The organism is Mesorhizobium sp. LNHC232B00, assembly GCF_000502435.1.
Classification (GTDB): Bacteria; Pseudomonadota; Alphaproteobacteria; order Rhizobiales; family Rhizobiaceae; genus Mesorhizobium; species Mesorhizobium opportunistum.
Window position 1 is genome coordinate 55,722 of the sequence record NZ_AYWP01000006.1, and the last position, 57,671, is coordinate 113,392.

The window sequence follows — 57,671 nt, forward strand, 5'->3', positions numbered from 1 at the left end:
AAAGAACAGGCCGGTGTCGCGCAGATGCCGGTTGAGATCCTCTCGCGTCACCCCGGGCTCGACCGTGCAGTCGAGATCCTGCGGATTGACCGAAAGAATCCGGTTCATGCGCGACGTATCGACCGAGATACCACCGCCCGGCGCGTTGGTGTGGCCCTCCAGCGACGAACCGACGCCGAAGGCGATCACCGGCACGCGGTGGGCGGCACAGGCCCGTACGATCTCCTGCACTTCGGCCGCCGTCTCCGGAAAAGCGACGCCATCGGGCGCCTGCGTCGGGATGTAAGTGGTGGTGTGCGCGTGCTGCGAGCGGATGGCCTCACCGGTCTGGAAGCGCTCGCCGAGCCGCTGCTTGAGGATGCCGAGCACCGCCGCGATGCCTTCCTCGTTGCGTTCGACGGGATTGAGGTCGCTCAGAGCCATGAATTCCTCCGCGAATGGACCAGTGTCCACGCTTGTTATGCGATTATGGATGCGTAGTCTCCGTAGCCACGCTCTGTCCAGCGCCAGAACAAGGAAGTTTCCATGTCCATCCCAGCCCCCTTCGTCTCGAGGCCCATGGACATCGAAAAAGACTGGATCGACTACAACGGCCATCTCAACATGGCCTACTACAACGTGCTGTTCGACCGCTGCTCGGACGAGGCCTTCGAGGCGATGGGCATGGGGCTGAACTATGTGAAAGACCGGCGGCTCACCATCTACACCGCCGAAGTCCATGTCTGCTACGTGCAGGAGCTGCATCTGGAGCACAAGGTCCAGGTGTCCTTCCAGCTGATCGATCATGACGAGAAGCGGCTCAGGGCCTATCAGGAAATCCGCCATGTCGACGGCTGGCTCGCCGCCACCTCCGAAACCTTGTCGCTGCATGTCGACATGTCGGGGCCGAAGGTCGCGCCCTTCCCCGCCGATGTGCTGGCCAAGGTCGAAGCCATGCGCGCCGCGCATTCGGTGCTGCCGATGCCGGAGCGTGCCGGCCGCTCGATCGGGATCAAGCGCAAATAGGGCGAGCTGACACTGTCACCGCGTCCAGTGAATTGGGCATCAAAGCCACACCGGCAGCTCAAAATGGAAGAACCTGCAAATCGGCTGGCGCCGGTTCTTGAAGCAGCCTCGCCACGGCGTTAACCTTACCGAGGTTTTAACGGGAACAAGCCAATTGGGCCGTTGAACGACTCAGCGGAGCGGCAGAAAAGGTCCGCACGGGTTGTTATACGGGCGGCGGGCGGAGCCGGTTCGAGGAACGTGCATGAAAACCGACATCAAGGTCGAGGTGGACAGGCTGGCCGCCGATCCGCGCATCACCGACTATGATTTCTGGCGTTCGCTCAAGAACGTCGACAACGAGATCTTCCATATCGCCAACAACAACGAGCCGATCCCGTTCGACATGATCCGCTGGCGCAGCATTCTGAAGCGCGCCCGCCTGAAGCGCGGGCATGCCTGACGCAGGCAAACCGGCGTGGTGCCGGTACCGCGCTTTCCTAGTCACCTGACGAGAACGGCTGAACTCATCGCGCCGTCTCACGACGATCGCTTCACCGCCGCCAGCGGCGAGCGCGCCACCACTGGTGAAGACTGGATGATGGCCGTGTTGGTCATCGCATAGGGAATGATCCGGTCGATCACCCGTTCCAGCTCCGCCACCGAGCCGACATGCGCGAGCGCAATGAAACAATCCTCGCCGGTCACCCGGTCGCATTGCGCGATCTCCGGCAGCTCGCGGATGATGTCGGCGACGACGGACAATTGCCCCGGCACCGGCCGGATCCGCAGCCAAGCCGACAGCTTCAGGCCAAGGGCGGCGGGATTGATTCTGACGCAATAGGCTTCGATCACGCCGTTCTCCTGCAGCCTCTTGATCCGCTCGGCGACGCTCGGCGCCGACAGGCCGACCGAACGCGCCAGCTCCGCCGTGCTGGCTCGCGCATCCTTTTCCAGCAGGCGCAGGATCTTCATGTCCGCGGCATCGAGATCGATATTTTCGGTTCGAAGGCGCTTCACGGAAAAATCCTTGCTTCCGATAAGGAACGTGCCAGCCAGGCCGGTCATCTTCCATATGAATAGGGAAAACTGCCTGCGATACTGATCCGATGAACGATCGGACGCAAGCGCCTGCTACCAGCCCTGCCCCCGGCCCCATGCTCCTGGCGGCAAAACTGCCGCCGCATGTCTGGTTCGGCGTCAGCGCCGTCTTCCACTATCTCGGCCCGGCTTTCGCGGTGCTGCTTTTCCCGCATGTCGGCGTGCTCGGCATGGCGTGGCTGCGCATCGCCACCGCCGCGCTGATCTTCGCACCGTTGACGCGCCCGTGGCGGACCTTCGCCCGCGCCGATCCCTCGACGCGGCTGCTGTTATTGGCCTTTGGCGCTTGCCTGGCGGTGATGAACTGCGCGTTCTACCTGGCGCTCGACCGGTTGCCGATCTCGCTGGTGGCGGCGATCGAATTCGTCGGCACCATCGGCGTCGCGCTGGTCGGCCTCAGGAGCACCCGCAACCTCACCGCCCTTGCCGTTGCCGTCACCGGCACCGTGCTGCTGATCGACGTCAAATGGTCCAGCGATCCGCTCGGGCTGTTCTGGGCCTTCCTCAACGGCGCGCTCTTTGTCGGCTACATCGTGCTTGGCCACCGCGTCGCCCGAGCCGGCGCAGGTGACGGTATCGCAGACTTGGGAGCGGCCATGGCAGTCGCCTTCGTCGTCGTGCTTCCGATCGGCTTAGCCGACGCGCTGCCTGCCTTCTTCTCGCCGCCGCTGCTCATCGCCGCCATCGGCGTCGGCATCTGTTCCTCGGTCATTCCCTACATCTGCGATCAGCTCGCCATGTCGCGGCTGCCGCGTTCGAGCTTTGCGCTGATGCTGTCGCTGCTGCCGGTCACGGCAACGCTGATCGGCGTCATCGTGCTGCGCCAGATACCCGACTTCAGCGATTGTGTTGGCATCGCGCTGGTGGTCGCCGGCGTCGCCTTCCACAGGCCGGCGAGGACGGATTAGACGCCCTATGCCAGTTTTTGCTTCAGGCCAGTTTCTCCTTCAGAAAAGCGATCGTCCGGCCCCAGGCGAGATCGGCCGCCTTCTTGTCGTAGCGCGCCGCCGAAGTGTCGTTGTTGAAGGCATGGTTGGCGCCTTCATAGACATAAACGGTGTATTCGACATGGGCGGCATCCAGTTCCTTCTTGAAGGCGTCGATGCCGGCATTGGTGCGATCGTCGAGCCCGGCATAGTGCAACAGCAATGCCGCCTTGATCTTCGACACATCCGCGGCCTTCGGCTGCATGCCGTAATAGGCGACGCTGGCGGCGAGGTCGGGCGCATTGACGGCCAGCATGTTGGCGGTGCCGCCGCCCCAGCAGAAGCCGATGGCGCCGACCTTGCCGTTGCCGTCCTTGTCGGCCTTGAGGAAGGCGACGGTGGCGACGCCGTTGGCGACGGTCTGTGCCGGGTCGAGCGTGGTGAACATGTCGCGCGCCTTGTCCTCGTCGGCGGGCGTGCCGCCGAGCGGCGACAGGAAATCGGGCGCCAGCGCCACGAACCCTTCCAGCGCCACGCGTCGGGCGACGTCGCGTATATGCGGGTTGAGCCCTCTGTTCTCGTGGATGACGATGACGGTGCCGAGCTTGCCGGCCGGCTTTGCCGGCTTGACCAGATAGCCCTTCAGCTCGCCGCCGCTGCCGGGATAGGTGATGTCCTCGCCTTTCACGCGGGCGTCGTTTTCGGCAACGATCGCCGCCTGGGCGGAGTTCGCGGCCAAAAGCGGCGCGATCGCGGCCGCCGCCGCACCCGACCCGGCAAGCCTGCTCAACTGTTCCATGAAGCGGCGGCGGTCGAGCGTCAGATGCGTGTATTCGTCATAGGCGTCGATCATCGCCTGGGTGATCACGGGTTTGACGTCGGTCATGGCGCACTCCTCGGGCCTGGACTGCCCCTGCCGTCCGCAAGATAGGGGCGAGCCTCTCATCGTCCAGTCACGGGACAGTGACATCGTTCCGCCCAGCGATCGGCGCCCGGGCGACGGATCTCATCTCCCATCACGTTTTTGTCATCGGCGACAATCTTGATGGCGCTGCGACAATAGTAGGGGAAACTGGCTGATCGGCCGCCCGATGGCGCGGCCTGGAGGAAACGATGACCATGCCGATCCTGGCAACCGCCTTCATGATTGCCGCAGCCGCCATGCTGGCGATGCGCACGGTTGTTGTTGCCGCGAGCCGCGAGTCCATGGTCAAGAAGTCCATGGTCAAGGTTCGCAGCCAGCGCTATCCGGCAAACATGAGAATCCAAGGTTGAGGTGAAGTCATGGACGTACAGGACATCGTGAACACCGTTTCGCAGAAGGCGGGTCTCGACCAGGCAACGACGGAAAAGGTCGTCGGCACCATTTTCTCGGTGCTCGAGCACGAGGCGGAAGGCACCAGCGCCTCGTCATTCTTCGCCAAGATCCCGGGCGCCGATGCGCTGGCGCAGAAATATGACGTCATGGCCGCCCCTGCCGGCGGTGGCGGCTTCCTGTCGTCGCTGCAGGGCGCGCTTGGCGGCGTCCTCGGCGAAAAGGCCGGCGCGCTGGTCAACGGCCTCGCCGCGCTCAAGGCATCCGGCCTCGACATGGCGCAAATCCAGAAGGCCGGTGAAACACTGGTCCAGCAGGCCGAAGCCGCCGCTGGCCCCGATTTGACCAACCAGGTGCTCGGCTCGGTGCCCAGCCTGAAGGGCCATCTGGGGCTCGGCTAGCACCGACGGTTTGGTGTCACTCCCCTACTTCGGCAGCGCGTAGGCCATCACGTAATCCCCGGGCTTGGTGCCGACCGAGCCGTGGCCGCCGGCGACGATGACCACGAACTGGCGCCCGTCCGCCACCGTATAGGTCATCGGCGTCGATTGGCCGCCCGCTGGCAGCCGCGCCTGCCAGAGCTGCTTGCCCGATGTCAAATCATAGGCGCGCAGATAATCGTCGACCGCAGCACCCAGGAAGGCGACGCCGCCGGCGGTGATCATCGGCCCGCCAATGCCAGGCACCCCGACCTTCAGCGGCAGCGGCAGTGGCGTCATGTCGTAGACGGTGCCGTTGCGGTGCTTGTAGGCGATCGCGCCGGTCCTGAGATCGACGCCGGCGACATAGCCCCAGGGCGGCGCCTGGCAGGGAATGCCGAGCGGCGACAGGAACGGTCCCATCACCACCGCATAGGGAGCGCCGTCATTGCGGTTCAGCCCCTGCTCGCTGCCCTTGGTGTCGTCGCCCGGCGCCGGCACGTCCGCGCGTGGAACAAGTCTCGACGTGAAGGCGAGATAGGTCGGCATGCCGAACATCACCTGCCGCACCGGATCGACCGCCACGCCACCCCAGTTGAAGGTGCCGAAATTGCCGGGATAGACCAGCGATCCCTGCAGCGAGGGCGGCGTGTAGCGGCCTTCATAGCGCAATTTGTGGAAGGCGATCCGGCAGGCCAGCTGGTCGAACATGGTGATGCCCCACATGTCGGCATCGGTCAGCGGCTTCGGGTTGAAGGTAAGGTCCGACACCGGCTGCGTCGGCGATGTGTGGTCGCCTTCGATGGCGCCGCCTGGCGCCGGCACTTCCTTTACCGCGATCACCGGGTCGCCGCTGCGCCGGTCGAGCACATAGAGATCGCCCTGCTTGGTCGGCCCGACCAGCGCCGGCACGATCGAACCGTCAGCCTTGGTGATGTCGATCAGGGTCGGCTGCGCTGGCACGTCCATGTCCCACAGGTCGTGATGTACGGTCTGCCGCACCCATTTCAACTGTCCGGTGTTGAGGTCGAGCGCGGTGATCGAGGAGGAGAACTTCTCGACATTGTCGCTGCGGCCTATGCCGAGTTGGTCCGGCGTCTGGTTGCCGAGCGGCACATAGAGCAGGCCGAGCTTCTCGTCGGCGCTCGGCGTCGACCACATGTTGGGCGAGTTGGCGGTGTAGGTCTGGCCGGGCGCCAATGGCGTCGTCTGGTCCGGATTGCCGGAATCCCAGTTCCACAGCAATTTGCCGGTGGCGGCATCATAGGCGCGGATGACGCCGGACGGCTCCTGCGTCGAATAATTGTCGTTGACCGCGCCGCCGACGATGATCTTGCCGCCCGTGATCAGCGGCGCCGAAGTCGAGTAATAATAGCCCGACTTGGGATACGGCATGTTGGTCAAGAGATTGAGCGTGCCGCCCTCGGCGAAGGCGGGGCAGACCTGCCCGTTGGCGGCGTCGAGCGCGATCAGCCGCGCGTCGGAGGTCGGCAGATAGACACGCGTCGCACACGGCTGGCCGGCGGCGCCGCCTGCATCGGCATAGTAGGATACCCCGCGGCAGGTCTGGTGCTGGCGATCCTTGTCGAGCTTGATCTTGGGATCGTAGCGCCACTTCTCCTTGCCGGTCGCCGCATCGACAGCGATGGCGAAATTGTGCGGCGTGCAGATGTAGAGCGTGTCGCCGACTTTCAGCGGCGTCACCTGGTAGGTGGTCTCGCCGACGTCGTCGGGCCCCTTCACGTCGCCGGTCCGGTAGGTCCAGGCCGGCTTCAGGTTGGCGACGTTGTCCGGCGTGATCTGGTCGAGCGGCGAATAGCGCTGGCCGAATTGCGTGCGGCCGTAATAGTGCCATTCGCCGGCCGGCACATCGCCGCCGAGATTGGCGTTGGGGGTCACCTTGTCGGTGTCGAGCGCACCGGCGATGTCCTTGGGATCCGTCGTCATCGAATAGCCGGCCACCGCCAGCGACGCCAGCACCGCCAGGATCAGCGGCGCGCGTCCGTCGGGACCGGCAAGCCCTCGCCTCGCCCACGGCGTCAGCAACCACAGCGCCACAAGCACGATGATGCCGCCGCGCGGGCCGAGTTCCCACCAGTCGAACCCGGTTTCCCAGACCGCCCAGGCCAGCGTGCCGATCACGATCGCCGCATAGAGCCACAGTGCCGTGGAGCGGCGCCGGTAGAGCAGCCAGGCGGCGATCAAGAAGGCGAGACCGGCGATGATGTAATACCAACTGCCGCCCAGCGAAGCCAACCAGATGCCGCCGGCGCCAAGCGCCAGGCCAAGCAGAAAAAGGACGAGGGAGGTGATGGTGACAGCCAAGATGATACTCCTTCGACTGTTGCGCGCCGCGCGCGGCCACGGGTAACCCCGCGTTGCGTTGCTGCCCGGAACACAACTTTCCCCTGACGGTCCCGCCTGTCAAGCACGCGCCATAAGCGCAGGCGGTAATGTTTGTTCCATCGCAATTGGCTGATAAGGCCGACGGTAGTGCGGGCGTGGGGCGGCCAAATCAGCCACTTTACCGGGAACAAAACGTAGACACTTCTGGTCTTTCCCTCCCGAATCACTACATTCGGGGGAAGATGTCCGGCTTTTCCGAAGACATGCCCTTTTTCGACGAACCCAATGCGCGGCCCACGGCCCCGTCGGGCATTGCCGCGCGCGCGATGGCAGCCCGCAGCGGCCACAACAACGCGCCCGACTATCTCAAGGGTTTGAATCCCGAACAGCGGCTGGCGGTGGAAACCACCGAAGGCCCGGTTCTGGTGCTGGCAGGTGCCGGCACCGGCAAGACGCGGGTGCTGACCACCCGCATCGCCCACATCCTCGCCACCGGCAAGGCCTTCCCGTCACAGATCCTAGCGGTGACCTTCACCAACAAAGCCGCGCGCGAGATGAAGCAGCGCATCGGCATCCTGATCGGTGAAGGCAATGTCGAGGGCATGCCGTGGCTCGGCACCTTCCACTCGATCGGCGTGAAGCTGCTGCGCCGTCACGCCGAGCTTGCCGGCCTGAGATCCGACTTCACCATTCTCGACACGGACGACGTCGTGCGGCTGATCAAGCAGCTGATCCAGGCTGAGGGCCTGGATGACAAGCGCTGGCCGGCCAAGCAGTTCGCCCAGATGATCGACGGCTGGAAGAACAAGGGCCAAGGCCCGGCCGACATTGCCGAGGGCGACGCACGCAGCTTCGCCAACGGCAAGGGCCGTGAGCTCTACAAGGCCTATCAGGAACGCCTGCAGACGCTGAACGCCTGCGACTTCGGCGACCTTCTGTGCCATCCGATCCGCATCTTCCGCGCCAATCCGGATGTGCTGAAGGACTATCACAGGCGCTTCAAATACATACTCGTCGACGAGTACCAGGACACCAACACCGCCCAGTACATGTGGCTGCGGCTATTGGCGCAGCGGCCCGAAGGCAGGCCGATCTCCCCCCTTGAGGGGGAGATGTCCGGCAGGACAGAGGGGGGCGCCTCGCGCCGACAGGCCGGTGGGGCACCGCCCCCCTCTGTCGGCTCCGCCGACATCTCCCCCTCAAGGGGGGAGATTGGGCGCTCTTCGGCGGAGGGCCGTGCCACCGTCAACATCTGCTGCGTCGGCGACGACGACCAGTCCATCTACGGCTGGCGCGGCGCCGAGGTCGACAACATCCTGCGCTTCGACAAGGATTTTCCCGGCGCGACCATTATCAGGCTGGAGCGCAACTATCGCTCCACCGCGCACATCCTGGGTGCGGCCTCCCATCTCATCGCCTACAATGAGGGCCGCTTCGGCAAGACGCTGTTCACCGATCGCAACGATCCCGAGGACGGCAAGGTCAATGTCCACGCCGCCTGGGATTCCGAGGAGGAAGCCCGCGCCATCGGCGAGACCATCGAGGCCTACCAGCGCCAGAAGCACAACCTCAACGACATGGCGATCCTTGTCCGCGCGTCTTTCCAGATGCGCGCCTTCGAGGACCGCTTCATCACGCTCGGCCTCAACTACCGCGTCATCGGCGGTCCGCGTTTCTACGAGCGCATGGAAATCCGCGACGCGCTTGCTTTCTTCCGCGTCGTCGCTAATGGCGGCGACGACCTCGCCTTCGAGCGCATCGTCAACGTGCCCAAGCGTGGGCTCGGCGAAGCCACCATCCGCCAGATCCACGACACGGCGCGCGCGCTGCGCATCCCGATGCTGGAGGCTGCCGCCAACCTCGCCGAAAGCGACGAATTGAAGCCGAAACCCCGCGCCGCGCTGCGCGAGGTCGCCGCCAATTTCGAACGCTGGCAGAAGGCGCTGGAAACCACGCCGCACACCGAACTCGCCGAGACCATTCTCGAAGAGAGCGGCTATACCGACATGTGGAAGAACGACCGCTCGGCCGAAGCCCCCGGCCGGCTGGAGAACCTCAAGGAACTGGTCCGCTCGATGGAGGAGTACGAGTCGCTGCGCTCCTTCCTCGAGCATGTCGCGCTGGTCATGGATGCCGAGCAGAATGCCGGGCTCGACGCCGTCTCGATCATGACGCTGCATTCGGCCAAGGGCCTCGAATTCGAGACCGTCTTCCTGCCCGGCTGGGAGGAAGGCCTGTTCCCGCACCAGCGCGCGCTGGACGAAGGCGGCCGTTCAGGGCTGGAGGAAGAGCGGCGGCTCGCCTATGTCGGGCTGACGCGCGCCAAGAAGAACCTGCATATCTGGTTCGTCTCCAACCGCCTCATCCACGGCCTCTGGCAATCGACCATCCCATCGCGCTTCCTCGAGGAGCTGCCGAACTCCCACGTCGAGGTCGCCGAAGCCGGCAATTCCTATGGCGGCTACGGCAATCCCTATGGCGGCGGTTCGTTCGCATCGGGCCGTGGCCAGGGAGCGGGAAGGCAGAATCCCTACGGCGCCTCGCGCTTCGACAATGTCGGTGCCAACACCGAAAAATCCGGCGCCTTCTCCAACACCTATTCGACGCCGGGCTGGCAGCGCGCACAGGCCAACCGCACCGAGGCGACCGACCGCAACTGGGGCACGCGCTCCGGCCATCAGGTCGAGCGCATCGGCTATGGTGAGACCGACTCGGGCTACGGCGCCGGCCGCACCTCGGTCAAGGGCCGCACCATCGACGGCGAACTGGTCGCCAAATCCGTCTCCGACACGCCATCCGCCTTCAGCGTCGGCGACCGCGTCTTCCACCAGAAATTCGGCAACGGCAACATTGCGGCCATCGAGGGCAACAAGCTGACCATCGACTTCGACAAGGCCGGCCAGAAACGCGTGCTGGACGGGTTTGTAGCGGCGGTGTGAGCCGCGCCCGACCGGCAGCGCCCCTCACCGGTACCTCGCCTGGTTCCACTTGTGCCCCAGCAGCGACAGGATGATGATCAGGCCGTTGAAGAACTGCACATAGAAGCCGCTGAGGCCCGCCGCCACGACGCCGGTCTGGATGAACGACACGGTCACCGCGCCGATGGCGCCGCCGGCTACTGTGCCGATGCCGCCCCAGGTCGGGGTGCCGCCGACGAACACCGAAGCCAGCACCGGCAGCAGGTAGCCGTCGCCGGCGGTCGGCCACCAGGTGAAGTTGATCATCACCGAAAACGTGCCGGCGATCGCGGCACCGATGCCGACGAAGACGAACACCTTCACCCGCACGCGCTTGACGTCGATGCCCATCTGCTTGGCGCTGTCGGGATTGTCGCCGACCACCTTGACCTGCGCGCCGAAGCGGTGGCGATTGTAGAGCATCGCCGACAGCACGACGAAGGCGATGGCCCAGAATATCTGCACCGGGATGCCGTAAACCTGGCTGGAGAAGATCTTGTAGGCCGAGCTGTCGGCAAGGCCGGTCAGCGCCATCGACCTGCCCTCGTTGATGATCTGGATCAGGCCGCGCAGCAGAAAGTTCATGCCGAGCGTGGCGATCAGCGACGATAGCCCGCCATAGACCACCAGCGACCCGACGAGGAAGCCGAGCAGCACGCCGGTGACCAGCGCCGCCGCAATACCGAGGAACGGATCGTAGCCGGCCTGCACCACCAGTGCGAACACCCAGGAGGCAAAGCCCATCGTCGCCGGAAACGACAGGTCGATCTCGCCGCAGGTGACGACGAAGACCAGCGGCACCACCACGAACAGCGCGACGGGAAGCGTCGTCAGCACGGAGCTGTAGAGATACCAGGTGGTGAACACGGTCGGGTTGGCGATCATGAACACCGCCATCATGACGATGAACACGGCGAGCGTGCCGAGCGAGGCGCGGTTGTCGATGACGAAGCCGCGCAGCCAGTGATCGGACGGATGCCGCCATTCCTTGCCGGCGGTGTCGCCGCCTGAACCGCTGAAAGGGCTTTGCAGATCGGGTTCCATGGCCTTGCTCATCGCGCTCTCTGCCCCGTTTCGCCGCCATCATGCAGTCCGGGCAGCCCGCCCGGATGCGCCACGTCTTCCATGAAATTGATGAGCTCCTCGGCCGACTTGACCTGGCTGCGGTCAGTGGTCAGCGCCACCTTGCCGCGGTCCAGCACCACGAAGCGGTCGGCGATGTCGAAGACATGATGGATGTTGTGGCCGATGAACAGGATCGAGCGGCCGCTCGCCCGCACCTGGCGCACGAAATGGAAAACCTTGGCGGTCTCGGTCAGCGACAGCGCCGTCGTCGGCTCATCGAGGATGATCAGTTCCGCCTGCTTGTAGATGGCACGCGCGATCGCCACGCCCTGGCGTTCGCCGCCCGACAGCTGGCCGACGATCGAATGCGGCGTGAACACCTTCGAGGTGAAGCCGATCTCGCGCATCAGCCGGCTCGCCTCCTCGATCTCCTTGTTGACCTTCAAGAAACCCATGAAGCCGGTGAGTTCGCGGCCCATGAAGATGTTGCGCACGATGGTCTGCTGCACCGCCAGCGCCCGATCCTGGAACACCGTCTCGATGCCGGCGTCGCGCGAGCGCGCCGCACTCCATCCGGTCACCGGCTGGCCGCGCACCAGTATGTCGCCGCTGGTCGGCCTGACGACGCCGGACAGGATCTTGATCAGCGTCGATTTGCCGGCGCCATTGTCGCCGATCAGGCCGACCACCTCGCCGCGGTCGACGCTGAGATCGACCCCGCCCAGCGCATAGACCTGGCCATAGGACTTCTTGATGTCGCGCAGTTCGATGATGCGTTCGGCCATCGGATCCTCGCTTTTCATTATCGCTTGCCGGCCTCGTCGCCGGCGGTCCTGCCGGCCGGGCTAAACCCGGCCGGCAGCCTTGGGAGGTCAGCGCAACGCCTGCTTGGCGAGCTCTGAGACGATCTCGTAGTTCTGCGGCGTGACGAAGCCGGCGCCGGTATCGACATTCATCGGCGCCAGGCCCAGCACCACTTGCTGGCAAAGGCTAAGGATCGGCAGATAGCCCTGCATGAACGGCTGCTGGTCGGCCGTCAGCTGCACCCAGCCGCCCTTGAAGGCCTCGACGATCTGCGGGCTGGTGTCGAAGCCGAAATTGAAGATGTCGCCGGGCTTCCTGCCCGCCGACTGCATATAGGTCGGCACATTGCCGAGCATCTGGCCGCCCGGATAGCCGACCGCCTTCACATCGGGATTGTTGAGCAGCGCCGCCGTGATCACCGGTATCGCCAGATTGGGGTCGGATGCCCATTCGCCGCTCGGCGGAGACGACAGCTGGATGACCTCGACGCCGGCTTCCTTGAGTGCCGCCACCGTGCCACGCTCGCGTGCGCCACGGGCTTCGTTCTCGAACGGGCCGATCATGATCGCCTTGTCGCCGGCCTTGAGCTTACCAAGCTTGAACGCCTCGGCGCCGAGCGCACGGCCCTGCTGCTCCTGCTGGGCGCCGATATAGCCGCCGCCGAACGCTTCCACCACCTTCGGCACCGGGACGTTCTGGTACATCATCTTGATGCCGTCCTTGTGCGCCTGTTCGGCCAGCGGCATGATCGCGGCGTCGCCGGGATGACCCATCATGGCGATACCGTTTGGCTTTACGGCCACGGCTTCGCGCAATTGCTGCACCATCTTCTCGACGTCCCACTGAGAGAAAATGTAGTCGACCTTCGGGCCGAGATCGGCCGCCGCCTGCTTGGCGCCATTGTAGACGATGGTGCCGAAAGCGTCGCCCTCGGCGCCGCCGACGAAGAAGCGGATGTGGACGTCCTTGCACCATTGCGCGTCGAGCGCGTGGGCCGGCAGTGTCGAGATGGCGGCGGCGAGCGCCGTGGCGGCTGCCGCGACGGTCAGGCGAAGTGTCGTTCTCTTGGCGATGCTCATGCACGTTCCTCCCTTTTTTGTCCTCGCAAGCGCGAGGGTTTCGACATTTGCTTCGGCAATGCGCCGCGCTTGGCTGGCCGGCTCCTCCCGCCGGCTTTCCTCACATCGGGTTCGGCAGGTAGCTCGCACCTCCCCGGCATTGCTTGAGATATTCCAGCGCTCGCACCTGCCCGGTGATCTCCAGGTCGCCCCGATAGACCGGATCGTGCCAGCCCTCGATGTCGATGGCGCCCTTGTAACCGGCAAGCCGCAATTCGCTGATCACCCGCGCCCAGTCGCTGTCGCCGAAGCCTGGCGTGCGCATCTGCACGAAGGGCAGCCGGCCGAACACGCCGTGCTCGCGGATGACATCCCAGCGCACCGTCGCGTCCTTGCCGTGGACATGGAAGATGCGCGGCGCCCATTTGCGGATCTGCGGCATCGGATCGATCAAATAGACGAGTTGGTGGCAAGGCTCCCATTCCAGCCCGAGATTGTCGTCGGGCAATTCGTTGAACATCAGCTCCCAGGCGTCGGGATTGTGGGCGATGTTCCAGTCGCCGGCGGCCCAGTTGCCGTCCATGGCGCAATTCTCGAAGGCGATGCGCACGCCCTTGTCGGCGGCGCGTTTTGCAAGCGGCCCCCACACCTCGCGGAAGCGCGGCAGGCTGTCGGTCAGCTTCTTGCCGCGCAGGCGCCCGGTGAAGCCGCTGACCGTCGAAGCGCCGAATAGATGCGCGTTGTCGATCACCGTTTCCCAGGCCTCGAGCACACCGCGATCGACCTCGCCGCTCTCCAGCGGATTGCCGAACACGCCGATCGTGGACACGCTGACGTCGGCATCGCCGATCGCCTCGCGGATCTGCCCGGCCAGCCGCGGCAGGTCCTTGCCGCCAAGCGTCTGCCAGAAGAAGGGCTGGATGCTCTCGAAGCCGAGCGGCAGGATCTGCCTGATATAGGCAGCCGGGTCGTCGAGATTGGCCCGCACCATGGTGCCGATCCGGATGTCGAGAAGCGGGTTGGGCATCACTATGCTTCCTCTGCGATGGCGATGCGCCGTCCGGTCTCGGCGCTTTCGATGGCGCCGAAGACCATGGCCAGGCTCTTGATGTTGTCGGCGCCATGCGTCTCCGGCTCGGTGCCGGTCTCGACGGCGTGCATGAAATCCTTGATGATGCCGAGATGGCCGCCGATGCGGTCGGCGGGATCGAGCGGCGGCACCTCGACCGGCTCGGTCTTGTCGAGCAAGCCATCGCGGCCGGGCACCACCATTTCAGCCTTCAGCACATCGTGGCCAACCCAGATGATGCTGCCGCGTTCGGCGACGATGCGCCAGCTGCCTTCCCAGCTGGTGCGGAAACCGGCGGCGCACCAGGAGCCGGCATAGGTGAAGACCTTGCCGCCGCCGAGGTCGAAGACGGCGCTGGCCGACGAGCCCTGCCGGTACCAGGAATTGGCCGGCTCCCATTCCTGGCAATGGACGCTGGCCGGCTCGCCGGCAACCATATAGCGGGCGGCGTCGAATGTGTGGATCGCCATGTCGAGCAGCAGCACATGCGCCATCTCCTCGCGAAAGCCGCCGAAATGCGGCCCGATGAAGAAGTCGGCATGGATGCTGGTCGGATTGCCGATGGCGCCCGACTGAAGAAACCGCCTTATGCGCCTGACATTGGCGACGTAACGGCGGTTCTGCACCACGGCATGCACGCGTCCTGCCTGTTTGGCTGCCTCGATGATGGCGCGGGCGTTCTGCGGACTGTCGGCCAGAGGTTTCTCGGTCAAGAGATGGCAATTATGCGCAAAGGCGGCAAAAGCGACATCGCGCCGGGCGGCGGGGACAACGACATCGAACACCGCATCAGGCTTTGTCTGCTCGAGCACCGCGTCGAGGCTGGTGCCGATGACGGCGCTGGTGAGATTGTATTCGCCCGCCCTCGCCTTCGCCCGTTCGGCGTCGAGGTCGACAAGGCCGACGATGGCAAGCCCGTCGACCTGCCTCGCGGCATCGAGCCACTGTCTGCTCATCGCACCACAGCCGACGAGGACGGCTTTCATCATCCGGCATTCCTCCCGTCCGGCCCCTCCAGGCCGAATGTCACGGCATCCACGGCATCACCGTAAACGTTTTTCCGTAAACGTTTACGAGAACACACCCTATAGCGTAGAATGTCAATCGGCTGCTTCTCGAAAATCATCCGGAAGCCTTGGCCTGAACGGCAGCCGGTGCTAGAGCAGTTCAGCCTTTCAACAAACGGTGAATTGCTCTAACTCTTTGTTTTGGCGCAATTCCGGGCGAAAACCGCTTCGCACTTTTCCTGGAATTGCGTCGGCCAAGGCGGGGGAATTGTCCTTTGGCGTCCAGCATTCATGACCTTGCCCGTCACCTGAACATTTCGATCGGCACCGTGTCGCGGGCGCTGAACGGCCGCGCCGATGTCAATGCCGACACGCGCCAGCGCGTGCTCGAAGCCGCCAAGAAGCTGAACTATTCCCCGAACCAGTCGGGCCGGAGCCTGCGGCAAGGCGCCACCCATTCGATCGCCTTCATGCTGCAGCCGCATCCGGGCGACCAGCAATATGGCGAACCCTTCTTCATCCCGTTCCTGATCGGACTGCAGGCGAAGCTCGCCGAGCATGGCCTCGATCTGATGGTCGTCATGGGTGAGCCCGGCCAATATCAGCAGGAGCGGTTGCGCCGCGTGGTTGAGACGCGCTTGGTCGATGCGGTCGTGTTGGCCAATACACGAAGGGAAGACGATCGGATTGATTATCTCAGCAAGGCAGGCTTTCCCTTCGTCACGCTTGGCCGAAGTCAGTCCGGTGGCGACACCTATCCTTCTCTCGATATCGATTTCGAGAGGGCGGGTGATGAAGCCGTCGACCGCCTGGTGGCGCGTGGACACCGGCGCATTGCCGCCATCCGCCCTTCACTTGATCTCAACTTCGGCTACCTGTTTCTCGACGGCTACCGCAAGGCCCTGAAGCGGCACGGCATCGAGGTCGACCCCGACCTGATCGCCGACGGCTTCATCAACGAGGCCGGCGGCTACCAGGTGACGCCGCAAGTCATGCGCTCCAAGGACCCACCGACGGCCATCATCTTCAACAATGACGCGATGGCGCTTGGCGGCTGCAAGGCGCTGGCCGAGATGGGAATCAAGCCGGGCCATGACATGGCCGTGATCGTCATCGTCGACACGCCGCTCTGCCGCTACTTCTCGCCGACGCTGACCGCCTTCCGTCCGGCACTGGAGGCAATGGGCCGGCGGCTGGCGGAAATGCTGCTGGCCTCGCTCCCCGCCTTCGCCGGCCCCGAAGGGCCGCGCATCATCCGCGAGGTCTGGCCGCTGGAGCTGATCGCGCGCGACAGCGATTGATGGAGGCGAAGAAGGTGCTCAGTCCACCTTCTTCTCGCCCTTCTCGCCGGCCTTGACGATATCGCCCGTGGTGAACAGGATTTCCTTCAGTTCCGCCCGCCAATCCGTCTTCTGGCGCAGCAGGAATTCCAGGTCCATGCCGAAATGCTTGAACTCCTCGCCTTGCGCGTTCTTCATGATGGCGCGAGCCTGCGGATCTTTCTCCACCGACATGCGCTGTTCGTACCAGGAGATCGCTTCCGCCTCCTCGATCAGCGAGGTGATCATGCGCGCAAAGGTCCGCACCTTCTGCGACAGTTCCTCAGGCGGTTCGTGATACTGGTCGAAACCCATGGCGTCAGTCCTCCCCTCAAAATGGCTCGCCGGTGCCGATTGGGCACCGGCTGCAAACCATGAATGCGCGGAAGGCACTGCAAGTTCCGGATCGCACCACAACCAGGACGATCAGTGGGAGATCGGCTTTATGACACGGGCGGCGCCCCGCCTTCTTCGGTGCGCCGGGCGATGAACTCGTCGAGCATGCCGGCCGTGGCGGCGGCCGAAGCCGGCGGCTCGAAATCGGCAAGGATGCGCCTCCAGACGCCGGTGGCACGCTCGCTCGCCGTCTTCGATCCGCTTTGTGTCCAGTTGCCGAAATTCGACCAGTCCGCCACCAGCGGTTCGTAGAAAGCCGTACGATAGCGCGCCATCGTGTGGCCGGCCGAGAAGAAATGGCCGCCCGGCTGCACTTCGGCGATCGCCTCGAAGCCGATGGAATCGTCGTCGCCGGGCGTCGCGGCGCAGAGTTCAGCGACCGTCTGCAACGCCTCGACATCGGTGACCAGTTTCTCCAGGGAAACGCTCAAGCCGCCTTCCAGCCAGCCGGCGGCATGAATGCAGACCGTAGCGCCGGCCAGAACCGAGCCCCACAATGCGAATTGCGTCTCATGCGCGGCCTGCGCATCCGAGATGTTGGCCGCGCTGCCGCCGCCGGACCGCCACGGCAGGCCGATGAAGCGCGCCAGTTGGCCGGCGCCCAGCGTTGCCTTGACATGTTCGGGCGTGCCGAAGGCCGGCGCTCCGGATTTCATGTCGACATTGGAGGAGAAGGAGCCATAGACGACCGGCGCGCCGGGCCGCACGATCTGCGCCAGCGTCAGGCCCGCCAGCGCTTCGGCATGCTGCAGCGTCAGCGCGCCGGCAACGGTTATCGGCGCCATGGCGCCCGCCAGGCAGAACGGCGTGATGATAGAGACCTGCCCCGCTTTGGCGAAATCGATGATGCCTTGCGCCATCGGTATATCGAGCTGACGCGGCGAGTTGGTGTTGATGACGGTGTAGCACCAGGCGTTCGAGCGGAACGCCTCCTCCGAAAGGCCGCGCGCCAGCCGCAGCATCTCGAAACCGTCCTCGACCTGCGGCGTGCCGCGCGCGAACACGAAGGGAAACTTGTCGGACAGCGTCAGCTGCGCACGATTGACGGCATAGTGGCGAAACCGGTTGTCGACATCCTGCGGCTCGACGCAGGGACCTAGCATATGCAGGACATTGAAATGCTGCACCAGCTTGATGAACTCCTCGAAGGCGGCGAGCGTGCCTGGCCGCCGGCCGCGCTCGAGATCGGTGACATTGGGCGCCCCGCTTCCGGCAAGAAACGTCATCGACCCGAGTTCGAGCGTCAGATCGCGGGAAGGATCGCCGCCACGGGCATGGATCGACCTCGGCGCCGAGGCCAGCGCCGCCGCCACCATGTCGCGGCCGATGCGCACCATGTCGGTATCCGGGTCGACCAGCGCACCGGCGCGGGCGAAAACCTCGCGTGCCTGCGGCAGCAGTACCTTGATGCCGAGCTCTTCCAGCACGCGCAGCGCCGTGTCGTGGATCGAGGCGACCTGGTCGTCCGAAAAGATCGGCTGCGGCAGAAACGGGTTCTTCAGCGAGCGGTAGTTGGGCCGGCGGCTGCTTTCGCTGCCGGCCTCACCCGTGCGTCCGCGCCGACGCTCGCGCCTGGCCTCACGTGCCGCTTCATCGATCATCGGAAATCCTCCTCATTGCCGCATCGCCTTGCCCAAGGGATCGTAGGGCGAGGCCGCGATGACCCGCGCCGGCCGCTCGACGCCGACAATGTGCACCGAAAGCGCAGTCTCCTCCTCGGCAGAATCGTCGTCCACCAACGCCAGCGCGACGCTCTTGCCGATCGTGTAGCCAAATCCGCCCGACGTGACGAAGCCGACGCGCCTTCCGTCGCGCCAGATAGGCTCGAAGCCGCTGGCGTCGGCGTCGAGTGCATCGATCTCCAGCGTCACGGTCCGTTGCGAGACGCCTCCCTTGCGCTCCCTCAGCGCCGCCTCGCGGCCGACGAAATCGCCCTTGTCGAAGGCTATGAAGCGGTCGAGCCCGGTCTGGCCAGGCCTGTAGCCCTGCGTGAATTCGCGCGACCAGATGCCGAAGCTTTTCTCCAGCCTGAGCGCATTGAGCGCGTAGTAGCCGATCTCGGCCAGGCCGAGATCCTCACCGGCGGCAAGCAGCGTCTCGCGCAGCGTCGCATGCATGGCCACCGAGCAGCTGATTTCGAAGCCCAGTTCGCCGGCGATGGATAGCCGGGCAACCCGCGCCCGCACCATGCCCACATCGAATGCCCCGCACGCCATGAACGGCAACGCCTTGCCGGACACGTCCTGGTGCGTGGTGCGTTCCAGGATCTTGCGCGCGTTCGGTCCGGTCAGCAGGAAGCCGCTCATCGCATCGGAAAGATCGGTGATTGCAACGCCGTCAGCCGCGTGGCTCTCGAACCAGCGCATGTGGAATTCCCTGAGATAATAGGAGCCCATCAGCCAATAATCGCCGCCGCCCCAGTTGATCACCGTGAGGTCGCCTTTCAGCCGCCCGTCTGGCCCTAGCATCGGCGCGAGCCGCGCCTGTCCCGCTTTCGGCAGCTTGCAGGCGAGCAGCCGGTCGAGCCATGCCTGGGCGCTTGGGCCCGACACGGCGTAGCGCGAATAGGCCGAGATATCGACGAGACCAGCAGCCCGCCGCACCTGCAAAGCTTCGTCACCGACGATGTCGAAGGCGTTGGAGCGCTTGAGTGTGGTGTTCTCGCGAAAACCCATCGGCGCGAAATAGGTCGGGATTTCCAGCCCCCAGGATGCCGTCCATTCGCAGCCCGCGGCACTCATGCCGTCATAGGCGCCGGGGCGTTTCAAAGGCCGGCCCGCAGGCAGCCGCTCGTTGGGAAAGGTCATGACGAAACGGCGCGAATAGAACTGCCGCGTCGTCTGCCTGAGATATTCCCGGTTGGCGGCGAAGGCGCCATAGCGGGCGATGTCCATGCCGAAGATATCGGCCTGCGGCTCGCTGAAAATCATCCACTCGGCCAGCGACTTGCCGACGCCGCCGCCCTGGCTGAAGCCGGCCATGACGCCGCAGGCGACCCAATAATTCTTGAGACCGCGCACCGGCCCGACGATCGGATTGCCATCCGGCGTGAAAGTGAAGGCGCCATTGACCCATTTGCGGATGCCGGCCGTCGCCAGGCACGGAAAGCGCTCATGCGCCTTGGCGAGTTCCGGGCTGATGCGGTCGATATCTTCCGGGATGAGCTCGATGCCGTAGTCCCATGGCGCCCCATCCATGTTCCAGTGCTTCGGGTTCTGCTCGTAGACACCGAGCAGCACGCCCTTGCGCTCCTGGCGCAGATAGGAAAAGCCATCGAGATCGACGGCGATGCCGATTTCCCGATCCAGCGCCGCGATCTCCGGAATATCCTCGGTGATGAAATAGTGATGCTCCATCGGTGTCACTGGCAGGTCGACGCCGGCCATCCGGCCGAGCTGCTTTGCCCACAACCCGCCGGCATTGACAACATGCTCGGCAACGATGGTGCCCTGCTCGGTAACGACGTCCCAGTGGCCGTCGGCGCGCGACATTAGCTCGATGACCCGGTTGCGCAGGATGATTTCGGCACCACGCTTCTTCGCAGCGCCAGCATAGGCATGGGTGGTGCCGTAGGGATCGAGATGGCCTTCGTTGGAATCATGCAGGCCGCCGAGCACGCCGGAGACATCGACGATCGGGCAGAGTTCTCTGATCTCTTGCGGGCTCACCAGCCGGGCGGTCTCGATGCCGACTGACTGGAACACCGCCCAGGCCGATTTCAGCCACTCCCAGCGCTGGGGATCGCTGACGATGTTGACGCCGCCGGTCATGTGCAGGCCGATGTCCTGGCCGGATTCGGCCTCGATCTCGCGGTAGAGGTTGATGGTGTAGTCCTGCAACGCCGCGACATTGGGATCGGCGTTGAGCGCGTGGAAGCCGGCCGCCGCATGCCAGGTCGAACCGGCGGTCAATTCGGCACGCTCGATCACCGCCACATCCGACCAGCCGAACCGCGTCAGATGGTAGAGCACCGAGGCGCCGACCACGCCACCTCCGATGACGACTGCGCGGTAGTGCGACTTCAAGGCTTCCCTCCCCTGTTCGAGGCCGGCACCATAGATGCACTAGACATATGTGTCCAGTCCGCGCCACCGACTTGCCGCACTGGGCGAAACTCCGCGTGGCAAAGCGCCATCGATTGGGTCACGCGAATGCGCTTCTTTGCTGGTGCACAAACAAGCCGGCGGACACACACCGCCTGTCACGCAAGCATCATGTTCACGCCGTAGATCGCTTTCGGGGAGACGCTCGCGGCATCATCGAGATGACGCCTCCTCCAGATTCAGCCGTTCCGGCACGCTTCGTCACAAAGAGGATTGTCCATGAAACACCTGTACCGAACCGCGTCGCTTGGCGTCGCGCTGGCCTTGTTCACCGCCTTGACGCCGGCGCTCGCCGACGGCACCGCGACCGTCGGCGGCCTCGTCAACAAGGGCTTGGTCGGCGTCGGCCGCATCCCGGCCGCCCAGCGCGACAAGTTCGGCGAAACCTTCGGCTCGGGCTCCGGCATGTCGATCGACACATCGGGCTGGACGCATGACGCTGCCGGCTACAAGGGCTCGCTCTTGCTGCTGCCGGACCGCGGCTACAATGTCGCCGGCACCACCGACTATCGCCCGCGCCTCAACACGATCGGCATCGAGTTTAACCCCGTCGCGCCGGGCGCCGCTCCAGCTACCGGCCAGGAACAGACCGGCGTCAAGGCGACGCTTGCCGACAGCATGCTGCTCACCGACGACAAGGGCGCCGACGCCACCGGCCTCGATCCGCAGTCGGACGTGCGCGCCGCCGCCGGCGACTTGCCGATGCTGCCCGCCGCCACCAACGGCAAGCTCGCCCTCGACAACGAGGCGATCGTGCGACTGCCCGACGGCTCGATGTTCATCTCCGACGAATATGGCCCCAATATCTACCGTTTCTCCGGCGAAGGCCGCCTGATGTCGGCGACCCAGCCGCCGGCTGCCCTGGTGCCGATGCGCAAGGGGACACCGAACTTCTCCTCCGACAATCCCGGCCCCGGTGCCGCCGAGCCCGATCCCAAGGATCCGGAAAGCGGCCGCCAGAACAACCAGGGCCTCGAAGGCATGGCGATGACGCCGGACGGCAAGTTCCTGATCGCCGTGCTGCAATCGGCGACCCGGCAGGATGGCGGCGATTCTCCTGCGACGCGGCAGAACACCAGGGCCTTGGTCTATGACGCGTCCGATCTCGCCCACCTGAAACTGGCACATGAGTATGTCGTGCCGCTGCCGGTATTCAAGGATGCCAAGGGCAAGACCAAGGTCGCCGCGCAAAGCGAGATCGTGGCGTTGTCGGACACATCCTTCCTGATGCTGGCGCGCGACAGCGGCAACGGTCAGGGCGTGAAGGGCGACACCTCGCTCTATCGCGAAATCAGCATCGTCGACGTCTCCACGGCCACCGACATCGCCGGCACGGATTTCGACAAGGACAAGCCGGTCGCCCCCAAGGGTGTGCTCGATCCGTCGGTGACGCCGGCCAAGCTGACGCCGTTCATCGACATCAACGACAATGCCCAGCTCGGCCGCTTCGGCCTGCACAATGGCGCGCCGAACGACCACGACAACCTCTCGGAAAAATGGGAAGCGATGTCGCTGGCAAGCGTGCTCGATCCGAAACTGCCCGACGACTATTTCCTGTTCGTCGCCAACGACAACGACTTCCTGACCCAGGACGGTTTGCAGGTCGGCGCGCCCTACAAGGCCGACGACGGCGCCAATGTCGACACCATGTTCCTGGTCTATCAAGTGACGCTGCCCGGCCTCGCCAAGAAGTAGCGATCACAGCTCAGGCGGGCGCGCCTGGCGCGCCCGCCTGAGCTGCCGCGATCGAATAATCGAGCCTTGCTAGGGATCCCGCGAAGGCGCTTACTTCAAGAACTCCGCGTCTTTCGGCACGCCCGCATCGATCGGCTCGGCTGTCCTGCTCGACACGGCCATGATCTTGCCGGCGGCCGACAGATTGGGACGCACGAAGACCTGGGCCGGACCGTTGACGCGGCTGTAGAGGTCGATGATGTCCTGGTTCATGAAGCGCACACAGCCGGACGACGCGTTCTTGCCGATGGAATCCCACTCCGGCGTGCCGTGCAGCCGGTACATCGTGTCCTTGCCGTCGCGGAACAGATAGAGCGCGCGGGCGCCGAGCGGGCTCTGCGGACCGGGCGGCATGCCGTCCTTGTATTTCGCCAGTTCCGGCCGGCGCTGGATCATTTCCGGCGGCGGCGTCCACACCGGCCACTTCTTCCTCGCCTGGACTACGGCGCTGCCGGTCCAGCCGAAACCGGCCTTGCCGAGGCTGACGCCGTAGCGGACGGCCTTGCCGCCATCTTGCACCAGATAGAGGAAGTGCTCTGACGTATCGACGACGATCGTGCCGGGCTTTTCGCCGGTCGGGTCGGCCACGACCTGGCGCACGAACTTCGGGTCGAGCTTGGTGACCGGGATTGCCGGCAGTTGATAGCCCTCGTCGGTGCGCGCCGCGTACATGCTCGCAGCGTCACCGAAAGCTGCATCGGGGGGCGCGGCGGCCACCGGCGGCGGCGGCGGCGCAACATCCGTCGTGGAGCACGCCGAAAGGGCCATCGCGGCCGCGCTCAAAGCGGACGCACTCAGAAACGCACGCCGGTTCAGGCGCTCGGAAAACAGCGGAATATCGGACATGAATCCCCCAGCTCAACCGCAAGATCCAACAGGAACGCGGCCCCCATCAGGATCAATATCCCATTCCGGAAGCTTTGAGAACATGATTAGATCGAGGCGCGCCAGAAGACCCGATGCCAATCTTTTCCGGCACCGCATCGACCTGTCCCGCTGAATCGGCGATCATCGCGGATCGGTCTCAAGATCAAGCCTTCGCCGGATTGCCAGACATGGACGAAAAAATGCCCACGCGCCGGCGCACCGGCGACCTGACCAGCGGACCGATCCCACGCACGCTTTTGCTGTTCGCCCTGCCGGTGCTCGGCTCCAACGTTCTGCAGTCGCTCAACGGTTCGATCAATGCCGCCTGGGTCGGCCGCTTCCTCGGTGAATCGGCGCTGACCGCCACCTCCAACGCCAATCTGGTGCTGTTCCTGATCCTGGGCACCGTGTTCGGCATCGGCATGGCGGCGACCATCCTGGTGGCGCAGTCGGTCGGCGCCCGCGACCTGCCCGAGGCGCGCCGCATCGTCGGCACCAGCGCCACCTTCTTTTTCCTCGTCTCGATCATCTTCGCCGTCTGCGGCTGGATCTGGGTCGACGCCATCCTCAACACGCTCGGCACCCCGGCCGACGCCTTGCCGCTGGCGCGTTCCTACCTGCGCATCATCTTCGTGGCCGTGCCGATGATGAACCTTTTGTCCTTCGTTATGACCGTGCTGCGCGGCGCCGGTGACTCGCGTACGCCCTTCATCTTCATGGCGCTCGCGGTCGTCCTCGACATCGTCCTCAATCCGCTGCTCATCCGCGGCATCGGGCCGTTTCCCGAACTCGGCATCGCCGGATCGGCCACGTCCACGCTGATCGGCCAGACGGTGAGCGTCATCGCCATCCTCGTCGTGCTCTATGTACGCAAGCACCCGTTGCGACTGGCCGGCGCCAACCTCGCCCTGCTGCGGCCAGACGCTGCCTTGCTGCGCATCGTCGTCTTCAAGGGCGTGCCGATGGGCCTGCAAATGGTCGTCATCTCAGCGGCGGCGCTGACGGTGATGGGCATCGTCAATTCCTACGGTTCGCAGGTCGCCGCCGCCTACGGCATCGCCGCGCAATTGTGGACCTATATCCAGATGCCGGCGCTCGCCATCGGTGCCGCGGTCTCCTCCATGGCGGCGCAGAATGTCGGTGCCGGCCGCTGGGACCGGATCGGCCGGGTCGCTGCCTCCGGCGTCGGCTTCAACCTCGTCCTGACTGGCGCCCTCGTCGCGCTGCTATGGCTTTTCGACCGCTCGATCCTCAGCCTGTTCCTGAGCAGCGACAGCGCTGCGATCGACATCGCCGCCCACATCAACAGTGTCGCATCCTGGTCGTTCGTCCTGTTCGGCATCACCATCGTGCTGTTCGCTACGGTCCGAGCCACGGGCGCGGTGATGCCGCCGCTGATCATCCTGGTGATCTCGGTGCTGGTCGTGCGCACCGGCTTTGCCTATTTCATGCGCGGTATGCTCGGCGAGGAAGCACTGTGGTGGAGCTTTCCAGCCGGCTCGATCACCTCACTCGTGCTGGCCGCGGCTTACTACCGCTTCGGCGGCTGGCGCACCTTGCACATGATCGAGAACCGACCGGCTGCCGGCGAGCCGCCGGACACCGGGCTTGGGGTGCCGCGCCAGCGCGCCAACATGGCGCCTGAAATGCCAAACGGCTGAGATTCGGCCGGGCCCTGGTCATCTCAGCGCCGATGTTTCAGCCCGAAAGCCAGCGCTACCACCGCGAATACGATAATCATGGCGGCGAATGCCAGGCTTGCGGCGATCGGACTGGCATAGGTCGAGACGATCCCGATTCCGATGACCGGCAAGGCGTTGCCGACGAAGCAGCAGACGAAGAAGCTGGACACAATTTCGGCGCGGCGATCATCCGGCGCGATCTCGTTCACCACCTGCAGGCCACCGCGATAGCCAAGCGCCGCCACGACGCCGCAGCAGGCGGTGGCCGCGATCATCAGAACCATCGATGCCAGCACCTGTGCCGCCACCACCAGCAGGACGCTGGGGACCATCAGGGCAAGCGCGGCCAACATGACCTTGCTGCTCTGCACCTGCTTCAGCACCACGATGCTGACCGCGGCGACGATCGCCAGTTCGAAGAACAGCGCGCCGGCGACGGCGTGGTTGGTTTCGTGCAGCTGCTGCGCCAGAATGCTGGGAGCCAGGGCGGCATAGAAACCGACCAGCGCCATCGCGCCGAAGCCGGTCACCGCCGGCGCAACGAAGCGCGCGCGTATTTCCTGCGGGACGGAAAGCTGCGGCCGCATGGAAATCTGATTGACGCCACCCGGCTTCGCGATCGTTTCAGGGGTGCGCCAGACCAGGATCGTCACCACCACGAGTGCCACCAGAAAGACGATGAAGACCAGCCGCAACGGCCAGGGCTCATATTGTGCCAGCAGTCCCGAAACGAGCGCGCCGAATCCGAGGCCGAGGAAATTGGTGCTGGTGGCAATGACGCTGGCGCGCGACTTGTCGGCATTGGGGAGAAGCTCGGCGATCCACGCGGTCCCTGTCCCTGCGCCAATGCCTATGCCAAGCCCGCTCAGGATGCGTGCTATGTCGAGCGACAGAACATTTTCGGCGAACAGGAAGACAAGCCCGCTGACGATGGCGACGCCCATCGCCGCCAGGGCCGCTGGCCGGCGCCCCACAACGTCCGATGCGCCGCCAAACACCAGCAAGGCGGCGAGATTGCCAACGACATAGACCGCATAGATCAGCGTCAGCGTGATCTGCGAAAAACCGAATTGCTGCTTGTAGATGATATAGAGCGGTGTCAGTGCCGTGCTGCCGGCAAACAGCACGGCAATCATCGCGGCGACAGTCGGAATCGCAAGAGCGTCGCCACGAGCCGCTTCTTGCGTATGCGCCAAATCGCGAAATGTCATGGCCAACTTCCCTTCCAGCCTCGGGATCGCGATCTTAACGCGTCCTCATTCCCGACGTTCCGGCCGGCTGGCAGGCTCCTGACACCACGGTGGGCTGAGAGCAATTCCAGGAAAGTGTGAAGCGGTTTTCCGGGGAAAGCGCATTTGCGCTTTCCCTTGGGAATTGCGTCAAAACAAAAAACCAGAGCCTCAACGGGAGAGCCGCCGACTGAAGAAGGTTCGGATCGAGGCCGGCGGCCTCTTGCCGGGCGCGATCTTGCATTTGCCGGGGCGCGGCCTGTGCGGCGGCCGATGCGGCGGGCGCACGATGATGACTGGCGGACGAACGACATGGGCCCGCGAGAGATAGCCGGAACTGACCCAGCCGCTGTGCCACGGTTTCCACCGACATAGTTGAGGAATTTCCCAAGCGCCGTTTATCGGCTCGGCAACATAGGCTAACAATTTACTTTCTTTCGACAATTCCTTGCGGGCAAGGGGCGGGATCATGGGCAAAGGCAGGGTCGAGGCATTCACCGACGGCGTGGTGGCCATCATCATCACCATCATGGTGCTGGAACTGAAAGTGCCGCATGGCGAGGATTTTTCCGCCCTGGCACCGTTGTGGCCGATCTTCTTCTGCTACGTGCTGTCGTTCATCAACGTCGGCATCTACTGGAACAATCTGCACAACATGTTCCATACCGTGCAACGCGTCGATGGCCGCGTGCTGTGGGCCAATCTCAACCTGCTGTTCTGGCTGTCGCTGATGCCGGCAACGACCGCCTTCATGGGCGAGAACCACTTTGCGCCGGTGCCGGTCGCCGTCTATGGCGCCGATCTCGCACTCTGCGCCATTGCCTATACGATCCTGGCCGCCGCGCTGCACCGCCTGCACGGCAACGACACCGCCTTTGCCAAGGCGCTGGGCCACGATCGCAAGGGAAAGATCTCGCTCGCCGTCTATATCGCGGCCGTCGTGCTGACTTTCGTCAATCAGTGGATCGGCGTAGCGCTCTATGTGCTGGTCGCCTTGGTCTGGCTGGTGCCGGATACGCGTTTCGCGCGGATGATCGAAAAGTAGACCTTCCCGGAATTGCTCTTTGTTTGACGCAATTCCGGACGGAAAACCGCCACACACTTTTCCTGGAATTGCTTTTTGTTTGACGCAATTCCGGACGGAAAACCGCTTCACACTTTTCCTGGAATTGCTCTTTGTTTGACGCAGTTCCGGACGGAAAACCGCTTCACACTTTTCCTGGAATTGCTCTTTGTTTGACGCAATCCCGGACGGAAAACCGCTTCACACTTTTCCTGGATTGCTCTATCTGCGCATTGCTTTCAGCTTTTCCGCCACCGAAGCGGCCAGGTCTGCATAGCGCTCCTCCAGCCGCTCCGCCGCCTTGATGATCAAAAAATCATGGCCGAACTTTTCCAGCGCCATGCGCAGTTTCTCGACGAACTCGGCCTGTTTCTCCAGCGCGGAAAACAGCGTCTTCACCTGCGCTTCGCTGATATCGGGATTGGCCAGCATCTGCGGCACCTCGCGTCCCATCTGGTCGCCGGTGGCGGTCTGTTCCTTCAGAATTGCAATCCAATCCGTCAATCGAAAAATCTCCGTTGATCCCGGCAAAAGTCTCCTTTTGCCCTGGCAAAAGTCTTCTTTTGCCGAGGGCAGCATGCGCAGCCTCGACCGGCATGGTCAACCCGAACACACGCTGACGGAGGCTTGCGCAAGCCCGTTGCGGCGCTAAGTTCGGCGCCATCGAAAGAAGGAACCCGTCACCGATGATCCCCGACGCTGAAATCCAGACCGCCCTGCCCGCGCTTGCGCCGGGCAACACCGCCGTCATCACCGGCGCCGCCAGCGGCATTGGTCTGGCAGCGGCAAAGCGGCTTGCGCTGATGGGCATGAAGATCGTGCTTGCCGACATTGGTGGCGCGCGTCTTGACGATGCCTCCCGGGCGGTCTCCGCCATTGCCGGCGACGACGCCGTGCTGGCCGTCGCCGCCGACGTCTCGAAGGCCGATGAGGTCGATCGTCTCGCCGACCGGGCATTCGGCGCCTTTGGCGATGTTTCGCTGCTGATGAACAACGCCGGCGTCGGCGACAATCCCGGCAAACCCTGGGAGAACCGCGAGGACTGGAAGCGGCTCCTCGACATTAATTTCTGGGGCGTCGTGCACGGCGTCGGGGCCTTCGCGCCGCGCATGCTGGCGTCTGCCAGGCCAGGGCTGATCGTCAACACCGGCTCCAAGCAAGGCATCACGACGCCGCCCGGCAACCTTGCCTACAACGTCTCCAAGGCCGGCGTGAAGACCTTCACCGAGGGCCTGGCGCACGCCTTGCGCAACGAGCCTGGCGCACGCCTGTCGGCGCATCTGCTGATCCCCGGTTTCACCTATACCGGCCTCACCGAAGGCGCGACGGAAAAGCCGGCCGGGGCCTGGACCGGCGAACAAGTCATCGATTTCATGCTGGAATCGCTGGTCAGGGGCGACTTCTACATCCTGTGCCCGGACAATGACGTGGCGCGCCCGCTGGATGAAAAGCGCATGGCCTGGGCGATCGGTGACATCATCGAAAACCGCCCGGCCCTGTCGCGTTGGCACCCCGACCACAAGGATGCTTTCGCGGCCTTCATAAAAGGCTGACCGTCAAGCGGCCTGCTTCTTCGCCCCGCGCTTTTGCGCCACGGCCTTCTTCCCGGCAGCGGCGGCGATCTTCTGGTCATGCCGCCGTGCCGCCCGTTCGCATTTGGCGCGAATTTCCTCGACCTCGGACTCCGTCAGATGCTCGATGCCGATGAAATGATTGTGGGCACGGCTCACCCGGATCAGTTCGTCGAGCTTGGCCTGGATTGCCGCGCCGTCACGGTTCTGGGTGTTCTGGATCAGAAACACCATCAGGAAGGTGATGATGGTCGTGCCTGTGTTGATCACCAATTGCCAGGTATCCGAGAAACCGAAATAGGGCCCGCTTACCGCCCAGACGACGATGATCGCGCAGCAGATGGCAAATGTCGGCGGCAGGCCGGCTACATGGGCGACCCAATTGGCGATCTTGGTGAAAAGCTTTTCCATCTGTCGGGATCCCTCGATTGCTGCCGCGATGAGAAACATCCGACGGCCGTTTCGGGTTCCCGCCGGTGACAAATACGTCAGGCACAATTGAATGCACGCAAAGCATGCATGCGATGGAAAACACACCTTATCGGATTGGATGTCACAGTAACGGTGCAGGCAAAAGTGCCTGTTCCTCCGCTTCACGGCGGTTATACCTCCAGCCCCTTCCGCCGCGCCACCCCCGCATGGCGGAAGGGGTTTCAGTCCGGAGAGCGCGGAAAATGGCAGCTTGCTTCGCAGCGCCGCCTCAACCTGCGGATTGCCTCGCTCAACGGAGTGCGGAACTTCGAGACAACGGCAGGATGCCGGCCTAAAAGGCCTGGTTTTCCCAGCGATCGAGGAACGCCTCGATCGGCATCGCCTGGATATCGGGAACCGCCCGGGCGAGTTTCTCGACCGGCCAGTCCCACCAGGCAAGAGCTTCGATTCGCGCCGCGACGGCAGCGGAAAAGCGTGCCCTGAGCGGCTTCGCCGGTATGCCGGCAACGATGGTGTAGGACGGCACATCATGGGTCACCACCGCATTGGCGCCGACGACGGCGCCGTTGCCAACGGTGATGCCGGGCATGATCACCGCGCCGTGGCCGATCCATACATCATGGCCGATGGTCACGGCTTTCGATTGCCGCCGATCGCGGAAGGCGGCGTCGACGCCCAGCCAGCGGAAATACTCGTTCGGCCGATAGCTGACCTTGTGCTGGGTCAGTCGCTCGATCGGATGCTCCAGCGCGTTGATGCGGCTGTTGGCGGCGATCGAGCAGAATTTGCCGATGGTGGTGTAGATAGCCTCCGAATGGCGCTCGAAATAGGAGAAGTCGCCGACATTGACTTCCCGCAACACCACCCGTTCGCCGATCGCGGCATAGCGGCCGAGCTTGCACGCCTTCAGTTCCGCGGTCGGATGGATGCGCGGCTCGGAGTCCTTCAGCACGAGATCTTGGGAACGGTCCATGACGGCGGCTTTACGTCAGAGCAACCACGCCCGCAAGCCGCGAACAATTGTCCGTCAGGCCAATCGCGCGAATCTAATTCGGCTTGCCTTTGCTCCACACCACGGTCTGGCCGTAGAGCGGCACTGTCGTGACCGACATTTTGGCCGAACCGTTCTGCACCTGGCGCGAATGCGAGAGATAGATCAGCGTATCGTTGGCCTTGTCATAGATGCGGTTCACCACCTGCTTCTTCCAGATCAGGCTGATACCTTGCTTGAAAACCTCCTCGCCGCCCTCGCCCATGTCGATGTCGCCGATGGTGATCGGCCCGGTCTGGCGACAGGAGATCGAGGAATCGGAGGGATCCTCGAACCAGTTGCCCTTGTGCAGGCGGTCGATGATGCTGCGGTCGAAATAGGAGACGTGGCAGGTCACGCCTTCCACCTTCGGATCCTTGATCGCCTCGACGATGATGTCGTTGCCGACCCAGTCGACACCAACCTTGCCGACTTCCTCGGCGACGGCAGCGCCGGTGCCAAGCACGACGCACGCGGCCAACGCGCCGATCAGTTTTCGCCCAATCCGTCCGCGCCCAATCGATTCGAGCAAGTGGAGCCTCCTGCGTTCGAGTTGCCGGTCTCAGGTGGGGCGAGGACCAATGCATTGCAAGGTGCGATCAAAACGCCGGTCGCCGCCACGGCTGGTTGCGTCAACGCGGCATCTTTGCGTGTACCCGGTCGAACCGCTAAGACTGTCGGCCGAACAAGGGAGCGTGGCTTCGGCCGGCACCCGATGAAGTTACAGACGGACTGTTCTGATGATGCGTTCTATCCTGGTCGGCATTCTCGTCCTCATGGCGGCCGGCATCGGCTGGCTGACTTTCGACTGGTATCGCGGCCACTATGGCGGCGAACCCTTCGGCGCCCCCTTCACCCTGGTCGATCAGAAGGGCGCGCCGATCACCGAGGCCGCGTTCCGGGGCCAGCCCAGCGTTGTCTTCTTCGGCTTCACCCATTGTCCGGAAGTCTGCCCGACCACGCTGTTCGAACTCGCCGGCTGGCTGAAGACGCTCGGCGACGACGGCAAGAACCTGCATGCCTATTTCGTCTCTGTCGATCCCGAGCGCGACACGCCGGCGGTGATGAATGCCTATGTCAGCAATTTCTCCGACCGCATCATCGGCATCTCCGGCGATCCGGACAAGGTCCACGCCATGGCCAAGTCGTTCGGCATCTACTGGAAGAAGGTCGACACCGGCGACGGCGACTACACGATGGACCACACCGCCTCGGTGCTGCTGCTCAACGGCAAGGGCGATTTCGCCGGCACGATCGCCTACGGCGAAAGTGCAAGCACCGCTGTCGAAAAACTGAAGCGCCTCGCGGCCAAGGGCTAGAGCTTGATCCCGAAAAGTGGAAGCCGGTTTTTCGGACAAGATCATGCTCAAAGAGAAACTTAACCTGATGACCCAGACACGGCTCCATTTCACCACCGGCAAGGTCGAGGCGGAGCGTATTTTTGTAGCTCTTGAGATGGCCTTCGAGGATGAAGGCCTGCCGATCGCGGTGCTGGAGGTCGACGAAGACAAGGACATCTACGAAGTCTCGCTCTATGCCGACGGTGACGTCGACGCGATCGAGGCGCGGATGAAGGACATTCTCGCCGGCCTCACCCTGTCGAAGCCCGTCGAGCGCGAGGCGCTGCCCGACATCGACTGGGTAGCGCGTTCGCTGGAAGGGTTGAAGCCGGTGCGCGCCGGGCGTTTCTTCGTCCATGGCGCGCATGACCGCAGGAAACGCCACAGCGGCGAACTCGCCATCGAGATCGAGGCCGGCCTCGCCTTCGGCACCGGCCACCACGGCACCACCTCGGGCTGCCTCGAAATGCTGGAACGGGTGGTGCGGCGCGAACATCCGCGCAATGCGCTAGACCTCGGCACCGGCAGCGCCGTGCTGGCGATCGCCGTGGCCAAGCTGGCGCATATCCCGGTGCTGGCCACCGACATCGATCCGGTGGCGGTCAAGGTCGCCGCCGCCAATGCGCGGCTCAACCACGTCAAGGCTCTCATCGAGACGGTGACGGCGCCGGGCTTTCACCATCCGATCTTCGGCAAGCGCGCGCCCTTCGATCTCATCATCGCCAACATATTGGCGCGGCCGCTGATGCGGCTGGCGCCGCAAATGGCCGGACACATCGCGCTTGGCGGCTCGATCGTGCTGTCAGGCATTCTCGAGCGCCAGCGCGACGCGGTCATCTCGGCCTATGTCGGCCAGAATTTCCGCCACGTGCGCACGCTGCACCGCGAAGGCTGGGTGACTATCCACCTCAAGCACTGAGCGCGGAATTCGCACGGCGCTGGACCAAGCCCACTCGGTTGTCAGCCAGGCGAGGCTGTAGCAGTTTGCGCCGCTGGAAATCGATTCCGATTTCCCGAGCCATAAGCTACGCTCGCGCGTGCAAGGAGGCCCATCATGTTCCAGACCTTCGATTCCGCGGGCGACCCGGCAGTCGGCAAGCCGCGCGTGGCGCTCCTGCGCCAATGGCTGAGCGGCAATGGCCTCGACGGCTTCATCGTTCCGCGCGCCGACGAGCATCAGGGCGAATATGTCGCCGATCGCTCGGCGCGGCTGAAATGGCTGACCGGCTTCAGCGGCTCGGCCGGAGTCGCCATCGTCCTGCGCGACCGCGCCTTCATCTTTGTCGACGGGCGCTACACGCTGCAGGTGCGCAGCGAGGTCGATCTCGACATCTTCTCCGTCGAAAGCCTGCTCGACAACCCGCCCCCGGTCTGGCTCAAGGACAATATCGGCAAAGGCGCGCGGCTGGGCTTCGATCCCTGGCTGCACACGGTCGGTGAGGTCAAGGCGCTGCAGGCAGCCGCCGACAAGATCGGCGCCGTGCTGGTGCCGCTGACCAAGAACCCGATCGACATCATCTGGAAGGATCAGCCAGCGGCGCCCGTGGCTCCGGTCGAGCTGCACCCGATCGGCTTTGCCGGCGAACTTGCCAAGGACAAGCTGGCGCGGCTGGCGGCGGCGATCGGCAAGGACGGCGCCACCCATGCGGTGCTGACCGACCCCTCCTCGATCGCCTGGGCCTTCAACATCCGCGGCGGTGACGTGCCGCACACGCCGCTGGCGCTTGGCTTCGCCATCCTCGGCGCCGACGGATCGCACCAGCTGTTCATGGACAAGCGCAAGTTCTCGCGCCAGGTCGCCGCCTATCTGACCCAGCTCGCCGAATTGCATGAGCCCGGCGAATTCGAAGCCGCCATCGTGGCGCTTGCCAAGGGCGGCGCCAAGATCGCGCTCGATCCGGTGCTGGCGGCCGACAGGCTGCGCATGCTGGTCGAGGACAATGGCGGCACGGTGATTGCAGCGCCGGATCCGGCCCGCATCCCGCGCGCCACCAAGAACCAGGCCGAGATCAACGGTTCGCGCGCCGCGCATCGCCGTGACGGCGCGGCGGTAGCGAAACTTTTGTGCTGGCTGGAGCGCCAGAAACCCGGCTCCCTCGACGAGATCGCGGTCGTCACCCGGCTGGAGGAAACGCGCCGGCAGACCGGCGAGGAAACCCAGATGCCGCTGCGCGACGTCTCCTTCGACACCATTTCCGGCGCCGGGCCGAACGGCGCCATCATGCATTACCGCGTGTCGCGTGCCACCAACCGCAAGCTCAAGGCAGGCGAGCTGTTCCTGCTCGATTCCGGTGCGCAATATCAGGACGGCACCACCGACATCACCCGCACCGTGCCCATCGGCCAGCCGACCGAGGAAATGCGCGAACGCTTCACGCTGGTGCTGAAGGGCATGATCGGCATTTCCACGCTGCGCTTCCCCGCCGGCACGCGCGGCTCGGAGATCGACGCCGTCGCCCGTATGGCGCTGTGGAAGCACGGCTGCGACTTCGCCCACGGCACGGGACATGGCGTCGGCTCGTATCTCGCCGTGCACGAAGGCCCGCAGCGCATCGCCCGCACCGGGACGGAGAAGCTGCTCGAAGGCATGATGCTGTCCAACGAACCCGGCTACTACAAGGAAGGCTCCTACGGCATTCGCATCGAGAACCTGATCCTGGTGACGCCGGCGGCAGAAATCGAGGGCGGCGACATCGCCATGCACGGCTTCGAGACGCTGACGCTGGCGCCGATCGACATCAGGCTGGTGCGGTCGGATCTGCTGACACGCGAGGAACTGCACTGGCTCGACGCCTACCACGCCCGCGTGCTGGCCGAAATCGGCCCGATGCTCGACGGCGAAACGCTGGCCTGGCTGGAAAAGGCAACCGCGCCATTGCCGCACGACGCCAAGATTTAAGATGAGCTACTTTCTCCCCGTTTGCGGGGAGAAATGCCCGGCAGGACAATGAAGGGCGGCGCGGACGTTCGAAACGTTCGCGCCGGCAAAATCACCCCACGAACTGCCGGGCCGCTATGAGCACCGCAGCCCCGACCAGAAACATCGCCATCAGCCCACCGCGCAGCGAAACCAGCGCAGTAACCACCAATGCCGCCCATTCCGCCGGTCCGGCATTCAACAGTTCGGGCGCTACCAGCGTCGTCAGCACCGCCGCGGGCACGGCGTTGAGGCCTGCCTCGACGCGAGGATGGATGTTGTCGAAGCGGGAGATGACCAGATGCCCGCCAATGCGCGTCAGATAGGTGGCGATCGCGCCGACGATGATGATCCAGAATGTCGTGCTCATGGCTTTGTCCCCACACCGCTATGGTGCGGCGGCAGGATTACGGCGAGCACCACGCCGGCAATGGCGCCGATCGAGACGTGCCAAGGCGAGCCGACCGTCTTGTAGGCGATGATCGAGGCGGCGCCACTGGCGATCACCACCGGCAGCCACAGCGGCCGCTTGCGGAAGCCCATCACCAGGCCGAGAAAATAGATCGGCAGCAGGAAATCGATGCCCAGCGCATGCGTGTCGGGAATGAGCTTGCCGAACACCGCGCCGAGCGCGCTTTCGATCACCCAGAACACGTAGACGGGCAGGCCCAGTCCCAGGTACCAGGCGAAACCGACCTTCTTTCCGGATTGCGCCCTCGCCTCGGCCACCGCGAATTGCGGATCGGTGAGAATGAAATAGCCAAGCGCTTGTTGGATAATCGGCCAGTGCGCGATGCGCCGGCCGATGCCGGCGGAATAGAGCACATGGCGGAAATTGACGGCAAAGATCGACAGCACGATCAGCCACGGCGCGACGTGCTGGCCGAACAGCTGGATACCGACCATCTGGCTGGCGCCGCCATAAACCAGCGCGCTCATCAGGAACGCTTCGAGGACCGAAAAGCCCTGGTCGACGGCAAGCGCCCCAAACAGCACCGCGAACGGCGCTGAAGCCACCACGACAGGCATCGAGAGCCGCACGCCCTGCCAGAAATCGCTTCGATCGCCGCCCTGCGAAATCACGTCCGTCGCCATAAACCACTCCTGATGCATGTCGCCCAAAAGTGCGTAGCGGTTTTGGGATTACGACATGCACAACAACTAATGCATGTCGCCCAAAAGTGACCCGGTTTTGGGGGAACGACATGCACAAAAACAAAGACCTAAAGCGCGTCGCATGAATCCGCTTGAGCGCGACGCGCTTTAGGAGTGGCGGTATGTAGGTGGCATGCCCGGCCTTGTCACACGAATTCGCTTGAGCCAAACGATCAGCGGAAATGATCGTGGCGGCGTTCGAGTAACGCTTAATCCCTCTCGGTTTTGCCCTCGATCGCCCTGCCCCAATCGAGCAGCGGCTTGGCGCGCAAGGTGAAATCGACGAGCTCCTCGACCAGTTCCGGCCCGTGAATGCCGGCCGGATCGATCACGTGGCGAACGACGAAATGCCGGTTGCGAATGGCCGCGGCAAGGTCTTTGTCGATGACGTGTTCGAAGCCGCGCGGCGTGCGTTTCATGGCGCCTTCGGTATCGAGTTCGAGGCCATTCTTGTTCAACGCCTTCACCATGGCGCGAAACCTCTCGGGCCATGTCTCGATGGAACGGCGTATCGCCAGCAGCAGCGCCGCCTCCGGCTGCCACCAGGCGACGCCGGCGAAGCAACCCTCCAGCCCGATATGCACGTAGAACACGCCTTGTTCCATCTTGGTGCCGTCCGGCGACAGGATGGCCGACAGGTGGCGGTTGTAGGGTCGCTTATCCCTGGCGAAGCGCACGTCGCGATTGATGCGAAACAGCGACTTCTTGCGGTCGCCGCGCAAACCCAACCCCGCCTCCGCAAAACGCGACGTCAGCGTGTCGACGAGATTGCCCAGTGGATCGCGCAATTCCGTTTCGAACAGGTCGCGGTTCTCCAAAAACCATTCCCGGCTCTGGTGGAAATCCAGCGCCTTCAGGAACGGAATGGCCTTTTGGCCGAACCCTTTGAAGGTGCTTTCCATCAGGACTTGCCGACCCGCTGCAGCCAGGTGTCCTCGTCGATGACCTCGACGCCGAGTTCGCTGGCAAGCTTGAGTTTCGAGCCCGCACCAGGCCCCGCCACCAGCAGGTCGGTCTTCGCCGAAACCGAGCCGGCGACCTTGGCGCCGAGCCGTTCGGCCATCGCCTTGGCTTCGGAGCGGGTCATCTTCTCCAGCGTGCCGGTGAACACGATCGTCTTGCCGGCGACTTCGCTGTCGGCCGAGACGGTGACGATGTACGGCTTCGGCTTGACCTGCTCGAGCAGCTTCTCCAGCACGTCGTCATTGCGCTGATTGCCGAAGAAATCGCGCAGCGCGTCGATCACCGTGTCGCCGATGCCGTTGATCGACGGGAACACGGTGTGCGGATCTTCCGCCGCGGCCGTCTCCTTGCCGACGCGGATCAGTTCCTCGATGGTCGAGAAGGTGCGGGCCAGCAAAGCGGCCGTCGTCTCGCCGATATGGCGGATGCCCAATGCGAAGATGAAGCGGTCGAGTTCCGGTTCGCGGCGCGAATCGATGGCTGCGAAGAGCTTGTCCAGGCCTTCATAGTTGCGGTCCTCGACGCTGCGGACGTTCTTGCGCGTCTTGCCCGATGCCGCCTCGCGCTGCCTGGCTTGCTCCTCGCGCCGCTCGGCCAGCGCCTTGGTGACGGCGGGCCGGCGATCCCTGAGCGTGAAGATATCGGCGGCCGTCTTGATCAATCCGGCATTGAAGAACGTATCGATGTTTTCCGCGCCAAGGCCTTCGATGTCCAAGGCGCCGCGCGAGACGAAATGGCGCAATCGCTCCACGGCTTGCGCGGCACAGATCAGTTCGCCCGTGCAGCGTCGCCGCGAATCCTCCTTGCCGGTCTTCTCGTTGATTTCGCGCGTCGCCGGCGAACCGCAAACCGGGCAGGTGTGCGGGAACTCGTAAGGGGTAGCGTCGGCCGGACGCTTGTCGATGACGACGCTGACGATCTGCGGAATGACGTCCCCTGCGCGCTGGATCACCACCGTGTCGCCGATGCGCACGTCGATGCCGTCGCGGATCGGCTGGCCATTGCTGTCGAAACCCTTGATGTAATCCTCATTGTGCAGCGTGACGTTCTCGACCACCACGCCGCCGACCGTCACCGGCGCCAGACGCGCCACCGGCGCCAGCGTGCCGGTGCGGCCCACCTGGATGTCGATCTTCTGCACGGTCGTCATTGCCTGTTCGGCGGGGAATTTGTGCGCGATAGCCCAGCGCGGTTCGCCGGTGACGAACCCCCACCGGCGCTGCAGTTCCAACTGGTCGACCTTGTAGACGACGCCGTCTATGTCATAGCCCAGCGAGGAGCGCTGCTCCTCGATCCGGTGATAGTGCGCGACCAGTTCCTCGACCGACTTCGCCCGCACCATCAACGGGCTGATCTTGAACCCCCAATCCGCGAATTTCTGCACGGCACCGTACTGGGTCGGCGCCGGATCTTCCGTCGTGTAGCCCCAGGCATAGGCGAAGAATTTGAGGTTTCGGCTGGCGGTGACGGAGGCGTCCTTCTGGCGCAGCGAGCCGGCAGCCGTGTTGCGCGGATTGACGTAGTCCTGGCCGCCGGCCGCCGCCGAGCGTGCCTTTAGCGCTTCGAACTCGGCATAGGTCATGTAGACCTCGCCGCGGATTTCGATGATTTCCGGCCAGCCCGAGCCTTTCAGCTTCGCGGGAATGTCGGCGATGGTCCTCAGATTGGCGGTGATGTCCTCACCCACGGTGCCGTTGCCACGCGTGGCGCCTTGCACGAATACGCCTTTCTCGTAGCGCAGCGATGCCGACAGCCCGTCGATCTTCGGCTCGGCGGTGAAGGCGATGTCGAGGTCCTTGTCGCGGTCGAAGAACCGCCGGCCGCGCTCGATGAAATCGGTGACGTCCTCGTCGGTATAGGCCTTGGCGAGGCTGAGCATCGGCATCGCGTGGCGCACCTTGGCGAAGCCTTCCGCTGGCGCGGCCCCGACCCTGAGCGACGGCGAATCCTCGCGTACAAGGCCGGGAAAGCGCTCCTCGATGGCCAAGTTGCGACGCCTCAGCGCATCATATTCGGCGTCCGTGATCGTTGGCGCATCTTCCGTATGATAACGCCGGTCGTGCTCGGCGATCTCCTCGGCCAGCCGCTGGAGCTCGGCTTCGGCTTCGCTCTCGCTGAGCGAATCGACAGGTTTTTCGGCCATGTTTTTGTCCCCGAACGATGCCGCGTCACAATAGAACATGATCCCGAAACGTGGGAACCGGTTTTCGGAAAAGATCATTCCTGACCAGCAGGATGGAGCCATATCCTGACTCGATCCATCACACCGGATATTCCTATGCCGCGTTTGTGTTTTCGCGCAACAACCGCTCGGCGGCGGCGCGTGCCTCATCGGTGATCGTGGCGCCGGCCAGCATGCGGGCGATCTCTTCCTGCCGCGCCGTCCGATCCATCTCGGCAATGCCGGTCGCCACGCGATCGGTGCCGCCCGATTTGGAGATCAGGAAATGCGTCGCCGCGCGCGCCGCCACCTGCGGCGCATGGGTGACCGAGAGCACCTGCACGCGCTTCGACAGCCGCGCCAGCCTTTGACCGATGGCGTCCGCCACGGCGCCGCCCACGCCGGTGTCGATTTCGTCGAAAACCAGCGTCGGCGCCGAGCCACGGTCGGCCAGCGCCACCTTCAGCGCCAGCAGGAAGCGCGACAGCTCGCCACCGGACGCCACCTTCATCATCGGGCCGGGCCGCGTGCCGGGGTTGGTGCGCACCCAGAACTCGATCTGGTCGATGCCCTCTTCCATGCGGGTCTCGGCCTCGCTCTTCATCTCGACGATGAAGGCGGCGCGCTCGAGCTTCAGCGCCGGCAGTTCGGCCATGACGGCCTTGGTCAGGCCGATCGCCGCCGCGTGGCGCAGCGAGGAGAGCTGTGCGGCGGCGATGTCATAGGCCTCGCACGCGGCAGCGGCCTGCTTTTCCAGTCCATGCAGGCGTTCCTCGCCGGCATCGAGATCGGCAAGATCGGCAACCATCGTGTCACGCAACTGCGCCAGGTCATCGACGGCAACGCTGTGCTTGCGTGACGCGGCACGCAGCGAAAATAGCCGCTCCTCCGCTTTTTCCAGCCGTTGCGGATCATATTCGGTGGCCCGCAATGCGGCCTCGACGCCCGACTGCGCCGCGTCGAGCGACAGCATCGCCTCGTCCAGCGACTTGACCACGTCCTCGAGCAGGCCGGGCGCCTCCGTTGCCTTGCGTTGCAGGCGTCTCAGCAGGCTGGCCAGTTGTGGCAACGGCGAGGACGGGCCGGACAACACGTCCTGCGCGTCATGGATTTCGGACGCGATCTTCTCGGCGCGCATCATCTGGGCGCGCAATTCAGCAAGTTCCGTTTCCTCGCCGGGCTGCGGATCGAGCCTGGTCAGCTCAGTGACCGCCGCGCGCAGATAGTCGGCCTCGCGCGCCGCCGCCGCCACCTTGGCGCGGTGGCGCGTAAGTTCCTGCTCGCAAGCGCGCCAGTGCCGCCATGCCTCGCCGGTCGAACGAACGGCGCCGAGATGGCCACCGAAAGCATCGAGCACGTCGCGATGGGCACCGGGATCGACCAGGGCCCGTTCATCGTGCTGGCCGTGGATCTCGACCAGCGCGTGGCCGACATCGCGCATCAAGGTCACGCTGGATGGCTGGTCGTTGACGAACACCCGGGTGCGGCCGTCCGCCGTCTGCACGCGGCGCAGGATGATGTCCCCATCATCCTCGATGGCATTTTCGGCAAGCAGCGCGCGCACCGGATGGTTGCGCGGCACATCGAACACGGCGATGACCTGGCCTTGCGCCGCGCCATGGCGCACCAGCGAGGCATCGCCGCGCGCGCCGAGCGCCAGCGACAAAGCATCGAGCAGGATGGATTTGCCGGCACCGGTTTCGCCGGTCAGCACGGACAGACCGGGCTGGAAGTCGATATCCAGCTTCTCGATCAGGACGATATCGCGGATCGACAGTCTGGCAAGCATCAGAACCCGGACCTCAAGCAATTCCAGGAAAAGTGCGTAGCGGTTTTCCCACGGGAATTGCGTAGAAACAAAAAGTTGGGACGGCTCAGCGCTTCAATCAAACCACCGAACCGCTGTGGAGCGGCACGCGACCCGGTTGGAGTCGCAGCGCCGCACTATCTTTTTGTTTCAGCGTCGGATCAATCCAAAAACGCGCGCTTCGGTCCGAGGCCTGGCGATCAGGCGCCGGTGATCAGTTTTCCGGCCTTGGATATCCACGATCCGGCATTCTCGCGCGGCGCAAGCCCGTTGCTCTGCAGCAGCTTGTAGGAATCCTTGTACCACGGGCTGTCGGGATAGTTGGTGCCGAGCACAGCGGCGGCCGTCTGGGCCTCCGAGGTCAACCCCATCGCGTAATAGCTTTCGGTGAGACGGGCGAGTGCTTCCTCGACATGGCGCGTGTTGGAATAGTTCTCCACCACGGTGCGGAAGCGCTTGACGGCGGCGATGTATTCGCGGCGCTCCAGATAATAGCGGCCGATCTGCATTTCCTTGCCGGCGAGCTGGTCGTTGGCGAAGCGGATCTTCTCCTTGGCGTCGTCGACATATTCCGAAGTCGGCCAGCGCGTGACCAGATCCTGCATCGTCTGCAAGGTCTGGCGTGCTTCCTTCTGGTCCTGCGTCACGTCCTTGATCTGGCGGTAGTAGCTGAGACCAATGATGTACTGCGCATAGGGCGCGTCCTCGGTGGACGGATAAAGCGCCAGATAGCGCTTGGCCGACGAGATCGCTTCGTCGTAGCTGCCTTTGCGATAGTCGGCGAAGGCGCCCATCACCATCGATTTGCGGGCCCATTCCGAATAGGGATGCTGGCGGTCGACAGCGTCGAACTTCTTGCTCGCCTCGTCCAGGCGCCCGGCATTCAGATTGGCGAGACCCTGGTTGTAGAGAACATCGGCCGGCTCCGTCTGGTCGACATAGGTCGACAGGTCGATGTCTTTCTCGGACGACATGCAGGCCGACAGAAAGAGCGATGGAACAACCACCGAAAGCGCCAGGAACATAGACCGCTGCGGCGCTTTCGACTGACCGACTCGCTTGAAAAACATGATTGGATTGCGCCCTTTCGGCGTTATTTTAATGCCTCTTGCATGCTGTTGTCCCAAAACTGGTCCCCACTTTTGAGCGACATGCACTAATCGACGGCAGCAGCCATAGACCATAACCGCCTTGCCCGGCAACGCTATGTCCAGCCAATCGCGCATTTTTGTGGCGGCTGGTCCGAGTCGGATTATCGCTGCGATTTCGCCGGCGGGTGGTGCATTCATGCAACACTCACCGTCCCGAAACGTCGAGGAATTCAGATCATCCAGGGTGCGTAGAGCGGCGCATTGACGGCGCTCATCTCGGCGGCGCGGCCGCGCTCGCGGCGCGTCGTCTCGACGATTTCGAAAGCCGTGCGGTCCGACAGCAGCCGCCGCAGCGCCGCGGCGTTCAACCTGTGGCCGCCGCGATAGGAGCGGAAACAGCCGATGAAGCGGGCGCCGGCCAGCGCCAGGTCGCCCATGGCGTCGAGCGTCTTGTGGCGCACGAATTCGTTGGGGAAGCGCAAGCCTCCCATGTTGATGACGCGGTTGTCGTCACCGATCACCAGCGAATTCTCAAGCGAGGATCCCAGCGCATAGCCGGCGGCCCACAGCCGCTCGACATCCTTCATGAAGCCGAAGGTGCGGGCCCGCGCGATGTCGCGGCGGAAAATGTCCGCATTGATGTCGGAAGCGAAGAGCTGGCGCCCGATCGCCGGGCTTTCGAAATCGATCTCGACCTCGAAACGGGTGCCGTCATAGGGCCTGAACTCGGCCCAGGAAGCACCGTTTTCGATGCGGACCGGCTTGACGACCCTGATGTAGCGCCGCTTGACCGGCAAGGTCTCGATGCCCGCTTGGTCGATGGCTTCCACGAAAGCCATTGCGCTGCCGTCGAGGATGGGAACCTCGTGACCGTCGATCTCAATGAGGACATTGTCGATGCCGAGGCCTAACAAAGCGGCCATGATGTGCTCGACGGTGGCGATATGCTCGCCTGCCGGATCGCCAAGCATGGTGCACAGGTCGGTGGCACCGATTTCGGAAAACAGGGCGCGGAACTCACGGCCCTGCCCTTCCTCGCTGACAAGCTGAAACACGATGCCGGTATCGGCATCCGCGGGCACGAAACTGACAGAAACTTCTTTGCCGCTGTGAACGCCGGTGCCCGTAAGCGACGCGCGCGCCTTCACTGTCGTCTGGTAGTCGTGCAAGACAATCCCCATAAGCCCGTAATGCCTAGGTCCGCTTCTCCAGCCCGAGGGCGCGGCTCTTGTTGAATCGGCTGGCAGGGCGACTTCCCCCGAAATCCCGGCAGACCGACTGTGGTAGGCAGCGAAGATAGTGTCCCGGCAGGGAGACTCCAAATCACGGTTTCTTACTCTTTGTAACCGCGAATAGGAATTCAAACGGCGTCGTAAGCCCTTGTTTTTGCGACGGTTTAAACGTTAACAGGCAAGCAATTTCTTGCTTGCCTGTTAACAATTGTTACAGCCCGTTAACCGCTCAGTTGGCCTGGCGGCGCAGGAACGCCGGAATCTCCAACTGATCGTCGTCCTGAGTCGCCCGCGTCTGCGGCGTCAGGCGGCCCTGGTCGTCCAGCTGGCCGCGGCGCGGCGCGTAGAGCTGGGCGTCCTGGCTGGCGAGACGGCGCACTTCCGGTGCCGCCTGGCGCAGCTTGGGCTCGCGAGGTTGCGCCGGCTGCAGCCGTGCGGGCTCCTCCTCGCGGCGGGTCAGGCCGTTGGTCAGGCGCTTCAACAGGCCCATCGGCCCGCTGTTGTTCTCATGGTCGGCCGGGCGGCTCTTGGCGTCCACCTCGGCCTTCACGACCGGCGGAAAGTCCTCGACGCGCGGCATGCGCTGCGGCGCCATCGCCACCGGCTGTTGCACCTCACGCAGCATTTCGCGCGGCTGCGGAGCCGGCTGCATCATCTGCTGGACCACCGGCTGTGCCATCGGCTGCGGCTGTGCCGGCGGCGCCTGGAAGATCTTGCTCTGCGGGCGGAAATCGTCCGCATGGGCGACAGGAGCCGGACGAGCCTGCGCCATGGCCGCGGCGTTTGCCTCGGCGAGCTGGATGGCTTCGGCGACCGGGTCCGCTGCGCGCGGCTCGTAGGCGGTCTGCTGGACCGGCGCCGGGCGGCTTTCGACCGCTGCCACGGCCGGACGGGCGGCCGGCTTCTGCGGTGCGGTGCGGATCGCGATCGGCGCGGCGGCGATTTCAGCCGCCGACTTGTCGATGCCGGTTGCGACCACCGAGACGCGGATGACGCCTTCGAGTTCTTCGTCGAAGGTGGCGCCCAGGATGATGTTGGCGTCCTGGTCGACTTCCTCGCGGATACGGGTCGCCGCTTCGTCGACCTCGAACAGGGTGAGGTCGCGGCCGCCGGTGATCGAGATCAGCAGGCCCTTGGCGCCCCTCATCGACGTCTCGTCGAGCAGCGGGTTGGCGATCGCTGCTTCGGCGGCGGCCATTGCACGGCCCTCGCCCGAAGCTTCGCCGGTGCCCATCATGGCCTTGCCCATCTCGCGCATCACCGAACGCACGTCGGCGAAGTCGAGGTTGATCAGGCCTTCCTTGACCATCAGGTCGGTGATGCAGGCAACACCGGAATAGAGCACCTGGTCGGCCATGGCGAAGGCGTCGGCGAAGGTGGTCTTGTCATTGGCCAGCCGGAACAGGTTCTGGTTGGGGATGACGATCAGGGTGTCGACGCATTTCTGCAGTTCCTCGATGCCGAGGTCGGCCGTCTTCATGCGGCGCTGGCCTTCGAAATGGAACGGCTTGGTGACGACGCCGACGGTGAGGATGCCCCTTTCGCGGGCGGCCCGCGCCACGACCGGAGCAGCACCCGTACCCGTGCCGCCGCCCATGCCCGCGGTGACGAAGCACATATGGGTGTTGGACAGGTGATCGATGATCTCGTCGATGCACTCTTCGGCCGCCGCACGGCCGACTTCAGGCTGCGAGCCGGCGCCGAGACCCTCGGTGACATGCGCGCCAAGCTGGATCAGCCGATCGGCCTTCGACATGGTCAGCGCCTGCGCGTCGGTGTTGGCGACAACGAACTCGACACCGCGCAGACCTGCGGTGATCATGTTGTTGACGGCATTGCCGCCGCCACCGCCGACGCCGAACACGGTGATGCGGGGCTTAAGCTCGGTGATGTCCGGCTTCTGCAGATTGATGGTCATTGTCTCCGTCCTTTGCCTTTCACGCCGCTTCGCCGCCGCGGCCGCCTATGGGGCTGTCCCCGTCAATTAGAAACTGTCTCTCAACCACTGACTCATGCGATGCAGTTTTCCGCCCGTTCCGGTCATCCTGAGACCGGAAATTCCTTTCGCCGGATGGCTCTCGAAGCTCGCCATCTGCGGATAGATCAAAAGCCCGACGGCGGCCGAAAAGGCTGGCCCCTTCGCCGCCTCGGGCAGGCCCGCCACGCCGAGCGGGCGGCCGATGCGCACATTGCGCCCCAGGATGCGGCGCGCCGCTTCCGGCAGGCCGGCAAGCTGGCTGGCGCCGCCGGTCAAGACGACGCGCTTACCCACCGCATTGCCGTAGCCGGATTTGTTCAGCCGGTCGCGCAGCAGTTCGAGCGTTTCGTCGATGCGGGCGCGCACGATGCGCGTCATCACCGAGCGCGGTATCTGCAGCGGCACGTCGCCATCGTCGCCGATCGGCTGGATCGAGACCAGGTCGCGGTCGTCGGCGCTGCCCGGCAGCGCCGAGCCATGCATCACCTTCAGCCGTTCGGCGGCATCGAGCGAGGTCGAGAGCCCCTTGGCCATGTCGAGCGTGACATGGTTGCCGCCGATGGCGATGGCGTCGCCGTGAACGAACTTGCCTTCCGAAAATACCGAGATCGTCGTCGTGCCGCCGCCCATGTCGATGCAGGCAGCGCCAAGCTCCAGCTCGTCGTCGACAAGTGCCGCCAGCCCGCTGGCATAGGGTGTCGCCACCATTCGCTCGACCGACAAATGCGATCGGTTGATGGAGAGTTCCAGATTGCGCATCGGGGCGGCGTCACCGGTCAACACATGCATGTCGACGCCAAGCGCATCGCCGACCATGCCGCGCGGGTCGCGCACGCCGCGCTCGGCGTCCAGCGAGAAGCCGACGGGCAGCGAATGGATCACCTCGCGCTCGGCCTTGAGCGCCTGTTTGGCGCCGGCGCCGAGCACGCGCTTGATGTCGGCTTCGTCGGCCTCGTGGCCGCCAAGATTGATGGTCGCGGCGAAAGCTTCGCTCTTCAGCCGGCCGGCGGTCATGTTGACGATAAGCGAATCGACCGTCAGCCCCGCCATGCGCTCGGCAGCGTCGACGGACAGCCGGATGGCATGCTCGGCCCGGTCGAGATCGACGACCACGCCAGACTTCACGCCTTGCGATTTCTGATGGCCGATACCGATCACCTGGATCCGGTGCGAGCGGCCGCGCAGCAGCTTGCCGTCATCGCACGGCTTCAGCTTCGCCACCATGCAGCAGACCTTGTTCGAGCCGACATCCAGCACCGTCAGGGTGCCGGAACGGCGCGACGAGGCATCGCCATGACCGCCAAGCCAGCTCATATCTTCGTCTCCGGCTTGCGCTTGAGGGTTTTCGGTTTCTCGCTGAGTGCGGCCTCGCGCTGCGTCACCGCCTCGGGCGTCAGCTGCACGACCAGCCGGTCGGTCAGGCGCATGTCGACGGCGGCGATGTCGCGCGACAACAGCCCCTTGTCATGGTCCATCTTGACGAGCTCGGCGAGCGCTTGGTCCTCGTCATCCTCGGGCAGCTTGACGGTGATGCCGTTGTCCAGCTTCAGGTCCCAGCGCCGCTCACCGACACGGATGTAGCCTTTCACGCGGGAAGCAAGGTCCGGATATTTTTCGATCTTGGCCAGGAAGTCCGGCGCCTTGGCCGGCGCACCGGTCCCGATCAGCAACGGCAGCAGCACCTGCTTGCCGCCCGAGAACGGCGCGATGACGGCGCCATCCTTCTCGATGACCGAAAGGGCATCGCCCTGCTGCCAGAGCGCGAACGCCTCGCGCTCCCCAACGCGCACTTCCAATGTGTGCGGATAGACCTTGCGCACCGCTGCGACCTCGATCCACGGCAGACCCGAGATGCGCTCGCGCGCGGCCTCCGCGTCGAAGCCGATCAGCGACGTCCAGCCGTCGAGTTCGAGCCTGTCCAGAATATCGATCTCCGAGGTCTGGCGGTTGCCGACCACCTTGACCTGATCGACGGCGAAGCCGGTACGGGCGGTAATGCTCTGGATGATGCCGTCGGCATGGCCGCCAAGATAGGCGCCATAGGCGCCGCTCGAAGCGAGCAGCACGGCGGACATCATCGCGGCTGAGAAACGCGGCGCCTGGAACTCGCCGTCACCCAGGCGCGCCAGGATGCGCACCGGGCGGCGAAGCATGCGCGGCAGGACGAAATGGTCGAACGAAAGCGACAGGCCAAGCAGCGACGGCCCAGCCGCGCCCTTCCCCTTGCTCTGTCCCCATTTCAACGCAGACACGAAGCGTCCTCCACCATCCAACTCAACAGATCGCCAAACGAGTGCCCGGCATGGGCGGCGATTTCAGGCACCAAGGACGTCGGTGTCATGCCCGGTTGGGTATTGACCTCGAGCCATACAACCTCGCCATTTTCGGAGTGACGATCGTCATAACGGAAGTCCGACCGGGAAACGCCCCGACAGCCGATCACTTGGTGAGCCTTGAGCGCCAGTGTTTGTATTTTTTGGTAAATATTCGGTGAAACTTTTGCGGGGCATTCGTGCTTTGATCCGCCAGCGACATATTTTGAATCATAGTCGTAGAAGGAATGGCCGGTCGGGATGATCTCACAGACCCCGAGCGCGACATCGCCCATCACCGCGCAGGTCAGTTCCCGGCCGTGGATGTAGCGCTCGACCATGACCGTATCGCCATATTTCCACTCGGACGAACCGATGACCTGCGGCGGATGCGACTGGCCCTCGCTCACGATGACGACACCGAAGCTCGAGCCCTCGCTGACCGGCTTGACCACATAGGGCGGCTTCATCGGATGCTTGTCCTGGATGGCGAAGCGGCTGGTGACCTTCGATTCGGCGACAGGCATGCCGATCGATTTGGCAACCCGCTTGGCCTGCTCCTTGTTCATGGCCAACGCCGAGGCGAGCACGCCCGAATGGGTGTAGGGAATGGCGAGATATTCGAGGATGCCCTGGATGGTGCCATCCTCGCCGAACGGACCATGCAGCGCATTGAAGGCGACATCGGGCTTGAGTTCGGCGAGCACCGAGCCGACATCGCGCCCGACATCCACGCGCGTGACCTGGTAGCCTTCTTTCTCGAGTTCATCGGCGCAAGCCTTTCCCGAAGACAGGGACACGGGCCGCTCGGACGAGAAACCTCCCAGCAGTACGGCCACGTGCTTGCTCTTCATTCCCCGTCATCCCCTCTCATGGCGGACCAAAACCAGGATTTCCGCAACATTGAGTCCGAGTCTCCCGGCAGGTTGCCCCCCCAGACGGAAAACGCGGGTAACGCGTCGAACGACTCAAATCAGGAAACGCTTTCGAGCAGAGAATCAGAGAGTTGATTCACTGGCAAGTGCTTATGATTCCGAGAGATTCACTTTGTGAGAAAATCGCTGCGAAAACCGCGTCGGTGAGTCCTTGGAGCAACGGTTTTGCGCGTTTGGGGAACGCGTTGAAGTTCATGCATCACATGAACTTCAACGGCCGCTACAGAAGCTGACCGAGAAACTCCTGCACGGCATGCCCGGAGCGGAAATTGCCGATGCGCTTGATCTCCCAGTGCAGGCGGATGCCCGAATGTTCGAGCACGCGGGCACGCACGGTCTCGCCGAGATATTCGAGATCGTAACCGGTCGCAGTGCCAGTGTTGATCATGAAGTTGCAGTGCATCGGCGACATCTGTGCACCGCCGATCATCAGGCCGCGGCAGCCTGCCTTGTCGATCTCCTTCCAGGCCGACGTGCCTTCCGGATTCTTGAAAGTGGAGCCGCCGGTCTTTTCGCGGATCGGCTGCACGGTCTCGCGGTGGTTCTGGACTGCATCCATCGCTGCCTTGATCACCGCCTTCTCCTCGGCAAAGCCTTCGAACACCGCCGAAGTGAAGATCAGCCCGGACGGGGCTCCGGAATGGCGATAGGCATAGCCCATCTCGGCATTGCTCAACGTCAGGAGATTGCCCTTGCGGTCGAGCGCCCGCACCTCGACGACGCGCTCGCGTGTCTCGACACCATTGGCACCGGCATTCATCCTCAGCGCCCCGCCAATGGCGCCTGGGATGCCGTGGTAGAAATGGAAGCCGCCAATGCCTGCCTCGAGCGCCACCGCGGCTACCCGCTTGTCGGGCGTGGCCGCGCCGGCCTTGATCCTGATCGGCGAAATGACTTCGGCCTCGCCAAAGCCCTTGGCTGAAAGCCGGATGACAAAGCCGGGGATGCCGCCGTCGCGGACCAGCAGGTTCGAGCCGACGCCGACGATGGTCAGCGGCACCTCTTCGGGAACCGCCTTGAGGAACGCGGCCAGGTCCTCCTCGTCGGCCGGCTGGAACAGCGCCTCGGCAAGGCCGCCGGCCCGGAACCAGGTGATCTTGTCCATCTCGGCATTCGGCGTGATGCGGCCGCGCAGGCCGGCAAGCCGGTCGCCAAGTCTGTCGATCAAGGCCTGGCCGTGCATCATGAAACAGTCCCGCCGAGCTCCTTGGGCAGCGCGTAGGCCCATTGGGTGATGTTGCCGGCGCCGAGGAAGACGACGAAATCGCCAGGTTTGGCCAGATCGCGGATAACCGGCGCGATCGCCGTCGGCCCCTCTATGTAGCGGGCATCGCGATGGCCGCCGGCACGGATGCGAGACACCAGCTCGTCTGACGTGACACCGTCGATCGGCTCTTCGCCGGCAGCGTAAACCGGGGCGACCATCACCGTGTCGGCGTCGTTGAAGCAGGCGGAGAACTCGTTGAACAGATCATGCAGCCGGGTGAAGCGGTGCGGCTGGGCAATGGCGATGACGCGGCCCTTGGTGGCGCTGCGCGCCGCCTTCAGCACCGCAGCGATTTCGACGGGATGGTGGCCATAATCGTCGAACACATCGACGCCGTTCCACGAGCCGGTATGGGTGAAGCGCCGCTTGACGCCGGCGAAGGACGACAGGCCCTTCTTGATCGCCTCGGCCGACAGGCCAAGTTCGTGCGCGACCGCGATCGCGGCGGTGGCGTTGGAGACGTTGTGACGGCCGGGCATCGGCAGCCGCAGGTCCGATATCGCTGTCTGGCCGCCCGTCTTGCGGTTGCGGATCACCACGTCGAATTCCGAAATGGCGCCGGCCATGCGGTGGTTGGTGAAGCGCACGTCGGCCTGCGCGTTCTCGCCATAAGTGATGACGCGGCGGTCCTCGATCCTGCTGACCAGCGCCTGTACTTCCGGGTGGTCGGTGCACATCACGCCAAAACCGTAGAACGGCACGTTCTCGACGAACTGGCGGAACGCCTCGCGCACCTTGTCGAAGCTGCCATAGTGATCGAGATGCTCGGGATCGATGTTGGTGACCACCGCGATCTCGGCCGGCAGTTTCAGGAAGGTGCCGTCGCTCTCGTCGGCCTCGACCACCATCCACTCGCCATCGCCCATACGGGCATTGGTGCCATAGGCGTTGATGATGCCGCCATTGATGACGGTCGGGTCGAGCCCGCCGGCTTCCAGCAGCGTCGCGACCATCGAGGTCGTCGTCGTCTTGCCATGCGTGCCGCCGATCGCCACCGCCTGGCGGAAGCGCATCAGTTCGGCTAGCATCTCGGCGCGGCGCACGATGGGCAGCAGCTTTTCGCGCGCGGCCTTCAGCTCCGGATTGGATTTCTTGATCGCTGTCGAAACGACCACCACCTCGGCCTCGCCGAGGTTTTCGGCCTTGTGGCCGACGAAGCATTCGATGCCCTTGTCGCGCAGCCGTTGCACGTTGGCGCTCTCGGCCTGGTCGGACCCTTGCACCTTGTAGCCGAGATTGTGCAGCACTTCGGCGATGCCGCTCATGCCGATGCCGCCAATACCGATGAAATGTACAAGGCCGATGGTCTGCGGCATCTTCATGCGTGCGTCCCCTTCCTGAAATCCGAGACGGTTTTTTCGGACGCAATAGCCTCTGTGAGATCGGCGAGCAACCGTGCCGCGTCCGGTCTGCCGGCCGATTTCGCGCCTGCAGCCATCGCGGCCAGCCGCTCGGGATTGTCCATCAGCCCACCAATGAGCGCCGCGATGCGCTCGGGCGACAGCGAGGATTGCGGGTGCACCTCGCCGCCTCCGGCAGCGGCAAGGGCCGCCGCGTTCGCCGCCTGGTCGTGGTCGAGCGCATAGGGATAAGGCACCAGCAGTGCCGGCCGGCCGATGACGGCGATCTCCGAAACGGTCGAGGCGCCGGAGCGCGAGATCACCAGATGCGCGGTCGCCATGCGCGCCGCCATATCGGTGAAGAAGGGCGAGACCTCGACGGCGACGCCAAGAGCGGCATAGGCGGCCTTCACTCGCGCCACATCATCCGCCCGCGCTTGCTGCGTGATCACAAGCCGTTTGCGCTGCGCATCCGAAAGCAGTGCGACGGCCCCCGGCATGGCGTCGGAAAAGAACTGCGCACCCTGGCTGCCGCCGAACACCAGGAGGCGGAACGGCTGTTCGCCGGCCGATGCCGCATAAGGCGTCCTGGCCGCTTCCAGCACGGCCGGCCGGACCGGATTGCCTGTCGTCACCGTCTTGGCGCCCGCGGCACTCGTATCCTGCGGCAGGAAGCCGCCGGCGATCGCATCCACGCGGCCGGCCAGCGCCCGGTTGGCGCGCCCCATCACTGCGTTCTGTTCATGAATCAGCGTCGGCACCTTGCGCCGGGTCGCCGCATAGAGCGGCGGCAAGGTCGGATAGCCGCCGAAGCCGACGACCGCATCCGGCTTGATCCTGGCGATGACGGCAGACGCCTGGCGCACGCCGCGCCAGATTTTCCAGAAGGCGCCGAGCATGACGATGGGGTTCTTCGAGCCCATCGTCGCCGACTGGATGGGATGGATGGCGGCGGCCGGGAAATGGCCTGCAAACCGCTCGGCACGGTCGTCGGTCGCCAGATGCACCGACCAGCCGCGCTCGTTCAGCTCATGCGCCAGCGCCTCGGCCGGAAACAGGTGTCCGCCGGTTCCGCCCGCCGCAAGAAGGATGACGCCTCTCGCCATGTCACTCCGCCGGCATGGCGCGCTGCGGCAGCGTAAAGCCCATTTGCTTGCGCTTTTCCGGCCGCTTGCGCGTCAGCGCCAGCACCATGCCCATCGAGATGGCGATGGCGATCTGCGAGGAGCCGCCATAGGAGATGAAGGGCAATGTCATGCCCTTGGCTGGCACCAGCTGCAGGTTGACGCACATGTTGATGACCGCCTGCAGGCCGAACACGGTGACCAGGCCGCCGACCGCATAGCGGGTGAAATCGTCATGTTCCTTGAACGCCGTGTTGAGACCGCGCAGCACGATGAAGGCGAAGATCGACATGATAAAGAAGCACATGATCAGGCCGAATTCCTCGCCCGCGACCGAAAACACGAAGTCGGCATGGCTGTCCGGAATGACCCGTTTGACGGTGCCCTCGCCCGGCCCGACGCCGAACCAGCCGCCGTTGATCAGGGCGTCGCGTCCCATGTCGACCTGGAACGTATCGCCTTCGCCGGTGAGGAACTTGTCGATACGCAAGGCCACGTGCGGGAACACCGTATAGGCGGCGAAGACGCCGCCGACGCCGGCCGCGCCCAGCACGATGATCCACAGCCATGGCAACCCCGCCATGAAGAACATGATACCCCAGGTGCCTGTCGTCAGCATGGTCTGGCCGAGATCCGGCTGCGCCACCAGCAGCGACACGACCAGCACCAGGAGCAGCATGGAGAACAGATTGCCGGGAATGTCGGGCTGACGCTTGTGTTCGGCGAACAGCCAGGCGCACATGATGACGAAGGCCGGCTTGAGGAATTCCGACGGCTGGATCGACAGGCCGGCAATCGACACCCAGCGCCGCGCGCCCTTCACCTCGATGCCGATGTAGAGCACCGCCACCATCAGCACCAGCATCAGGCACAGCATGATCAGTGCCATGCGCCGGATCTGCCGGGAGTCGAGGAAGGAGACGGCCAGCATCACGCCGAGCGCCGGCACGGTGAAGATGATCTGCCTGGTGGCGAAGTGGAAGCTGTCGAGACCGATGCGTTCGGCCACCGCCGGGCTGGCGGCAAACGACAAGACGATGCCGAGCCCCATCAGCGACAGGAATGCCGCCAGGAACCAGCGATCGATCGTCCACCACCAGGTTGCAACCGGGCTTTTGTCGAGACGGCTCTGCATTATCGTGCCCCTCCGATGGGTTTCACGCCCTCGATAGCATTCGCAGCTTGCCTGAAGGCTTCGCCGCGGACTTCGAAATTCTTGAACTGGTCGAAACTGGCGCAGGCCGGCGACAACAGCACCACAGCCTCGCCGCCGTCGTCCCTGGCCGCATCATGCGCGGCGTGTTCGACCGCGGCGGCCAGCGTGCCCGATATCTCGTAGGACACCGCCTCGCCCAGCGTCGCCGAGAAGGCGGGCGCCGCCTCGCCGATCAGGTAGGCCTTGGCGATACGCGGGAAGAAGCCGCGCAGCGGCTCGATGCCGCCTTCCTTGGGCAGGCCGCCGGCGATCCAGTAGATGCGGCTGAAGCTCGACAGGGCGGGCGCCGCCGCATCGGCATTGGTCGCCTTGGAATCGTTGATGAACAGCACATGGTCCTTGCGGCCGACCTGCTCCATGCGATGCGCGAGGCCTGGGAAGCTTTCCAGCCCCGACTGGATCTCACCAAGCTCCATCCCAACCCTCAGGCACGCGGCGACCGCGGCAAGCGCGTTCTGCGCATTGTGCTGGCCGCGCAGCGAACCGATGCCTTCGAGGAAGGCGACCCGGCTGTAGCGGCCGTGCACGGCTTCCATCAAATTGCTGCCGTCGGCGAAATAGCCGTCGGTCAAAGGCAGCCGCTTGGAGATGCGGATGACCTGCCGCCCGGCCCGCTCCAGCCGTTCGGCGATCTGCGCGCACCAGGAATCGTCGATGCCGATGATCGCCGTCTCGCTACCCGCCACCAGCCGTTCCTTGATCGAGGCGTAGTGCTGCATGGTGCCGTGGCGGTCGAGATGGTCGGGCGTCAGGTTGAGCAGGATGCCGGCCGTCGGGTTGATCGAGGGTGCGAGGTCGATCTGGTAGGACGAGCATTCCACGACATAGTGGCGATCGGGCTTCGGCGGATCGAGCGTCATCACCGCGCGGCCGATATTGCCGCCCATCTGCGTGTCGCGGCCCGCCGATTTGAGGATATGCGCCGTCAGTGCGGTCGTCGTCGACTTGCCGTTGGTGCCGGTTATCCCGATGAAGGGAGCTGTCGGCGCACTGAGCGTCCGTTCGCGGCAGAACAGTTCGATGTCGCCGATCACCTCGACACCGGCGCCGCGCGCCAGCTCCACCGTCCAATGCGGTTTGGGATGTGTCAGCGGCACGCCCGGCGACAGCACGAAGGCCGAGAATTTCGCCCAGTCGGCGCCGCGCAGGTCGGCGGTTTCAATGCCGGTGGCGGCCGCCTTGGCGACGCTATCGGGATTGTCGTCCCAGGCCAGCACCTCCGCACCGCCCTCGATCAGCGCGCGCGCCGTCGCTATCCCCGAGCCACCGAGCCCGAAGAGCGAAACGCGCTTGCCTGCGAAGGATGCGGCGGGGATCAAGGGGGTTGCTACCTAAGCTTGAGAGTGGAGAGGCCGACCAGAGCCAGGATGACGGCGATGATCCAGAAACGGATCACCACCTGGCTTTCAGTCCAGCCGAGCTTTTCGAAATGATGATGGATTGGCGCCATCAGGAACACCCGCTTGCCGGTCATCTTGAAGTAGCCGACCTGGATTATGACCGACAGGATTTCCACGACAAACAACCCGCCGACGATGACCAGCACGATCTCGTGCTTGGTGGCGACCGCGACGGTGCCGATCAGGCCACCCATGGCCAGCGAGCCGGTGTCGCCCATGAAGATCGCCGCCGGCGGCGCGTTGAACCAGAGGAAGCCGAGGCCGGCGCCAATGACGGCGCCCAGCACGACCGCCAGTTCGCCGGTGCCCGGCACGAAATGGATCTGCAGATATTCGGCGAACACCGCGTTGCCGGAGAGATAGGCGATGACGCCGAAGGACGCCGCCGCGATCATGATCGGCACGATCGCAAGTCCGTCGAGGCCGTCGGTCAGGTTCACCGCATTGCCGGCGCCGACGATGACAAAACAGGAGAACGGAATGAAGAACCAGCCGAGGTTGATGATGAATTCCTTGGCGAAGGGGAACGTCAGCGACGACGAGAACGGCGCCTGGCCATTGTGCATGATCACCCAGGCGGCAATGCCCGCGATGACGAATTCCAGCGCCAGCCTTGCCTTGCCGGAAAAGCCGAGATGCGACTGCTTGGTCACCTTCAGATAGTCGTCGTAGAAGCCGATCGAGCCGAAGCCGAGCGTCACCAAAAGCACCACCCAGACATAGATGCTCGACAAGTTCGCCCACAGCAGAGACGAGCCGATGATGCCGGACAGGATCATCAGGCCGCCCATGGTCGGCGTGCCGGCCTTCTTGAAATGCGTCTGCGGCCCGTCGGCACGGATCGGCTGGCCCTTGCCCTGGCGCAGCCTGAGTGAATTGATGATCGTCGGCCCGAAGATGAAGACGATCAGCGCCGATGTGATCAGCGCCCCGCCGGTGCGGAAGGTGATGTAGCGGAAGACATTGAAGACCGAGATCTTGTCCGCAAAATCGACGAGCAGTGTGAACATGCGCTTTCGTCCCCCGACTTGGTCTAGGTCTGTTTGCTGGTTGTGGATTCCGCCGGGAATTTGCCCAGCAGCGCATCGACCAGTTTTGCGAAACCGATGCCCTTCGACGATTTGATCATCACCACGTCGCCCGGCTTCAGCGCGGCAAGCAGCACCGGCTTCAACTCGGCGACGCCGGCGCGGTATTCCGTCTGGATCTCGGCCGGAAGCGCATCCGCCAGCGCTTTCATTTCCGGGCCACCGAGAAAAACGGTCTGCGTGCCGGTACCGACGATGAGGTCGGCAAGCGCGGCATGCAGCTTGGCCGAATGATCACCGAGCTCCAGCATGTCGCCGAGCACGGCGATGCGACGACCCTCGCCCGTCACCGGCGTCGTGTTGAGCAACGCCATCGCGGCGGCCATCGATGCCGGATTGGCATTGTAGCTCTCGTCGATCAGCGTGATCGGGCCACCGGGATGGCGCAGCACGTGGCGCTTGCCGCGCCCACGCTCGGCGGAGAGATCGGCCAACGCCAGCACCACTTTGTCGAGGTCGGCGCCGACCAGATGCGCCGCGCCCAGCACGGCCAGCACGTTCTGCACCATATGACGGCCGGGCGCGCCGATACGGGCGATCATATCATGACCGCCGATCCTGGCGGCGATGTCGGAATGGTCGGCGTGGAGTTCGCACTTGGTGAGCTTGAAGGTCGACCGCGCGTTCTCGCCGAAGCCGTAGACATGCTCGACACCAGCGGCATGCGCCATCTTGTCCAGAAGCTTGAAGCGCGCATCGTCACGGTTGAGGATGGCCGCGCCATCGGGTTCGATGCCCTCGAAAATCTCGGCCTTGGCCTTGGCGATCTCGTCTAGGTTGCGGAAGAAGCCGAGATGCGCCGCCGCGATCATGGTGACGATGGCGACATGCGGCCGCACCATTTTGACCAGCGGCCGGATCTCGTCGGGATGGTTCATGCCGATCTCGAACACGGCGTAATCGCAATCCACGGGCATGCGCGCCAAGGTCAGCGGCACGCCCCAATGGTTGTTGAAGGACTGCGCCGAGGCATGCACCTTGCCCACCGCCGACAGCACGTGGCGCAGCGCTTCCTTGGTGGTGGTCTTGCCGGCGGAACCGGTCACCGCGATGATTTTTGCCCGCGAACGGGCTCGTGCCGCGACACCGAGTTTTTCCAATGCGACCAGCACGTCCTCGACGACGACAATCGGCGCCGTCAGCCGGCCGAGCGACGGCAGCTTGCCTTCCGCCACCACCAATACGCCGGCGCCGGCCTTGATCGCAGCGGTGGCGAAGTCGTGTCCGTCCATCGCCTCGCCCTTGATGGCGAAGAAGGCATCACCGGGCTGCAGGCTGCGGCTGTCGATCGAAATGCCCGATATGCCTTCCGGCATCGGACCGAGCGGCCGCCCGTCCATGGCGGCAACCAGCGCTTCGGAAGTCCACAAGAGGGTCATGCGGCACGCTCCCGCAGCGCGGCGCGGACTTCCTCATGATCGGAGAAATGCAGCGTCTCGGAGCCGATCGTCTGGCCTTCCTCGTGGCCCTTGCCGGCCACGATCAGCGTGTCGCCGGCATGAAGCATGGCGACTGCATCGTGGATCGCCTTGCGCCGGTCGCCGATCTCNTCGATGGCGCCAGGCGCCGCGGCCATGATGGCGGCGCGGATGGTCTCGGGCACTTCCGAACGCGGATTGTCGTCTGTGACGATGACGACATCGGCGAGCCGGGTCGCGATCTCGCCCATGATCGGCCTTTTTCCGCGGTCGCGGTCGCCGCCGCAGCCGAACACGACCATGACGCGGCCCGTGGTGAACGGCCGCACCGACGCCAGCACGTTTTCCAGCGCATCGGGCTTGTGGGCATAGTCGACATAAACGGGCGAACCATTGGCGGTGGTCCCGACGAGATCGAGCCGGCCCGGCGCGCCCTTCAAGTTCTCCAAC

The 57,671-nt window shown here is 64.2% G+C and carries 51 protein-coding genes (2 of these 51 cut by a window edge); 14 read left to right on the top strand and 37 right to left on the bottom strand.

Features of this window, described 5'->3' with window-relative positions; translation table 11 throughout:
* A protein-coding gene (locus X743_RS159040; RefSeq protein WP_023765085.1) for an FAD-linked oxidase C-terminal domain-containing protein crosses the window boundary here: on the bottom strand, nt 1-423 show its beginning. It extends 996 nt beyond the left edge of the window; 423 of the gene's 1,419 nt are visible here — the first part of the coding sequence; it begins with the start codon at nt 421-423; its stop codon lies beyond the left edge, outside the window.
* 102 nt (nt 424-525) lie between these two features.
* On the opposite strand from X743_RS159040, the gene X743_RS159035 reads away from it, so the two are divergent.
* The gene (locus X743_RS159035) at nt 526-1,005 is read left to right on the top strand and encodes a thioesterase family protein (RefSeq protein WP_023765086.1); all 480 of its coding nucleotides are present in this window, start codon (nt 526-528) and stop codon (nt 1,003-1,005) included.
* A 244-nt stretch (nt 1,006-1,249) separates the two neighbouring features.
* Entirely contained in the window at nt 1,250-1,447 is a 198-nt protein-coding gene (locus tag X743_RS159030; protein ID WP_013894716.1) for a hypothetical protein, read from the top strand.
* A gap of 77 nt (nt 1,448-1,524) precedes the next feature.
* On the opposite strand, the gene X743_RS159025 is transcribed toward X743_RS159030, so the two are convergent.
* Nucleotides 1,525-2,004, bottom strand: coding sequence for an Lrp/AsnC family transcriptional regulator (locus X743_RS159025; protein ID WP_023765087.1), 480 nt, complete (start codon nt 2,002-2,004; stop codon nt 1,525-1,527).
* 89 nt (nt 2,005-2,093) lie between these two features.
* Between X743_RS159025 and X743_RS159020 the strand changes: the two genes are divergently transcribed.
* Complete coding sequence (locus X743_RS159020) at nt 2,094-2,993, top strand: DMT family transporter (protein WP_023765088.1); 900 nt, start codon at nt 2,094-2,096, stop codon at nt 2,991-2,993.
* Between the two features lie 22 nt (nt 2,994-3,015).
* On the opposite strand, the gene X743_RS159015 is transcribed toward X743_RS159020, so the two are convergent.
* Nucleotides 3,016-3,897: a dienelactone hydrolase family protein gene (locus X743_RS159015; protein ID WP_023765089.1), complete on the bottom strand. Its 882-nt coding sequence runs from the start codon at nt 3,895-3,897 to the stop codon at nt 3,016-3,018.
* A gap of 227 nt (nt 3,898-4,124) precedes the next feature.
* Here X743_RS159015 and X743_RS1000000172755 point away from each other — a divergent pair, with 227 nt between their 5' ends.
* On the top strand, nt 4,125-4,286 hold the full coding sequence (locus X743_RS1000000172755; protein ID WP_023765090.1) for a hypothetical protein: 162 nt from the start codon (nt 4,125-4,127) through the stop codon (nt 4,284-4,286).
* A 9-nt stretch (nt 4,287-4,295) separates the two neighbouring features.
* A complete protein-coding gene (locus X743_RS159010) occupies nt 4,296-4,727 on the top strand; it encodes a hypothetical protein (protein ID WP_023765091.1) in 432 nt (143 codons plus the stop codon).
* A gap of 24 nt (nt 4,728-4,751) precedes the next feature.
* On the opposite strand, the gene X743_RS159005 is transcribed toward X743_RS159010, so the two are convergent.
* The gene (locus X743_RS159005; protein WP_023765092.1) at nt 4,752-7,070 is read right to left on the bottom strand and encodes a glucose/quinate/shikimate family membrane-bound PQQ-dependent dehydrogenase; all 2,319 of its coding nucleotides are present in this window, start codon (nt 7,068-7,070) and stop codon (nt 4,752-4,754) included.
* 263 nt (nt 7,071-7,333) lie between these two features.
* Between X743_RS159005 and X743_RS159000 the strand changes: the two genes are divergently transcribed.
* On the top strand, nt 7,334-10,030 hold the full coding sequence (locus X743_RS159000; protein ID WP_023765093.1) for a UvrD-helicase domain-containing protein: 2,697 nt from the start codon (nt 7,334-7,336) through the stop codon (nt 10,028-10,030).
* Between the two features lie 24 nt (nt 10,031-10,054).
* Here the strand turns inward: X743_RS159000 and X743_RS158995 are convergent, their stop codons facing one another.
* From X743_RS158995 to X743_RS158975, 5 genes are all read right to left on the bottom strand, one after another.
* Nucleotides 10,055-11,104, bottom strand: coding sequence for an ABC transporter permease (locus tag X743_RS158995; RefSeq protein WP_023765094.1), 1,050 nt, complete (start codon nt 11,102-11,104; stop codon nt 10,055-10,057).
* Nucleotides 11,101-11,898 carry an ATP-binding cassette domain-containing protein gene (locus tag X743_RS158990; RefSeq protein WP_023765095.1) on the bottom strand — a complete coding sequence of 266 codons (798 nt, stop codon included), beginning with the start codon at nt 11,896-11,898 and terminating at the stop codon, nt 11,101-11,103. Before X743_RS158990 ends, X743_RS158995 begins: the two co-directional genes overlap by 4 nt.
* Nucleotides 11,899-11,985: 87 nt before the next feature.
* On the bottom strand, nt 11,986-12,996 hold the full coding sequence (locus tag X743_RS158985) for a substrate-binding domain-containing protein (protein WP_023765096.1): 1,011 nt from the start codon (nt 12,994-12,996) through the stop codon (nt 11,986-11,988).
* Nucleotides 12,997-13,096: 100 nt separating this feature from the next.
* The gene (locus X743_RS158980) at nt 13,097-14,002 is read right to left on the bottom strand and encodes a sugar phosphate isomerase/epimerase (protein WP_023765097.1); all 906 of its coding nucleotides are present in this window, start codon (nt 14,000-14,002) and stop codon (nt 13,097-13,099) included.
* A 2-nt stretch (nt 14,003-14,004) separates the two neighbouring features.
* Nucleotides 14,005-15,033 (bottom strand): Gfo/Idh/MocA family oxidoreductase, encoded by a 1,029-nt coding sequence (locus tag X743_RS158975; protein ID WP_023765098.1) that lies wholly within the window; start codon nt 15,031-15,033, stop codon nt 14,005-14,007.
* A gap of 293 nt (nt 15,034-15,326) precedes the next feature.
* On the opposite strand from X743_RS158975, the gene X743_RS158970 reads away from it, so the two are divergent.
* Nucleotides 15,327-16,352 carry a LacI family DNA-binding transcriptional regulator gene (locus tag X743_RS158970; protein WP_023765099.1) on the top strand — a complete coding sequence of 342 codons (1,026 nt, stop codon included), beginning with the start codon at nt 15,327-15,329 and terminating at the stop codon, nt 16,350-16,352.
* Between the two features lie 18 nt (nt 16,353-16,370).
* On the opposite strand, the gene X743_RS158965 is transcribed toward X743_RS158970, so the two are convergent.
* The 3 genes from X743_RS158965 to X743_RS158955 form a co-directional block, all read right to left on the bottom strand.
* Entirely contained in the window at nt 16,371-16,685 is a 315-nt protein-coding gene (locus X743_RS158965; protein WP_023765100.1) for a hypothetical protein, read from the bottom strand.
* Between the two features lie 128 nt (nt 16,686-16,813).
* Nucleotides 16,814-18,367, bottom strand: coding sequence for a trimethylamine methyltransferase family protein (locus tag X743_RS158960; protein ID WP_023765101.1), 1,554 nt, complete (start codon nt 18,365-18,367; stop codon nt 16,814-16,816).
* A gap of 12 nt (nt 18,368-18,379) precedes the next feature.
* The gene (locus X743_RS158955; RefSeq protein ID WP_023765102.1) at nt 18,380-20,791 is read right to left on the bottom strand and encodes an FAD-dependent oxidoreductase; all 2,412 of its coding nucleotides are present in this window, start codon (nt 20,789-20,791) and stop codon (nt 18,380-18,382) included.
* Nucleotides 20,792-21,088: 297 nt separating this feature from the next.
* On the opposite strand from X743_RS158955, the gene X743_RS158950 reads away from it, so the two are divergent.
* Entirely contained in the window at nt 21,089-22,564 is a 1,476-nt protein-coding gene (locus X743_RS158950) for an esterase-like activity of phytase family protein (protein ID WP_023765103.1), read from the top strand.
* A 90-nt stretch (nt 22,565-22,654) separates the two neighbouring features.
* Here X743_RS158950 and X743_RS158945 read toward each other — a convergent pair whose 3' ends face one another.
* On the bottom strand, nt 22,655-23,449 hold the full coding sequence (locus X743_RS158945; protein WP_023765104.1) for a L,D-transpeptidase: 795 nt from the start codon (nt 23,447-23,449) through the stop codon (nt 22,655-22,657).
* Between the two features lie 209 nt (nt 23,450-23,658).
* Here X743_RS158945 and X743_RS158940 point away from each other — a divergent pair, with 209 nt between their 5' ends.
* Entirely contained in the window at nt 23,659-25,131 is a 1,473-nt protein-coding gene (locus tag X743_RS158940; protein ID WP_023765105.1) for an MATE family efflux transporter, read from the top strand.
* A gap of 23 nt (nt 25,132-25,154) precedes the next feature.
* On the opposite strand, the gene X743_RS158935 is transcribed toward X743_RS158940, so the two are convergent.
* Nucleotides 25,155-26,363 (bottom strand): MFS transporter, encoded by a 1,209-nt coding sequence (locus X743_RS158935; RefSeq protein ID WP_023765106.1) that lies wholly within the window; start codon nt 26,361-26,363, stop codon nt 25,155-25,157.
* Nucleotides 26,364-26,850: 487 nt separating this feature from the next.
* On the opposite strand from X743_RS158935, the gene X743_RS158930 reads away from it, so the two are divergent.
* Entirely contained in the window at nt 26,851-27,426 is a 576-nt protein-coding gene (locus X743_RS158930; RefSeq protein ID WP_023765107.1) for a TMEM175 family protein, read from the top strand.
* 240 nt (nt 27,427-27,666) lie between these two features.
* Here the strand turns inward: X743_RS158930 and X743_RS158925 are convergent, their stop codons facing one another.
* Complete coding sequence (locus tag X743_RS158925) at nt 27,667-27,948, bottom strand: hypothetical protein (protein WP_023765108.1); 282 nt, start codon at nt 27,946-27,948, stop codon at nt 27,667-27,669.
* Nucleotides 27,949-28,130: 182 nt separating this feature from the next.
* Here X743_RS158925 and X743_RS158920 point away from each other — a divergent pair, with 182 nt between their 5' ends.
* Nucleotides 28,131-28,997 (top strand): SDR family NAD(P)-dependent oxidoreductase, encoded by an 867-nt coding sequence (locus X743_RS158920; RefSeq protein WP_023765109.1) that lies wholly within the window; start codon nt 28,131-28,133, stop codon nt 28,995-28,997.
* A gap of 3 nt (nt 28,998-29,000) precedes the next feature.
* On the opposite strand, the gene X743_RS158915 is transcribed toward X743_RS158920, so the two are convergent.
* From X743_RS158915 to X743_RS158905, 3 genes are all read right to left on the bottom strand, one after another.
* Nucleotides 29,001-29,426, bottom strand: coding sequence for a low affinity iron permease family protein (locus X743_RS158915; RefSeq protein ID WP_023765110.1), 426 nt, complete (start codon nt 29,424-29,426; stop codon nt 29,001-29,003).
* A gap of 352 nt (nt 29,427-29,778) precedes the next feature.
* Complete coding sequence (locus X743_RS158910) at nt 29,779-30,420, bottom strand: DapH/DapD/GlmU-related protein (protein WP_023765111.1); 642 nt, start codon at nt 30,418-30,420, stop codon at nt 29,779-29,781.
* Between the two features lie 73 nt (nt 30,421-30,493).
* Nucleotides 30,494-31,009 (bottom strand): CreA family protein, encoded by a 516-nt coding sequence (locus X743_RS158905; protein WP_023765112.1) that lies wholly within the window; start codon nt 31,007-31,009, stop codon nt 30,494-30,496.
* Between the two features lie 208 nt (nt 31,010-31,217).
* Here X743_RS158905 and X743_RS158900 point away from each other — a divergent pair, with 208 nt between their 5' ends.
* The 3 genes from X743_RS158900 to X743_RS158890 all read left to right on the top strand — a co-directional run bounded on the left by X743_RS158900 (nt 31,218) and on the right by X743_RS158890 (nt 34,716).
* On the top strand, nt 31,218-31,796 hold the full coding sequence (locus X743_RS158900; protein ID WP_013894687.1) for an SCO family protein: 579 nt from the start codon (nt 31,218-31,220) through the stop codon (nt 31,794-31,796).
* 67 nt (nt 31,797-31,863) lie between these two features.
* Nucleotides 31,864-32,736 carry a 50S ribosomal protein L11 methyltransferase gene (locus tag X743_RS158895; protein ID WP_023765113.1) on the top strand — a complete coding sequence of 291 codons (873 nt, stop codon included), beginning with the start codon at nt 31,864-31,866 and terminating at the stop codon, nt 32,734-32,736.
* Between the two features lie 135 nt (nt 32,737-32,871).
* Entirely contained in the window at nt 32,872-34,716 is a 1,845-nt protein-coding gene (locus X743_RS158890; RefSeq protein WP_023765114.1) for an aminopeptidase P family protein, read from the top strand.
* A 91-nt stretch (nt 34,717-34,807) separates the two neighbouring features.
* Here the strand turns inward: X743_RS158890 and X743_RS158885 are convergent, their stop codons facing one another.
* The 19 genes from X743_RS158885 to X743_RS158795 all read right to left on the bottom strand — a co-directional run.
* Entirely contained in the window at nt 34,808-35,104 is a 297-nt protein-coding gene (locus X743_RS158885) for an AzlD family protein (protein ID WP_023765115.1), read from the bottom strand.
* Complete coding sequence (locus X743_RS158880; RefSeq protein ID WP_023765116.1) at nt 35,101-35,829, bottom strand: AzlC family ABC transporter permease; 729 nt, start codon at nt 35,827-35,829, stop codon at nt 35,101-35,103. Before X743_RS158880 ends, X743_RS158885 begins: the two co-directional genes overlap by 4 nt.
* A 269-nt stretch (nt 35,830-36,098) precedes the next feature.
* The gene (locus X743_RS158875) at nt 36,099-36,791 is read right to left on the bottom strand and encodes a TIGR02453 family protein (RefSeq protein WP_023765117.1); all 693 of its coding nucleotides are present in this window, start codon (nt 36,789-36,791) and stop codon (nt 36,099-36,101) included.
* Complete coding sequence (ligA, locus tag X743_RS158870) at nt 36,791-38,995, bottom strand: NAD-dependent DNA ligase LigA (protein ID WP_023765118.1); 2,205 nt, start codon at nt 38,993-38,995, stop codon at nt 36,791-36,793. The genes X743_RS158875 and ligA overlap by 1 nt, the downstream gene beginning before the upstream one ends.
* 133 nt (nt 38,996-39,128) lie before the next feature.
* Nucleotides 39,129-40,802, bottom strand: coding sequence for a DNA repair protein RecN (gene recN, locus X743_RS158865; protein WP_023765119.1), 1,674 nt, complete (start codon nt 40,800-40,802; stop codon nt 39,129-39,131).
* Between the two features lie 218 nt (nt 40,803-41,020).
* Nucleotides 41,021-41,890: an outer membrane protein assembly factor BamD gene (locus tag X743_RS158860; protein WP_023765120.1), complete on the bottom strand. Its 870-nt coding sequence runs from the start codon at nt 41,888-41,890 to the stop codon at nt 41,021-41,023.
* 251 nt (nt 41,891-42,141) lie between these two features.
* Nucleotides 42,142-43,092, bottom strand: coding sequence for a UDP-3-O-acyl-N-acetylglucosamine deacetylase (gene lpxC / locus X743_RS158855; protein WP_023765121.1), 951 nt, complete (start codon nt 43,090-43,092; stop codon nt 42,142-42,144).
* Nucleotides 43,093-43,372: 280 nt separating this feature from the next.
* Complete coding sequence (ftsZ, locus tag X743_RS158850) at nt 43,373-45,061, bottom strand: cell division protein FtsZ (protein WP_023765122.1); 1,689 nt, start codon at nt 45,059-45,061, stop codon at nt 43,373-43,375.
* A 66-nt stretch (nt 45,062-45,127) separates the two neighbouring features.
* On the bottom strand, nt 45,128-46,435 hold the full coding sequence (gene ftsA / locus X743_RS158845) for a cell division protein FtsA (protein WP_013894675.1): 1,308 nt from the start codon (nt 46,433-46,435) through the stop codon (nt 45,128-45,130).
* A complete protein-coding gene (locus X743_RS158840; RefSeq protein WP_023765123.1) occupies nt 46,432-47,373 on the bottom strand; it encodes a cell division protein FtsQ/DivIB in 942 nt (313 codons plus the stop codon). The genes ftsA and X743_RS158840 overlap by 4 nt, the downstream gene beginning before the upstream one ends.
* Nucleotides 47,361-48,287, bottom strand: a complete 927-nt coding sequence (locus tag X743_RS158835; protein WP_023765124.1) for a D-alanine--D-alanine ligase — start codon at nt 48,285-48,287, stop codon at nt 47,361-47,363. Before X743_RS158835 ends, X743_RS158840 begins: the two co-directional genes overlap by 13 nt.
* Before the next feature lie 301 nt (nt 48,288-48,588).
* Entirely contained in the window at nt 48,589-49,554 is a 966-nt protein-coding gene (gene murB, locus X743_RS158830; protein WP_031257629.1) for a UDP-N-acetylmuramate dehydrogenase, read from the bottom strand.
* Complete coding sequence (gene murC, locus X743_RS158825; RefSeq protein WP_023765126.1) at nt 49,551-50,957, bottom strand: UDP-N-acetylmuramate--L-alanine ligase; 1,407 nt, start codon at nt 50,955-50,957, stop codon at nt 49,551-49,553. The genes murB and murC overlap by 4 nt, the downstream gene beginning before the upstream one ends.
* Nucleotides 50,954-52,081 (bottom strand): undecaprenyldiphospho-muramoylpentapeptide beta-N-acetylglucosaminyltransferase, encoded by a 1,128-nt coding sequence (gene murG, locus X743_RS158820; protein ID WP_023765127.1) that lies wholly within the window; start codon nt 52,079-52,081, stop codon nt 50,954-50,956. The genes murC and murG overlap by 4 nt, the downstream gene beginning before the upstream one ends.
* A gap of 1 nt (nt 52,082) precedes the next feature.
* Nucleotides 52,083-53,234 carry a putative lipid II flippase FtsW gene (ftsW, locus tag X743_RS158815; protein ID WP_023765128.1) on the bottom strand — a complete coding sequence of 384 codons (1,152 nt, stop codon included), beginning with the start codon at nt 53,232-53,234 and terminating at the stop codon, nt 52,083-52,085.
* A complete protein-coding gene (gene murD / locus X743_RS158810; protein WP_023765129.1) occupies nt 53,234-54,634 on the bottom strand; it encodes a UDP-N-acetylmuramoyl-L-alanine--D-glutamate ligase in 1,401 nt (466 codons plus the stop codon). Before murD ends, ftsW begins: the two co-directional genes overlap by 1 nt.
* Before the next feature lie 8 nt (nt 54,635-54,642).
* Nucleotides 54,643-55,725: a phospho-N-acetylmuramoyl-pentapeptide-transferase gene (gene mraY / locus X743_RS158805; RefSeq protein WP_023765130.1), complete on the bottom strand. Its 1,083-nt coding sequence runs from the start codon at nt 55,723-55,725 to the stop codon at nt 54,643-54,645.
* A gap of 23 nt (nt 55,726-55,748) precedes the next feature.
* A complete protein-coding gene (locus X743_RS158800) occupies nt 55,749-57,182 on the bottom strand; it encodes a UDP-N-acetylmuramoylalanyl-D-glutamyl-2,6-diaminopimelate--D-alanyl-D-alanine ligase (RefSeq protein ID WP_023765131.1) in 1,434 nt (477 codons plus the stop codon).
* Nucleotides 57,179-57,671, bottom strand: the 3' end of a protein-coding gene (locus X743_RS158795) for a UDP-N-acetylmuramoyl-L-alanyl-D-glutamate--2,6-diaminopimelate ligase (protein ID WP_023765132.1). Its footprint extends 965 nt past the window's final position; 493 of the gene's 1,458 nt are visible here — the last part of the coding sequence; the start codon falls outside the window, past its right edge; its stop codon occupies nt 57,179-57,181. The genes X743_RS158800 and X743_RS158795 overlap by 4 nt, the downstream gene beginning before the upstream one ends.

Bases quoted from the DNA above. Each gene is read 5' to 3' on its own strand.
- X743_RS158945 (WP_023765104.1), bottom strand. From the start codon at position 23,449: ATGTCCGATATTCCGCTGTTTTCCGAGCGCCTGAACCGGCGTGCGTTT.
- X743_RS158885 (WP_023765115.1), bottom strand. From the start codon at position 35,104: ATGAGCACGACATTCTGGATCATCATCGTCGGCGCGATCGCCACCTAT.
- ftsA (WP_013894675.1), bottom strand. From the start codon at position 46,435: ATGAGCTGGCTTGGCGGTCATGGCGATGCCTCGTCGCGCCGTTCCGGC.
- X743_RS159015 (WP_023765089.1), bottom strand. From the start codon at position 3,897: ATGACCGACGTCAAACCCGTGATCACCCAGGCGATGATCGACGCCTAT.
- X743_RS158965 (WP_023765100.1), bottom strand. From the start codon at position 16,685: ATGGGTTTCGACCAGTATCACGAACCGCCTGAGGAACTGTCGCAGAAG.
- X743_RS158920 (WP_023765109.1), top strand. From the start codon at position 28,131: ATGATCCCCGACGCTGAAATCCAGACCGCCCTGCCCGCGCTTGCGCCG.
- lpxC (WP_023765121.1), bottom strand. From the start codon at position 43,092: ATGGGGATTGTCTTGCACGACTACCAGACGACAGTGAAGGCGCGCGCG.
- X743_RS158915 (WP_023765110.1), bottom strand. From the start codon at position 29,426: ATGGAAAAGCTTTTCACCAAGATCGCCAATTGGGTCGCCCATGTAGCC.
- murB (WP_031257629.1), bottom strand. From the start codon at position 49,554: ATGATGCACGGCCAGGCCTTGATCGACAGACTTGGCGACCGGCTTGCC.
- X743_RS159035 (WP_023765086.1), top strand. From the start codon at position 526: ATGTCCATCCCAGCCCCCTTCGTCTCGAGGCCCATGGACATCGAAAAA.
- X743_RS158860 (WP_023765120.1), bottom strand. From the start codon at position 41,890: ATGTTTTTCAAGCGAGTCGGTCAGTCGAAAGCGCCGCAGCGGTCTATG.
- X743_RS158880 (WP_023765116.1), bottom strand. From the start codon at position 35,829: ATGGCGACGGACGTGATTTCGCAGGGCGGCGATCGAAGCGATTTCTGG.
- ftsZ (WP_023765122.1), bottom strand. From the start codon at position 45,061: ATGACCATCAATCTGCAGAAGCCGGACATCACCGAGCTTAAGCCCCGC.
- ligA (WP_023765118.1), bottom strand. From the start codon at position 38,995: ATGGCCGAAAAACCTGTCGATTCGCTCAGCGAGAGCGAAGCCGAAGCC.
- X743_RS158960 (WP_023765101.1), bottom strand. From the start codon at position 18,367: ATGATCGATGAAGCGGCACGTGAGGCCAGGCGCGAGCGTCGGCGCGGA.
- X743_RS158950 (WP_023765103.1), top strand. From the start codon at position 21,089: ATGAAACACCTGTACCGAACCGCGTCGCTTGGCGTCGCGCTGGCCTTG.
- X743_RS158930 (WP_023765107.1), top strand. From the start codon at position 26,851: ATGGGCAAAGGCAGGGTCGAGGCATTCACCGACGGCGTGGTGGCCATC.
- X743_RS158900 (WP_013894687.1), top strand. From the start codon at position 31,218: ATGATGCGTTCTATCCTGGTCGGCATTCTCGTCCTCATGGCGGCCGGC.
- X743_RS158990 (WP_023765095.1), bottom strand. From the start codon at position 11,898: ATGGCCGAACGCATCATCGAACTGCGCGACATCAAGAAGTCCTATGGC.
- X743_RS158890 (WP_023765114.1), top strand. From the start codon at position 32,872: ATGTTCCAGACCTTCGATTCCGCGGGCGACCCGGCAGTCGGCAAGCCG.
- X743_RS158895 (WP_023765113.1), top strand. From the start codon at position 31,864: ATGACCCAGACACGGCTCCATTTCACCACCGGCAAGGTCGAGGCGGAG.
- recN (WP_023765119.1), bottom strand. From the start codon at position 40,802: ATGCTTGCCAGACTGTCGATCCGCGATATCGTCCTGATCGAGAAGCTG.
- X743_RS158985 (WP_023765096.1), bottom strand. From the start codon at position 12,996: ATGAGCATCGCCAAGAGAACGACACTTCGCCTGACCGTCGCGGCAGCC.
- X743_RS158875 (WP_023765117.1), bottom strand. From the start codon at position 36,791: ATGGAAAGCACCTTCAAAGGGTTCGGCCAAAAGGCCATTCCGTTCCTG.
- ftsW (WP_023765128.1), bottom strand. From the start codon at position 53,234: ATGCAGAGCCGTCTCGACAAAAGCCCGGTTGCAACCTGGTGGTGGACG.
- X743_RS158975 (WP_023765098.1), bottom strand. From the start codon at position 15,033: ATGATGAAAGCCGTCCTCGTCGGCTGTGGTGCGATGAGCAGACAGTGG.
- murG (WP_023765127.1), bottom strand. From the start codon at position 52,081: ATGGCGAGAGGCGTCATCCTTCTTGCGGCGGGCGGAACCGGCGGACAC.
- X743_RS158935 (WP_023765106.1), bottom strand. From the start codon at position 26,363: ATGACATTTCGCGATTTGGCGCATACGCAAGAAGCGGCTCGTGGCGAC.
- X743_RS158940 (WP_023765105.1), top strand. From the start codon at position 23,659: ATGGACGAAAAAATGCCCACGCGCCGGCGCACCGGCGACCTGACCAGC.
- X743_RS159010 (WP_023765091.1), top strand. From the start codon at position 4,296: ATGGACGTACAGGACATCGTGAACACCGTTTCGCAGAAGGCGGGTCTC.
- X743_RS158835 (WP_023765124.1), bottom strand. From the start codon at position 48,287: ATGAAGAGCAAGCACGTGGCCGTACTGCTGGGAGGTTTCTCGTCCGAG.
- X743_RS158995 (WP_023765094.1), bottom strand. From the start codon at position 11,104: ATGAGCAAGGCCATGGAACCCGATCTGCAAAGCCCTTTCAGCGGTTCA.
- X743_RS159000 (WP_023765093.1), top strand. From the start codon at position 7,334: ATGTCCGGCTTTTCCGAAGACATGCCCTTTTTCGACGAACCCAATGCG.
- X743_RS159030 (WP_013894716.1), top strand. From the start codon at position 1,250: ATGAAAACCGACATCAAGGTCGAGGTGGACAGGCTGGCCGCCGATCCG.
- X743_RS158910 (WP_023765111.1), bottom strand. From the start codon at position 30,420: ATGGACCGTTCCCAAGATCTCGTGCTGAAGGACTCCGAGCCGCGCATC.
- X743_RS158800 (WP_023765131.1), bottom strand. From the start codon at position 57,182: ATGACCCTCTTGTGGACTTCCGAAGCGCTGGTTGCCGCCATGGACGGG.
- murC (WP_023765126.1), bottom strand. From the start codon at position 50,957: ATGAAGATGCCGCAGACCATCGGCCTTGTACATTTCATCGGTATTGGC.
- X743_RS158980 (WP_023765097.1), bottom strand. From the start codon at position 14,002: ATGCCCAACCCGCTTCTCGACATCCGGATCGGCACCATGGTGCGGGCC.
- X743_RS1000000172755 (WP_023765090.1), top strand. From the start codon at position 4,125: ATGACCATGCCGATCCTGGCAACCGCCTTCATGATTGCCGCAGCCGCC.
- mraY (WP_023765130.1), bottom strand. From the start codon at position 55,725: ATGTTCACACTGCTCGTCGATTTTGCGGACAAGATCTCGGTCTTCAAT.
- X743_RS159020 (WP_023765088.1), top strand. From the start codon at position 2,094: ATGAACGATCGGACGCAAGCGCCTGCTACCAGCCCTGCCCCCGGCCCC.